This window comes from Vibrio sp. V10_P2A27P122 (assembly GCF_963874335.1).
Lineage (GTDB): Bacteria > Pseudomonadota > Gammaproteobacteria > Enterobacterales > Vibrionaceae > Vibrio > Vibrio anguillarum.
Genome location: NZ_CAWNHY010000266.1, coordinates 1 through 57,671, shown reverse-complemented (window position 1 = coordinate 57,671; position 57,671 = coordinate 1). Strand labels below are relative to the sequence as shown.

The window sequence follows — 57,671 nt, the reverse complement described above, 5'->3', positions numbered from 1 at the left end:
ATAATAAACAGAATCATAGCGATCACGGGGCCTGAAAACGCTTCCATCATTCCCAGAATGCTGGGGTTGAGTATCGCGACAATCCAAATCGTGACAAACAAAATCGCAATGGTGAGTCGCCCAGCAAAACGCAGTGACAGGCCAAAGTTTTTACACAGCAATCCAGTCAGGCTTTCTCGCGCACCAAGGAAATGCCCTAAAAAGGAAGAGGTAATGGCAATAAACGCCACTAAAGGGCCTAGTGTGGCGATAAAGGGATTATCTGTGACATTGGCAAGGTAAGTCAGCACTGAAATATTTTGCACTTTTGCTTCTTGCAATGCCTCTGGTGATAAAGCCAATACGCAAGAGAACACGAATAACAAGACAAACAGAATCAATACAAGACTGGTGTAACGCAGAATCTGCTCTGATTTTTTATCCGCTAGCGCGCCATAATGACGACGTTGAACATTGGCAAAACTTGAGATCGCCGCTGCGTGGCTAAAAGAAAACACCACGACAGGAATGGCTAACCACACTGTGTGTAAGAAATCACTCGTTTGCGGCAAGACTAATGACGGCACTGACCAATACGGGATCAAATAGAGCGAGAGAAATAATAAAATAGCCGCCAATGGATAAACCATAACAGCAAAAGCGCGCAACATGATCTTCTCGCCACCCAGCATAATGGCAATTAACGCAAAGACTAAGCCACCAGAAAGTAGCACCCGAGGGGGAGCGACCATCTGCGCTTGATTAACCAAAAAGCTATCAACCGTGTTAGTTAGACCTACACCGTAAATCAGTAAGATTGGGAAAATAGAGAGGAAATACAGCAAAGAGATCAAGCGACCAGCCCTTTGGCCAAAGTGTTCTTCAACAACGTCGGTAAAATCGGCATTAGGACGGCGCGATGAGAGAACAAAACGAGCAAGACCACGATGAGAGAGATAAGTCATCGGAAAAGCGAGTAAGACCATTAACACTAATGGCCAGAAACCACCTAACCCAATGTTGATTGGCAAAAATAGAATGCCAGCCCCAACGGCCGTACCAAATAAACTGAGTAGCCAATAGGTGTCGTGTTTAGTCCAATTGGAAATCTGAACATGACTAAAATGAGCCATTTCCTTAGTGTCTTTCACTGCTTTTTCACTTATATAAAAATAATAATGTCGCGAATCCTACTCCTATTAATCATTATGATCATTTTGAGACCTTGGTCATAATCACTATAATCAAGGGACTTGGCTTGGATTGAAAACCATGAAAACACCGAATTAACAGCATATTAAACTGGCTTTATGTAACTTCATTGAAACTAAAAACCAAATTTTAAGATTTTTCAGTAAATGTAATTAGTTGACGATTTATCCAGCACAGTCACGCACAGCAAACAAAAATGAAGGACATTTGTCCTCCCTAATCGGTAGGCGATCATGGTTTTATACAATTGTTTTTCAAAAAGAGGCACACAGATAGACACTGTAGGTATGCGGGGCCAGAAGATAAATAGGAATCGATTTATAGGTTTACAGTGTAAATGGCCCTAAATAGGGCCAATTGAGTCTATCTCTGAGCTGTGATATTTATGAATTAACGGCTTTGATAAGGATAGAAGTATCCATTCTTCCCTCACCTTGCTCAGACAAGGCTTGGTAAGCATGATAAGTTTTTTCTGTCATCGGTAATTTTAGATCGTTTCGTTGCGCTTCATCCAAACAAAAGCCCAAGTCTTTGATCATCCAATCAATGGCAAAGCCGTAATCAAATTTACCTATTGACATGTTCACAGCGCGGTTTTCCATCTGCCATGAACCTGCGGCTCCATTTTTCAAACAATCAACCAAAACGCCAATATCTAACCCTGACTTTTCCGCTAAGATCAATCCTTCCGACAGGCCATTTAATACGCCAGCAATGCAAATTTGATTGACCATTTTTGCGCGTTGTCCTTGCCCTGCTTTCCCCATCAGCACCGATGACTTGCCATAAGCACGAAATACAGGTTGCAGCTGCTCAAACAGTTCGGCATCTCCACCACACATAATGGTTAGCACACCATTTTCAGCCCCTGCTTGGCCACCAGAAACAGGAGCATCCATAAAGCGAATGCCCGCTTTATGAGCCGCAGACGCCAGCTCTTCGGCTAACAGTGCCGATGTGGTGGTGTGATCAATCAAAATTGCGCCGCGTTTCATCGCCCCTATCGCGCCGCCGTCACTGGTCGTCATGCTACGGACATCATCATCATTGCCAACGCAGGTTAAAACCACATCGGCATCTTGCACGCACTCTGCGACTGTTTGCGCTGCATGCCCATGATACTGCTGCGCCCACTGCTGCGCTTTAGCTTGAGTGCGGTTGTAGACGCTAACATCAAATCCTGCGTTTTTTAGATGCCCAGCCATAGGGTATCCCATAACCCCTAATCCAATAAAACTGACTTTCATTAACTTCTCCTTTTATTATTACCCAGCAGCCCAAACGGACGAACACACGTAACTGAGTGTGGGCTGTATGTATCCTTGCGTCATTCTCTATGAATAAGACCACGGTTAGCAATGCACAGATAAAAAAAAGCCGAGTCAATCACTCGGCTTCTCATTAATTCGCTCTATTACAGCTCAGCGTTATGGTAAACCTGCTGTACATCATCACAGTCATCTAGCATGTCGAGGAACTTCTGGAATTTCTCCGCCTCTTCGCCCGTGACCGGTGTGTGTGTTTGTGGAACGAATGTGATTTCTTCCACATCGATAGTCAAATCAGGGAACTGATTATTTAGCGATGTTTTCACTTTGAAGAATTCAGTGTTAGGTGCAAATACAGTGATCACACCATCTTCCAGTTCAACATCCGTCACATCGACATCATCCATCATCAGTGCTTCAAGGATAGAATCTTCATCATCCCCTTTGAACTGAAATACCGCTTGGTGATCAAACATGTGTGATACGGTACCTGGAGTACCAATTTTCGCACCCGTTTTAACAAAGCATTGACGCACATCTTGGAACGTACGGTTGCCGTTATCTGTTAAGCAGTCAACGATAACACTTGCGCCGCCAGGGCCAAAACCTTCGTAACGAGCAGGTTGGTAGTCTTCACCACCACCACCACTGGCTTTATCTAGCGCTTTATCAATAACGTGGCCTGGAACTTGGTCTTTCTTCGCTTTTGTGATCAGGTGGCGCAAAGACAAGTTCATGTCAGGGTCCGAACCACCATTTTTCGCACACATGTAAATTTCTTTACCGTATTTGGAATAGACTTTAATTTTTGCGCCTTGAGTTTTCGCCATTGAGGCTTTGCGCACTTCAAAACTTCTTCCCATAGGGATGATCTCTCTAATTCAATTTAACGCGAGGGATTTTAGCAAAAAGTGGGATCATTTCAATTTTCCACTTAGCAAAGACATGAATGCTACGCAACACCCATCACTCTTTTGTATTTGTTCACCGATTGTAAAAACCACTCTTTTTCGGCCTCACTGGCAATTTTAGACTGCTGCTGAGTGATCGCTTCAGGCCCTGCTTTTCCTTGCTTGAGTTTCCAAACAAGAAAGGACGCTTGTTTATCGAGCTCTACTTTGTTTTTCTCTTCAGCGGCAAGTAAAGATAGGTTGAAGGACATGAGTTAGCCTAGATCGGTAAATACGTGGCACGAAATATAGCATAGGACATAGGAAAATTAAGAGCATAAATGTGCAATTTATCGGTATGAAATCAAGAAAATTGGAAAATATAAAGGGTGGCTATGCGCCACCCTCAGGGGATTAATGGTGAGAACTCGTCAGTGAAGTATGCCTAGCTCCTTCGCTTCTTCAATGGTTAAACCACTTTCTCGAATCTCTCTTAATGCTTCAATACGACGGCGAGCTTCGGCTGATTTAAGGTTTTTAACTGGTTTTTGAGTTTCTACTTCTTCCGTGAAGTCCCACTTATTTGCAATATCAGTCATTTCGTCATGGTCAATAGAATTTATGGACATTGTTACCTCCGAACAAACCACGTAAGGGACATGTAATCTGTAGCAAACGACATTTGATTTGTTAAGCATATTTCGTCCATATTGTGATTTTGGCGATGGTTTAGAAACCTTATTTTTAAAACTATTAATATTACTTTGCCAACCTTGCTAGACGAGGCTAAATTTAAATACTGCGTACATGAATTCAAGCGTTTTAGCGCTCATTTTATTCTGTTGCATACTATCGCAGTCCCCCCTACCCCACGCTCTTTCAATGTGCTGATTTTTAGCACATGGTTCCCCATTTCTGTTTGGCAAATAAGCTTGAAATGCACCAGACTGTAGTTAATGCATTTAAAGTTGTAGGTAAGACGCGATGTGTAAGCTTCACGACTGGTTAACCGAGATCCATCAATGGCATCTGAACAAGCGCTATGACCAGGTGGCTCAATTACAACCTCTGATCCTTAATGCTCCACAGGAGATCTGGGGGCCGGATCTAAGTGATGATCAAAGTAAAGCAATTGCTTGTTGGCTTGATGCTTGCCTGCGCCAATATGAGTACTACAAGCTCATTGACGGTGAGCTTGCCTTCCAATATCTGCAGCTTGCTTACGCTCGTTTTCAGCGTTGTGTCTCGGAGCCGAGTAGTGAACTTGAGTTAAAATCTTGGTGTATAAAACGGATGCAGCAGTTGATGGTACTGAGTTTGGAGCATCTCAACCAACAGCACGTTGATGAGGCCTTATCCCGAAGTTTAATTGATGCTCATGCTCGATTTCTTGCATATTACGCGTGGAACGATGATCAAGGTATAAAGCGAGGGTATTAATTGATTGCAGGGATCAACAGATAAAAAAATAGCGAGTTATATAACTCGCTAAAAACATATATGAGCCAATCTATTAATTCATCAGATAGGACAAAAGGTTGTCTATTCGTTTTCTATACTAACGAACCTTCTAAAACAAAATGTCAGCTACATGTCAAGGTTGTGTTGTAAATTGGTTTTAAATACCAATAGCGACTTCATCAAGTGCCCGGAATACGGATTCATCTAAATGCCCCTCGTACACTTGCTTGCACACTTTGCGACGTACTGCGAGACCCGAGATCAAACGTTCGATCGATAAATGTTTATTCTCGTTTTTCGTGTTATAGAGCTCGATCAATTTACTTAACGTCTCATAAGAGATCGCCTCATTTCCAACCCTTAGCCAATCCAGCTTATCAATCAGCTCTGTACACTCTTCCTTGATGGAGGATGGTGGATGCCCAGTCATTGCTGATAACGCCGTTATACTGCGTTCTAGGGCCTCTGGAGAGGTATATTTAGATAAGGTAATCGTAATTTCATCGGCATTGATCTCTACTAGGTGTTTGCGCTGCTTGACTCTTCGTCCTAGCTTACCCTTTGGAGACGGTGCTTTACGTTGAATCGGTTCAAATTCACCATCAATGATCTCAGAAAGCTCTTCTAGTTTTTGCTTAGAAACCATCTCATTGCGCAGTGGGTTAGGCAACGTTGGAGCCATGTTGCGTTTGCCTGCATTGGTGGTACGAGCGCGCGAGTAGCGCAGGACTTCTTCCACATCGCACTTAATATCGACTTGGTAATCCATCACTTTTTCTTTATCCACCAGTGTGGTGACCGTCAAATGATAGCCCCAAAGATTCACGACAAATAACGAATCGCTGCCCTTTCCTTCCGATAATCGTTTTAGCTCACGGACAAGATCCATCGAAAAACGACGCCATTCGATATTACGGGCCAACTTTTGGTTCAATTCACTCAGTAGCATGCTGTCGGTATGGCGACGCGACATGCGACTGCGAAAATAGGAGTAGAGTTGGAAGACCAACGTATGTTGCTTTAGGATCTCTGGTGGAAACAAGAAAAAGTAATCGCGAGTGAGTAACTCTTCGTAGAATGAAGGCTCCCACACCAAAATGTACAAATTAGGTTTGATCCTAATTTCACCATCAGCGCCTTCCGTTGGCGCTTCTTCAGAAGCGGTGATCGTTCTTGCTAGGAACCGAAAACGATCACTCTTAAATCCTTCTGGCATGTTTTCACTCAGCCAACGGCCGGTTAACTCATGCAGTTGGAAGTCTGTAAATTCAATCCGATCAATACTATCGCGAATAGAATCTCTTGCTGGGCCACTATCTTTTTTACCGCGAAGCGACAAAATATCAGTAATGTACAATGGGGTTTTATTCGGTGTGTGTTTGGTATTAAGTTGGTAATCTTCTTGGTGGTGATCGTGGTATTGCACCGTTAAGGTGAACAGTGCAAACAGTGTCATTAGATCATCCACTGTCATGATATTTTTGGAAGAACGAGTTTCAATGATCGCACGGGTACCAGAAATCGACACCATTGATTTCTGGTAGCTTTTACGAGTTCTCGGTGGAGCTAATGCTTGATCAATGATCCCAGCCCAATTGGTGGGTGAAACCACAAACTGATCCGCTTCGTCTTTCATCGCTGGTGGAATATTTAGCCCATGTTCTGTCAACAAACGCTTATTGACCTGAGTTTGAGCCAGCGCTTTTGAACGCTTGCGTTTTTCTGTCTGTTTTACTGATTCAGTTACCAGACTGGTTGAACCAAGCACAGAGATGAGCTTATTTGGGTTAACAAATTTATGCAGCATTGTCTTGCCAGCTAAACCTTCTTCAAATCTCACCGGGATCTGTTTAAATAAACCAATACTTACTGCAGCACGCAGCCGTTGCTGAATAGCCGCTCTGGTCAATTGGCCATCGGTTGCTTCAATTAACTCTGTTGTTGAGACTAACCCATCTTGGCTGCGGAAACCTCTTAATGAGATCAGGTTAAGAAGTTCAACGATACTTTTGGTAACACCTTTAAAATGTTGGTATTGATCAACCCAATCAACAGCAGTTTCTGAAACTTCAAAAAGATGCCCATCTTTGTGGCTCCTTGGTGCTTTGATCAATATTTTTTCGTCTGCGTTCATTATTAGATCCGTATCACACTAGCCGTAATATCGCTATAGTTCCAATAGAATAAAGAAAAAGAGATCATAAATAAAGAAAAACTTATTGCTTTTAAATAACTGATCTTTTTGATTATTCTGATCTATATTGCTTATATGATCTAATGATCAGGCCTTAATGAGCAGCCTAATTGATTGTTTTATAGGGATAAAAAAAAATCCCCTTCAGAAGCATGATCATAGAAAACTGAAAACATGATCATTGTAGAGAAGAAAGCATGATCAATCACATTCCGAACGATGATCATCAGACGAATGAATCAATGATCAAACACTTTCTTAAAGCATGATCATGGCTCATGCACAACTTATCCACATGATGAGTTGAAGTGATTATTTTATTTGAGCTAGATGAAGAATATGGGCTTGGTTTTTCTTTGGAAAGATGATCAAGGAAGTGCATTAAATGTTCTTTCAAAGTCGATTTTGGCATAAACACGAATTGAAATGACAAATAACTCTTTTAACAGCTTCTATTATAAGGAGTGAGAGTGTGTCGAAAGCATGATCAAGAGCGTATTGAAGAAGGTTTTGTTATTTGGTGTGTTTTAAATTTTACTTGTTATGTACTAGGTATCTTGCTCAGCCCCTACTCCATCTGCAATCACCCGTAATTATGCGCTATTTTTACATGCTTCCGAGCTTAAATCACACTTGATCATTGATCCGATGAAGATCCATTTGTTTTCTGATTATTTGCTGATAAGGAAGGCGCTAATTCCTCTTGATCATTGTTCCTGTGGCGAGGGATCTCTTCGGACGCATGATCATCATGTTAGCCTTGATCATGCGTCCTGGTACCCTGACGAAAAGGATAAGTTTCCCCTGCCCTGTCGCTCTAGTTATTATTATTCATGTTCTGCGATTATTTAATTGATCTGCAGGGGGAACATCATTCCAAATGACACATACCGTAAATTATGCTGCTTCTCTAATCGTTCCGGGTATTTTAAGCTCATTTACAATGTAAATAAGTTACGTTGTAATATTTTTAATGTTCAAATAAATAATGGACTAAGTTGCCCATTATTTAAGGAAAAATGATGACCATAATGAGGTCAATTCATTAAATTCCGATATGTTTTTCTATTTATTGTGATATTAATCTAAAAGTGAATGTTCACCTTTTTGTTGAGTATTAAATTGTTTGCTGTACAATCTGCGTTAGGTACTTATTATGGAATTTGGCAATGAAAAGAGAACAAACCATAGCGAATCTCTACCAGCTCGCCGAGCAAACTCAACAGGTGCAAGCTGACCGAATTGAAATTGTTTTAGAAGAACGTAGTGATGACCATTTCCCAGCGATGTCAAAAGCGCTAATGGAAACTCGTTCAGGCTTAACACGCCGTAAGCTAGATGATGCCATTTCCAAAATGGAACAAGCTGGCCATCAATTTACTAAAAACAATGCAAATCACTATTCAATTTCTTTAGCGGAAGCCCACATGCTCATGGATGCCGCTGGTGTGCCTAAGTTCCACCAAAGGAAAAAGCATGGTGATCATAAGCCTTGGGTCATCAATGTTCAGAACCAAAAGGGGGGGACAGGTAAATCAATGACGGCTGTCCATCTAGCCGCGTGCCTCGCCCTGAATTTGGATCAGCGTTACCGTATCTGCTTGATTGACTTAGATCCGCAAGGTTCATTACGGTTATTTCTCAACCCGCAAATAAGTTTATCAGAGCACAGTAATATCTATTCTGCCGTTGATATTATGTTAGACAACGTGCCTGAAGACACTGAAGTGGACAAGGCGTTCTTACATAAGAACGTGATGTTGCCAACCCAATATCCCAATTTAAAAACCATCTCTGCATTTCCTGAAGATGCAATGTTTAACGCAGAAGCGTGGCAGTATCTTTCGCAAAACCAATCGCTTGATATTGTTCGACTGCTGAAAGAGAAACTTATCGATAAGATTGGCGATGATTTTGACATCATTATGATTGATACTGGCCCACACGTTGATCCATTGGTATGGAATGCAATGTATGCTTCCAATGCATTACTGATCCCGTGCGCGGCTAAGCGATTAGATTGGGCGTCAACCGTCAATTTCTTTCAACACCTTCCTACGGTTTATGAAATGTTTCCAGAAGATTGGAAAGGGTTAGAATTTGTACGTTTGATGCCGACGATGTTTGAAGATGATAATAAAAAGCAAGTCTCGGTATTAACGGAAATGAATTACCTGTTGGGTGATCAAGTCATGATGGCGACGATTCCGCGTAGCCGAGCATTTGAAACCTGTGCTGACACCTACAGCACCGTTTTTGATCTCACCACCAGCGATTTTGAAGGTGGTAAAAAGACGCTAGCGACTGCGCAAGACGCTGTGCAAAAAAGTGCACTGGAGCTTGAGCGAGTGCTTCACAGTCATTGGTCATCACTAAATCAGGGGTAAGTAAAACATGGCAATTAAAACGTCTGAACTAAATGCGAAACTGTTTGGTAAAGCGAATAAGCGACGTGCAACCACCCCGCAAGAAGCCCAAACGGCAGCGAAAGAACAAGCGCAAATCATCGAATTGGCGGTTGCGGGAGAAGAGTTAGTCACTTTCGAACTGGTCAGGATTCCCGCTGAGCAAGTAGCGGAAAAGACGATTGTTTTTACGCAGAATGCGCGTGAACAAGCTTTTCTGAATGAGCATGCTCTATCTGATGTATTGAGTACATTACGTGAGCGTGGTCAGCAATATCCTGCGGTTGGTCGTAAAACCGCTGGGGGCAAAATTGAAGTCCTTGATGGCAGCCGTCGTCGAATGTCTTGTATCTTGGCGGGTAAAGAATTTTTGGTTTATGTTGCTGAAGACATAAACTCGGAACATGCGAAGTTTCTTTCGGATGTGGCAAACGCGCACAAGCCGCTTTCTCTTTATGAGAAGGGTAAAGAGATGCAAGCGAAGCTGGATAACGGTGAAGCGGAAGACCAAAAAGCTTTAGCTAAGATATTTCAGTGCAGTGAGGCCCTAGTAAGTGGCGCTCTAAAAGCAGCGGCTTTGCCACTTGAGCTGTTGCAAGCTTATCCAAATGTGGTTGAATTAGGTCGTCCAACCATAGTTAAATTGCATAAACAATTTAATGAACTCGATGCAAAGCAACAAGCAAATTTGTTGGAAAAGTGTCAATCTGAAGATGGATTTGTTTGGCAGCGTAGTAGCGTACAAGGTGTTGCCCGATTGACGAAAGAAGTCACAGAGACAATTGAGTCTTGGATACAAGAGTTGTTGCCACCTAAGCGCACTGAGCATGTAAAAATTGATCTGATCAAAGGCCGCGTAAGTTACAGTCGTAAAGGCAGTAATTTAGCGCTTAATTTGAAAAAGGTGGATGATGCTACGGTGCAAGAAATATTAGATTTTATCCAATCTAAGCTTGATTAAGCATCCATCATGTAAAGAATAAAAAACCCGCCACGGCGGGTTTTTTAGTAACTAAGTCTATTCAGTTCGAATCTATTGATTTCTTAAACGCTGCCAGTATTTTTCGTAGATAGCGAGCGCTTCAGGCCCAACATCATTAATGAATTCCCCTTTAGCCATATCTTCATCGGCTGGAAAAATCGTTGGATTGTCGCGAAGTTCTGCTGGAAGCAACGCTCGGCCGCTTTTTGTTGCCGATGCATAACCTAAGCTATTCACAATCTCAGCTTGGTTCTCTGCTTGATACATGAAGTTGATGAATTTATGCGCCAACGCTTTGTTGTTGCTTCCTGATGGAATAGTAAAGTTATCCATCCACAAGACTGCGCCTTCTTCCGGCATTACAAATTTTAGCTCTGGCATCTCAACTTGGCCTTGGTAGGCATTCCCGTTCCATTGCATCCCTAACGCTGCTTCACCTGAGACATAAGGCACATGTGGCGCATCAGAGTTATACAACAGTACATTATCTTTTAACGCGACCAATGATTGGTAGGCTTTTTCAATCTCTTTTTCATTTTTTGTATTAATACTGAAGCCATTTAAGATCAGCGCCATACCAAAGACATCGCGAATATCGTCAATCAACATCACTTGTTGGCTATATTTCTTATCCCACAAATCAGCCCAGCGAGAGACACCTTCTGGTACTAATGCTTCGTTATAGCTGAGGCCAGTGATCCCCCAAATATAGGGCAGGGAATAACTATTTTTGGGATCGTGTGCTTGGCCGAGTAGTGAAGGCATGGCATCTTTCATGTTCGGGATTTGTGCATGATCCAGCTCGGTTAGTAACCCTTCACGTCCCATTTTTTCAATGAAATACGCTGAGGCAAAAACCACATCATAACCGCCACCTTTGAGCAACTTGAGCTTGGTATACATTGACTCGTTATTTTCAAAGGTCGAATAGTTAATCGTTACCCCTTCCTGCTGCTCAAACTGCTTGAGGGATTTTTCTGGAAGATATCCTCCCCATGCATAAACGTTGAGTGTTTTGTTGTCTGCGCTTACGTGTGAAGAAGTTAGAGCTGCTGCCAAAACCAATCCTTTGATGAAAGTTTTCATTGCATTTGAATTCCTTAAATAGCCCAGAAGTGTACTGGGGTGTAGGTGAATAATTAGTTAAAAATGGTCACGATTAAAGCAAATATAATTTGTCGTAAAGAAAAATATTTTTAACGACGCACAGTGATTATAGCGGCTGTGCTACCATTGCGTTTCAGCGAGGTGGCGTAAATATGAACATGATAGCGGCTTATTTAGATGATTTGATGGTGCAGGCTGAGAATAGCCTATTGCGTATGGGGCTCTTAATCCGTGGTGAGCCTCAATGGCAACAACACGTGCTTATGCATTTTCTCGCAAAAAATGAGGGGCAAGCCATATTTCAGTTAGGCGGAGAACCGTTACCATGCGTTCGTTATGCCCCCTTCAACAAAGGGCAGCAGTTTCTTGGTCAAGAATGCCATTTACTTATTTGTGATAATCACCATGGTTTTGATGCGAACAGTTTCAGTGCTGCGCTGGGTTCACTGGTCGGTGGTGGGTTACTGTTGATCATTGAAGCCCCTCAGCGTAATGACTCTTTTGCTGAGCGCTGGTTAACGCGAGCGTTGGAACAGCTTGTTGTTATAGAACAGAATCAACCTTGCCCTCCTTTACCCGTTTATCCACGAGTCAGCTCTCAATCACCGATTTATGAACAGCAAGTTGATGCGGTTTCAGCAATTCTTCGTGTGATGGATGGGCATCGCAAGCGACCATTGGTTCTCACTGCCGATCGGGGACGAGGGAAAAGCAGTGCGCTTGGTATTGCTGCGGCTAAATTGATGGCGTCTCGTTCATTAGATATTGTGGTCACGGCACCCTCAATCCATGCCGTAGCGCCGATATTTGAACATGCGGCTAAAGGTTTAGCAGGCGCTCACGTCACCAGACAATCCCTTACTTGGCAAAACTCGTCATTGACGTTTGTGGCACCGGATGAGCTGATTTTGCATCGGCCACAGTGTGATCTCCTATTGGTAGATGAAGCGGCCGCGCTGCCTTTATCAATGTTAAAAAACTGGGTTGAACACTATCATCGTGCGGTCTTCTCTACCACCATTCATGGCTACGAAGGGTGTGGGAGAGGGTTCACGCTTAAGTTTCAAACTTGGTTAGCACACCATCGAGCTGGGACTCGAACTCTCCATTTAGATCAGCCGATCCGTTGGCGTCAGGGTGATCCGTTAGAAGCGTGGCATTACGATACTTTCCTCCTTCGTTATGATTTAGCTACATTGCCGACGATGACATCAGAACAGTTAGCGACACTTAACATTGAGCATCTGGATAAGGCTCAACTCATTGCCAACCCGACACGCTTAGCCGCTATTTTTTCGTTATTAGTGAATGCTCATTACCAGACATCACCGAACGATCTATTTCATTTTTTAGCGGACGATAAAGTTCAGCTAGTTGCTGCAATGGTAGACGAGGTTTGTGTCGGTTGTTTGCTGACAGTACGTGAAGGTGGGCTTTGTAACGCTTTAGTGGAAGAGATCCAACGAGGAAAGCGACGTCCTAAAGGTCATCTAGTTCCTGTTTGCTTAGCTAATCAAGTTGGTATTACGCAAGCAGCGCAGAGTGTTTGTCAGCGCATCATGCGTATTGCAGTTCATCCCGAATTACAAAATCAAGGGTTAGGCAGCCGCTTGATTGAAGCGTGCATGCTGGAAAATGATGCCGACTATTTAGCGACGAGTTTTGGCGTAACGAGCGATTTAATGGCTTTTTGGGCTAATAACCAATTTGTTCCGATAAAACTAGGGAGCCACCGAGACAGCGCGAGTGGCTGTTTTTCCTTAATCATGGTTCAAGCGAAAAAATTGGATTGGTTAACTCGGGCAGAACAGATTTTCGAACAGCATTTCATTTTCTCGCTATCTGATTCTTTGCAAAGTTTAGAGCCGGCTTTGGTTCGGACCATCTTATCATTGGTCCGAGATCGTGTCGCATGCGCGGATTCAAATGAAGTTAATTTCCTACCTTATTCATTGCTGCGTTGTTACGCACAAGGCGGTGCGGATTATGAGAGTGTGAGTGTATGGATTCATCGGCTAATTACTTCATTGGATAAAGCTGCTCTATCACTGTTATCTGATGTACTTATTGTCAAAGTATTGCAAAGGAAAAGCTGGCAAGAGTGTGCCAGTCAATTAAACCTCACTGGACGGAAAATGATTGAGGCTACCCTCCGTCATGACCTCAATCGACTATTAGATGATTTACACTGTAAAGTGGATCATTCAACGCAATGAACTGCAGCCAATTTACAGTGTAAAGCGTGAATAATGTAAGAGCAGACACCTTCTCCAGATGTACTGTGCTTGTCATATGACAAAAAAGTCCTACTACTTACGTCTTAAGAGTAGGATTTTTTTGTTCTAGTCACAGAATAAAAAAATCCAAACTATATTAATGAGTTAACCATACGGTCCCCCTTATTGTGAGGTTTTTATTTTTGTTCCTAACGTGTTCAATCATTTGCTAAATGAGTATTCCCTCCTACACTCAAAGTCAGGTGTTCTCCTAAAAAATAGAATATAAATAGTACATAAGGATGAGATATGGATCTTTTGTTGGCGGAGTCTTTGGAAATTTCAACGGTACTAGATTCCAAAGCAAATTATCTTCAATGGCTAAGCCTAACTCCTCCTTTAACAATAGATGCATCACGAGTCAATAGCGTGGATGCTGCCGGTCTGCAACTGCTTGCTTCTTTGTTTATGACAGCAGAGCGAGCTGGAATTGAGATCACTTTAGTTAACGCAACAAACACGCTCAATGAAGGTATTGCGCTACTGGCTTTAGAAAGCTTGTTCGCAGAGTAATGAGATTTTGCAAGGAAGGGGCTATGACAAAGATCCTCGCGGTTGATGATTCGGTTTCAATTCGTCAAATGCTAAGCCATACATTGAAAGATGCAGGCTATGAAGTTGAAACCGCTACTGATGGAAGTGATGCATTACGTAAGGCACAACAAACCAAATTTGATGTTGTTATTTCGGACGTCAACATGCCAGTGATGGGTGGTTTTGAGTTAGTTAAAGCGATACGTGGTAATGCTCAATATAAGTTTATTCCTATTTTGATGCTAACCACCGAAACGAGTATGGAAAAGAAACAAGAAGGAAAACTCGCTGGAGCTACAGGATGGTTGGTTAAACCGTTCAACCCTGAGACGCTATTGAAAACACTAAAACGGGTCATATAGAACACCGTATTTTATTAGAAGCTTCATTCGTTAAACGACGTTAACTGGCAGGAAGAGCTATGGCTTTAGACATGGAACTGTTGCGCAAGATGTTTTACGAAGAGTGTCGTGAAAATCTTGAAGTGCTTGAAAATGTACTGCTTAATCTTGACCCTAATCAGGTTGAGAAAGAGACTATTAATACCATTTTTCGGGCTGCCCATTCGATTAAAGGTGGCGCGGCGACCTTTAGTTTACTGGATATCAGTGAATTTACCCACTCTGTCGAAGCGTATCTTGACCTCGTCCGTAACGAAAAATCAGCTCTCACCGCCGAGAGTGTGGACATTTTACTGAAAAGCGGTGATTGCATTCGCAATATGCTCGCGGGGCATGAGAGCCACGGTGAGGTTGATAGTGAGCTTCAGCAGAGAGTCAGCCAGTCACTGCATGCTTTACTTGCCGACAATTCAACGGTTGATCATGAACTAGCAGACCATCACTCGCTTGACGCCGAAGATGAACAGACGTCATCGCTCTTAAAGGCTTCTGACAACGAGAACCACTTAGGTTGGAAAGTCGTTTTTACTCCGCATAGAGAACTTTATTTCAGTGGTAATGATCCACTTCGGTTGCTGCGAGAGCTTTATGAACTGGATGATCAGTGCAGGGCGGAAGCTCAGCTTGAGCACCTTCCCGAATTGGCGGAAATAGAGGCTGAGCTTTGTTATTTAAGCTGGACTATTTTTCTCAGTAGCCAAGTGCAAGAGAGTGATATTCGCGAAATTTTTGAATGGGTTGAAGATGAATGTGACTTAATTGTTGAACCTTTAGTACAAGAATCGACGACCCAAGATATGGTCAGCGAGAGCGAGGAATCTTTGGCCGAGGCGCTACCTACGTTTCATGCGAACGCTGTTCCCCCTACAGAATCAGCAGAGCAAGTTGATCTCATAAAACCCATCGATCTCATAAAATCAATAGAGTCTACGCCCGCTGTTGCGCCCAAAGTGGCGAAAGCAGAATCCAGCGTAAGCTCTATTCGCGTCGATATTGAGAAAGTCGACAGCCTGATTAATTTGGTTGGGGAACTTGTTATCACCCAATCAATGCTGACCGAAATCGGCAACGATTTCACCATGGATAAATTAGAAAAGTTGCAAGCAGGCCTAGTTCAGCTTTTACAAAACAGTAAAGATTTACAAGAAAATGTGCTCAATATTCGCATGCTGCCGATGAGCTTTGCTTTTAGCCGCTTTCCTCGCCTTGTGCGAGACTTGTGCGGCCGACTTGAAAAAAAAGTAGAACTGAACATCATTGGCGAGCACACCGAGCTCGATAAAACCGTCCTTGAACGTATTGTTGATCCATTGGTTCATTTAGTCAGAAATGGGATTGACCACGGAATTGAGCAGCCACACATTCGCCTTGAACAAGGCAAACCAGAAATCGGCACCATTGAACTGCATGCTTATCATCAAGGTGGCTCGATAGTGATCGAAGTGAAAGATGATGGCGCGGGGATAAACTGTGAAAGAATATTTCAAAAGGCGCTAGAAAAAGGTGTATTACCTAAAGATACACGGCGTGAAGATATCACCGACAAACAGATCCTTAACCTTATTTTTGCCGCAGGGTTTTCAACAGCAGAACAAGTGTCTGATATTTCAGGTCGTGGCGTCGGTATGGATGTTGTAAAACGTAATATCGAAGAGTTGGGTGGGCATATTGATGTCGAATCCACGTTAGGTAAAGGCAGCCATTTCACTATCTGTTTACCACTCACTTTAGCCATCCTCGATGGGCAATTGATCAAAGTAGGCGGGGAAGTTTACATCATCCCACTGCTCACCATTATCGAATCTATCCAAATCAACCTAGCTAATGTGAAGTATGCCGCCGGTGGGGTTGAGCTGTACCGGCTTCGTGACGAAAACATTCCTATCTTACGTCTGCAAGATGAACTGGAAATGGGATCAAGTGGTGCTTTGCCCGATAGAATACTCTGCTTTGTTGAAGCCGCTGGGTGCCGCGTTGGCTTATTGATTGATGAGCTGCTAGACCAGCAGCAAGTGGTTATAAAGAGCTTGGAGTCAAATTACTGCAAAGTGGCAGGCATATCAGGAGCTACGATTTTGGGAGATGGTTCCGTTTCGCTCATTTTAGATATTCAAGGGTTAATCTCCACGTACTCGAATCGACGTTCAAGTTTATCTCCCAAGATTATTGCCGCTTAGTGAAGGTGACAGGGAAGAGCCATGGAATATGATTATTCACCAAATCATCAACAAGAGAATCAAACACAGAGTGTTTTGAATGCTGTGTATGAAGAAAGAAGCTGTGAGGCCGATTTTCTGAGTTTCCGGTTAGCGAATGAGTTGTACGGGGTAGCAATTCAAGATGTTGAAGAGATTCGAGTATGGGAGCCACCTACGCCTATTCCTCGCGCGCCTAGCTTTGTGAAAGGTGTGATTAATTTACGCGGCATGATTGTGCCTATTATCGATCTGCGCCTTCGATTTGGCATGGAGGCTTGTGGCTACTTTCCCACGACTGTGGTGTTGGTACTTCGTAGCCTGCAACAAGAGCGGCCTCGTATTATGGGCTTAGTCGTTGATGCAGTGAGTGATGTGATTGGCCAGGGAGATAATGTGCTGTTTCCTGCCGTGGGGGAAACACCTGCCGCTGCGTATTCGCTCGGTTTGCTCAATGTTGGCGAAGAGGTCATGTCACTGCTCGATACCCAAGGGCTCCTTGATATGCACCGAATACTGAGTGAGGAACCCTGATGCCTAAACAAGAGTTTCTTAGTTTCGTGCTAGATAACGATGAGTACGCTGTGCCAATCCTTGAGGTCCGAGAAGTTCGCGGCTGGAGTGATGTGCGCTCTGTACCCAATGCACCGGATTACTTAGTTGGCTTACTCAATATTCGTGGTGAGTACGTACCGATTGTTGATCTTCGAATTCGTTTTCGTCTGCCACCTGCACAGATTGGGGCCACGACAGTTGTTATCGTTTTGAATGACGCGCAACGCAATCCGCTCGGCATTATTGTCGATGGTGTTTCAGAGGTGTATGACTTAGCCGCTGAAGAGATAAAACCTGTACCAGCCTTATCCACCACGGTTGAACCACAATTTATGAAGGGAATTGCTAGTGTGGCTAACGGTCATTTGATCCTAATTAATATCGAGACCCTTTTTGATGTACCTGGGTTAAATCAGACATTCGTAGAAGACGCTATTTTGTGAGGGAATACTCATGGCATTTTGGAACCGCAAACCAGAACCAAAAAAATTTGTTGAGCAGATAGAAGATCCATTGGTCGATGAGAATGAAGGGCTCTCCAATCAGCAGCTTCTTTCTGCTCTTAATGCAGCAAAAACCGCATTGATGATGATTAACCGAGATTTTCAAATCACCTATCTCAATAAGCAGTCATTGATTCTACTCAAGCAGCATGAAGTACTTTTTCAAAGTGTCTGGCCTGATTTTAAAGCTGAAGAATCGTCATTGATTGGCTACTGCATCGATGGTTTTCACGTCAATCCACAGCATCAACGCCAAATGTTGTCGAATCCAGCCAACTTGCCTTTCACTACCATGATTACGATTAAAGGAGTGAAGATCGAGCTTAATGTTGGCGCCATTATTGATGAAGACGGTATTTATATCGGGAACACATTAGAGTGGCGTGATGTCACTCAAGAGATTGCAAAAGAGCAAGAAATTGGCCGCTTAGCTTCGGCAGTCGAGGGGATGACAACCAACCTAATGATGGCCGATAAAGAGGGTATTATTCAATACTTAAACCCTTCATTGACCAAGTTGATGCGTACAAGAGAAAGTGAGTTGAGGACAGTATTAACAAGCTTTGACGTCAATAATCTGGTCGGACAAAATATCGATATCTTTCATAAAAACCCGGGCCATCAACGTAGCATAATTGCCAACCCTGATCGTTTGCCATTTTCATCCAACATCAAAGTGGGGGCGCTGCAATTTAATTTAACTTGTATTGCGATGCACAATCACAAAGGGGAATACATTGGCCCTGCATTGCAATGGATCGATATTACCGAACAACAAGATGGTCAATACCAAGTAGAGAGCCTCATTCAAAAAGCGATCGCAGGGCAGTTGAATGAACGAATTGATACCACCGTGTACAGCGGATTTATGCGGGAGTTGGGCGAGGGGATTAATAACTTGCTTGATACCTTAGTTTCACCGCTGGCTCAGTGTATTGACGTCATGAGCAAAGTGGCGGATGGCGATTTGAATACCAAGATGGAAGAGGGCAGCCAAGGTGAGTTTGGTCAACTGCAAAATGCGGTCAATACCTCGATTGCTAACCTGCGAGATATGGTTGAAAAAATCACCATTTCTTCTGCCAGAGTGGCTACGGCGTCAACAGAAATCGCGCAAGGCAATAATGATTTGAGCCAACGGGTGGAAGCTCAAGCATCCAATTTAGAAGAAACGGCCGCGAGTATGGAAGAGATGACAGCGACCGTGCGCCAAAATGCAGATAACGCCAAAGGTGCGAACGATCTAGCGAGTGATGCTGCCAAAAAAGCCAGTAAAGGTGGTGAAGTGGTGGGGCAAGCGATCTCGGCCATGTCGGAAATTAATCGTTCGAGTAAGAAGATTGCCGATATTATTGGAGTGATAGACGAGATAGCCTTTCAAACCAATTTATTGGCTTTGAACGCAGCGGTAGAAGCGGCAAGAGCCGGAGAACAAGGGCGTGGATTTGCTGTTGTTGCTGGAGAGGTTCGAAACCTTGCGCAGCGTAGCGCAGCAGCGGCGAAAGAGATTAAAGGGCTGATTAAAGATAGTGTTGAGAAAGTCGAAGAGGGATCGCGTTTAGTTGATGAGTCAGGAGCAACGTTGAATGAGATTGTGGACGCTGTAGCAAAAGTATCTGATCTCATCGCCCAAATTGCATCATCCAGTATTGAACAATCGACGGGCATTGACGAAATCAATCGTGCAATTACAGCCATGGATGAGATGACGCAGCAAAATGCCTCTCTTGTTGAACAAACCTCTGCGGCCAGCCAATCGTTAAAAGATGAAGGGAAAGAGCTGATTAGCTTGATGAGCTATTTCACCACCGATGACAACATCAAAACGTTCGAGCCCAAAAGAACACCCATCTCCGCCCATCAACCCAAACCCAAGGTGAAGAAAGTGGCAGGCATTAAAGCCACCATTAACGTTGCCAATTCTGGGCTCAACCTCAATGAGGATGGAGATGAATGGGAAGAGTTCTAACAGATAGCCATCCAATCATGATGAACAATGACCAAGAATTTGAACTCACCGCAAAGGATTTCAAATTCATCCAGTGGTTTATGCACAAAACGGCCGGCATTTACTTGTCGGATGCCAAGCGAGCGATGGTTTACGGCCGTTTGAGCCGTCAGATGCGTCGACGGGGGATTCAGCGTTTCTGTGATTACAAGGAGCTTATTGAGCATAATGAGCAAGAGCGGATCCACTTCATCAATGCGTTAACGACTAACAAAACCCAGTTTTTTCGCGAGTATCACCACTTTGAGTTTTTAGAAAAAGTACTGCTCGATGAGTGGCGATCACAGGGCGTGCGTCATCCTAAAATTTGGTCTGCTGGCTGCTCTAGTGGTGAAGAGCCATACAGCTTTATTGCGTCGTTATACAGCAGCGGTTTATTTGATTTCGCAGACAATGTTGATATCTACGCAACAGATTTAGACACACAGGTTTTGGCACATGCGCAAGCGGGCATTTATACCGATGAGGCTGTGGTTACTATTCCACAGCACTATCTTAAAAAGTGCTTTGTAAAAGGGCGCGGTATCAAACAGGGAAAAATAAAAATCGCCAGTCAATTGCAACGTTTTGTCCATTTTCAGCAACTGAATTTATTATCTCCTTGGACGCTACCTAAGAATTTAGACCTCATTTCGTGCCGAAACGTGATGATCTACTTTGATAAACCCACGCAGGAGGCTTTGATCGAAAGGTTCTATGAATGGTTGAAACCGAATGGGATTTTATTTTTGGGTCATTCAGAAAGTGTGGGGCGCTGTGCTGATGTTTTTCATCATCTCGGCCACACCATTTACGTGAAAAAATGAGGAACAATTAATGACCTCGTTGGCGATGCATTTGGCAACCGACAATCGGAATTTCAGCCGATTTTATCATCCCCAACAAAAAGTGGATTGGGTAAAGGTTTTGCCCGGTGGGTTGTACTGTACGATGCGACAAGAGGTCATTTGTACCGGTTTAGGTTCTTGCGTTACCGCCTGTATGTGGGACCAAGCGGCCAAAGTTGGAGGGATGAACCATTTTTTATTGCCTTTTGATCAGCATTCACAAATTGATCACTGGCATCCTGATGATATTGCTTCAACCGCCTCTCGTTATGGTTGCTATGCGATGGAGCTACTGATTAATCAGTTGATCAAAATGGGGGCTGAGCGTCAGCGCTTACGAGTAAAACTCTTTGGTGGAGCACAAATGCTGGGTTTTAAAGCCATGATTGGCCAGAAAAACATAGATTTCATCAAAAACTATGTTGAGCAAGAAAGGCTTATTGTCGAAGCCAGTGACTTGGGGGGGGACGAACCGAGAAAAGTCATTTTCGAACCCATGACAGGTAAAGTGTGGCTAAAAAGAATTCCATTGACCGAAGTGAGCCGGTTAAGTTTTCAAGAAAAGGTTTATGCCACACAGTTGGATCGTAAAGCGCATAAAGAGAGTGATGATGTGGAGCTATTTAAATGAAAAAAATCAAAGTGCTGATTGTCGATGATTCTCCCGTTTTTAGAGCACTGCTCTGCGAGCTGATTAATGCTGACCCTATGTTAGACGTCGTCGCAATGGCACAAGATCCTTACCAAGCCCGAGAGCTTATCAAGCAGCACAACCCTGATGTGCTAACGCTAGATATTGAAATGCCAAAAATGAATGGCGTGCAATTTTTAAAAAATATTATGCGGTTACGCCCTATGCCGGTAGTGATGATTTCAACCTTGACCCAGCATGGCGCTCAAGCCACGTTAGAAGCATTAGAGCTTGGTGCAGTGGATTACTTCCCTAAACCGTCGGTCGAAAACACGGCTGAAATGGCAAGTTATAGGGAGCTGGTGAACGACAAAATAAAAATGGCGGCAGGGGCAAATGTCGTTCAATCGCATCATTCTGCGGCGGTTAATCAGGTCGAACTGATAGCGGCTAGCCACCAAGAGGCGCGTTATCAGTTGATCGCGATTGGAGCCTCAACGGGCGGAACAGAAGCATTAAAAAGCATATTCTCTGTTTTACCAGCAGGGTTGCCACCGATCGTGATCACTCAACATATCAGTGCGATGTTTACTCGCCCCTTTGCAGAGCGTTTGAATCTTTGTAGCGCCGTAGAGGTGAGAGAGTTGTCCGCTAATCAAGCACCTTTAGTGAATGGATGCGCTTATGTTGCTCCCGGAGATAAGCATCTGATGGTGATAAAAAAAGGCACTCACCTTTACTGTCAAGTTGACGATAGACCTGCGGTCAATCGTCATAAACCCTCAGTAGATGTGATGTTTGATACGGTTGCTGAAAATGTGGGAGACAAAGCCATCGGTATCCTCTTAACCGGGATGGGTAAAGATGGAGCGCAAGGCATGCTCAAAATGAAGTTGTGTGGCGCATTGACTTTAGCTCAAGACGAAAAAACATCAGTGGTGTGGGGAATGCCCAAAGCGGCAGTAGAGATTGGCGCAACACAGAATATCAAAGCGTTAAATGCCATACCACAATGGATTTGTGATGAGCTCTATCGCTAGTGTTGTCTCATTAAATAAGCTCAACATAGAGAAGCAAGGAATGGGTGATGATAAATAAAACAGTGACACCAAAAGCAAAATATATTTTAGCTTTAGTTTTGCAGCTAATGGCCCTTTTTGCCGTCATGCTTCACTCCCCTAATTTATGGAGTATGGGGCTAATGATTTTTGCAGCAGCAATACCTTGGCTAGTATTGTCTATGAATTTTAGTGAACAAAACAAAGCTAAAGCCAACCAAAATAAGGTTGAAGAAGAGTCCACTCTTGAAACGCAGCAACATCTACAGAGTATTGAAAAACTGTTCAAAGAGACGCTACCTAAAGTGAGTAGCCCTTTAACCATGCAGCACACCGTGATTGAAGGTTCAGTAGAGACATTAAATAACGCATTTTTTGGCTTGCAAGATATCAGCCAAAAACAGAGTCACGTCTCAAGTACCTTGGTCAATAACTTATTGGCAAACCAAGGCAGCGAATATGATCTCACCACCGTACTACCAAAGACTGAGGCGATTATTGATGGCTTTGTACAAATTCTGATTGATATTTCGGAGAAAAGTATTTCAGCGGTACACAGCATTCACGACATGTCAGAAAAATTGGATATGGTATTTAAACTGTTAAATCAAGTGAGAAGCCTATCGGAACAGACCAACTTATTGGCGCTGAATGCGGCGATTGAAGCGGCGCGAGCGGGCGAGGCAGGGCGAGGCTTCGCGGTCGTGGCTCAAGAGGTGCGCGACTTGTCGGTTAAAGCAAGAGCACTGAATACTCAAATTGAATCAGAAATTAATGTTGCTCAACAAACAGTACAAAGAGCAAACAAAACCGTTGGCGAAATGGCATCGATAGATATGACTCACGTGATTGAGTCGAAAGAGAAAGTGGACCACATGCTGCGTGGTGTCCAACAAGTGAATATAGAAATAGAGCAAGAAGTGCAAAAAATTCAAGAATTAGGACAAGAATTAACCCAGCAAGTGAGTAATGGCGTCCGTGCCCTTCAATTTGCTGACATTGTGGTTCAACAAAGTGATTATGCGCATGCGTCTATTGATTATTTGCAAGAAGCAAATGAGCTATTGAACGCTTTACTAACACAAAGCATGACTAAAGCAGCATGGGCAGAACAACTTCACCAATTGACAGAGCGCCTGCACAATCGAAGTGGTCCCGCCGCAATCCAAACTAATATGGACGAAGGCGAAGTCGAGCTGTTTTAGGAGGGAGTACGATGAGTATAGAAACTGAAATAGATAGCAATGCGAAACACATTACTATCGCGATTGATGGTGCTTTTGGCTTTAACCTAGTTAAAGAATTTCGTAATAGTTATTCACCCTATCGAGGTTTTAGATTCACCATTGATTTACGCAAGGTGGATTATATTGACAGTGCTGGTCTTGGCATGCTGCTCAATATGCAGAAATATCTTGAGCAAAGTGATGGCATGATCCGAATTACCAATACCTTACCCCAAATAAGGAAAATCTTACTGATTTCTCGATTTGATAAAAAATTTAGTATCGAATAATGCTTAAGGAGTGAGCCGATGCGCGTAACGATTGTTGATGACCATAAATCAAATAGAGAGCTCTGTCGGTTTATTTTATCGCCTATTGTTGAGCACATAGATACCTTCGAAAATGGCGCTGATGCTGTTGAGGCGATGCTCGTCATGGACGTCTTACCCGACGTTATTTTGTTGGATGTGATGATGCCAGTTAAAGATGGTTTCACCACCGCAAAAGAGATCCGCGACTCTTTTCCAAATCACCATATCCCAATTATATTTTTGACCGTGCTTGATGATCATGATTCGTTTGAACGTTGCTTATCGCTGGGCGATGATTTTATTCTTAAACCAGTAGAACGAAGCGTACTGCTCGCTAAAGTGCAGGCTCATTACCGTATTGTGAAAATGCATAATGAAGTCACTCAACAGCGAGATAAACTCAATTATTTCAACGAACAAGTACAATATGACTACGCCATCGCCGAATCCATTTTCACCAACTTAATGGAGGAGATGAGTGCAAAAGTCAGCAATATCTATGGCATCAGTTATATCTCCACACCTTCGACCATTTTTAATGGTGATCTCATCATTGTGGCGAACCGGCCCTATGGTGGCGTCTACATCATGATCGCCGATGCCACTGGGCATGGATTACCTGCCGCGATTTCAACGATCCCTGCTACGCGTACTTTTTTTTCAATGGCTGAAAAAGGGATGTCGCTTGGCGAAATGGTCGCAGAACTTAATAGTGCGCTAGTAAAGTTTTTGCCTGTTGGCATGATGCTTGCGGCCAGTGTATTTGAGATACGAGCCAACGGCTTCGAGGTTTCGTGGTGGGGAGGTGGTTTGCCTGATGGTTACTTACTGGATGAAGAGAGCAACATCGTTCGTCGTCTCGTTTCCACACATATGCCGCTGGGAGTTCTGGATGCTGATGAATTTGAAGTAAATTTAGTTCATCTCAAATTAAAACCTAACCAAACTATCCTCTGTTATACCGACGGTATTACCGAAGCGATGAATGAAAACGGGGAACAATTTGGCCAGTTGCGACTCGAACAAGTTTTGCAACGGAACGGTAAGACTCAGATTTCAGATTTGTACGATGAAGTATGCCAGTTTTCCAATCGTGGCCATGGTGATGACCTCTCAATTCTTTCAATGACATTTCCAATTACCAATAATAATGAAATATTAGCGTCGCAAAAAAAACAGTTTCTTAGCCATATACCAATGCAAAGCCATCTCTTTTTTCCTGCTTCAATTCTTAAAAAGATTTCAATTATGGTCGAGATGCGTAACATTGTTCGCGGTTTTATCAGTGGTGGCGAGCATCTTGACCTCGTTTGCTCTGTATTGTCAGAACTGTTTGCTAATGCCATTGAGCATGGGTTATTAAAACTTAATTCTTCACTAAAAGATGACCCAGATGGATTTCTCACTTTTTACCAACGACGTGAAGAGTGTATGGATGAGTTAGATGAATCGTTATGGATTAAACTAGACATTGATTATGACCCAACGGTGGGACAATTGAGCTTTTCACTTGAGCATAATGGCGAAGGCTTTGACTACCAACATACGGTTGCAGACGGCAACTGTACACACGGTCGAGGGATTATTTTGGTCTCTAAATTGTGTGAGTCATTGGAATATTCAAAAGATGGTTGCACTGTTAAGGTGACTTACGCCTTTAACAGTAAACATGATTTTCCGATATTGTCTTAATACTGAACAGATTATTTACACTGTAAAATTCTGCGTAACTCATTCTTTCGTTTATTTTTAGGTTATATAGTTCGTTTCGTCGTGACTAAGTGATGTAGCCCTTAATTTGGTTGCCTAAAGATTTAGTCCATACTGTAAATTGTATACACTGCCATACGAACGGAATCTAACCATATGGGTTAAGTAGTATGTGGAAACGCTTAATTTCGCTTTCAGAGGACAAAAAACAAGTCATTGCCCAGTTGCCTGGGACGGAGTCCATCGACAAAAATTTTGACCAAGCAGGCTTGAAAGAAGCATTGTTTGAGTTATCTGCATCGACATTTTTCTTAAATGAAACTGAAGTTACCCGCTTTATCAACTGTGCAAAAGAGGGTAAGGGTGAAGCATTCTCTGGAATCACCATTGCAGAGAAAAAGAACGCTTCGGTTGAGATTGAATTTAGTGATCGAGATATGTTAGCCAGCATGGTTGTGACGGGTGCATATGGTGGCAGAGCATTGCGCGGTAGTGAGTTGGTGTATGCATTGGCTCATTCCCACGTGACAAAAGGCATCAACAAACTGGCTTTAAAGAAAGTGTTAATGGTAAGTAATACCTTGAAGCCAGGGGAAGTATACACTCAACCTGTTGCGCAGGGGCGCGAACCCATTCAAGGTAAAGACGCACAATTTGTTCCTTTGGTTGAGGATGTCAGTAAGCGCGTGTTAGCACCGACCAAAAAGCAAGGACAGAACAAAATTGATATGCGCAACTTAGGTGAAACCATCACTGTTGGTCAAGATGATGAAGTGATGCATCGAATTCCTGCAACCAAAGGAACGCCAGGCTATACCGTGCAGGGAAAAGTGCTGGATCCTAAACCAGGTAAAGACTCGGCCTTAGTTGCAGGAAAGGGGTCTTACATCTCACCCAATGATCCGAATGTGCTACTGGCCAGTCAAGCGGGCATGCCTATCCTGAAAAGTAAAACGGTTGATGTCGATAACGCTTTATGTTTAAACAACGTCAGTGTAGCAACTGGCCACGTGAAATTTAAAGGATGTGTTGTCATCACGGGCGATGTCGAGCCTGGGATGATCGTGAGAGCGACGGGCTCAATCACCATCGGTGGGTTTGTTGAGTCTGCTGATGTTCAAGCCCAAGGTAATATTGATGTTGGTAAAGGCATTATTGGCCATACGGTGTTTGATGATGAAGCAAGAACGTGCATTATCAAATCAGGAGGCTCTATCACGGCTAACTATGCTCAATTTAGCGAACTGCAAGCGGCAGATGACATCAATTTAGCGGTTCACAGCATGAGCAATGAATTGCGCTGTGGCAATGATCTAAAAGTATTAGATAGTAAAGAGAAGCAAGGCACACTCAGCGGTGGTCACGCGAAAGTTGGTGGTAAGATCGTTTGCTTCAATCTAGGCGTTGAAGGCGATACTGCCACGGCTGTGCAGGCTTTTGCTCGTTATGCTGTGTATAAAGAACGGGTCGCGAAACACAAAGAACATTATAAACAAGCGCAAGAAGCGACGATGGAAGTGATCCGCCGTGAGATTGAATTTAAGAAAAAGCCTAAAGCGGAACGCTTGGAAGAGGAACTGCTAAAAATTGATGAATTTAAGAAACAGACTAATGATCGTTTAGAAAAAGCAAAATTGGCGTTGGATATGCTGGGAGAGGAGTTTGAGCAATTGCTCGAAATGAATACGATCGAAGTCAAAAATAAAGTTTATACCCATGTTTCGGTGCAATTTGATGATGAGCGGATCATCACCAAGCGGGCTCATGGCGCTAGTATCTTCTCATTTAACCAGTATGAGATTAAATGTGCTTCGATGCTTGAAGATGAAGATGTCGGAGGGATCTAACATTCTTATCTCAGAGTGCTAAGCAAAAAACGAGGCATTTTGCCTCGTTTTTTGCTTAGCATGTTATTTCTAGTAAGGTGGCTATTGCACTGATCTCACTTTGCCCTGTTTGAGATCGTTTAACACCATCGATTTAGGACCATCGGCAATGACACAGCCTTTCTCCATCACAATGACGCGATCAACCACATCGAGCATTGACGTTTTATGAGTAATTAATATTAACGTCTCACTTGGCGTCAATTGAGACAGTTGATGTTTGATGTGCATTTCAGAGCGATTGTCCATGGCGCTGGTGGGCTCATCAAGTAGCAAAACGGGTGGGCGTCCGAGCAGTGCACGAGCAATGGCTACCGCTTGCCTCTGACCACCAGACAACAACAAGCCGCCTTCACCCACTTGTCGTTCTAACCCCGCAGGGTCTTGCTGTGTGAACGCGGTAACTCCCGCTCGGTTAGCGGCATCCATCACATCTCTATCATCAACTAAGGGACGCCCGAGCGTGATGTTATCGCGAATTGAACCGTAAAATAGGTTGCTGTCTTGAGGTACGCAACCAATATTACGTCTCACATCAATGTGATGCAGTTGCGCGATATCGGTGTCATCAATGCGAACATTCCCCTCGGTCGGTTGATATAACCCCATGATAAGGCGCTCTAAGGTGGTCTTCCCTGAGCCGATGCGGCCTATGATCGCTACTTTTTCACCCGGATGAATCGTTATACTTAAGTCACGTATTGATGCAACAGGCGCATTTGGATAGTGAAAAGTGATTTTGTCTAGCTCAATTTTACCTTGCACAATCGGACGATGAATATAGCGTTTACCTTCTTCTTGCTCATCGGGCATTTGCATCACTTGCTCAATGATTTTTAAGGACGATTTGGCTTGGTTGTAGCGTGTTGAAAGTAATGATAGTTGCACCATTGGGCCAATCGCACGGCCGCTGAGCATGGTTGCCGCGATGAGCCCACCCATGGTTAAATCGCCGTTGGATATCAGATAGACGCCTAAGATGATCATGCCAACGTTCGCGGCTTGCTGAACAAAACCGGCAGTATTTTGAATACCATCAGTAATTCGACGGCTTTTAATGTTCCAGTTCGCCATGTGCGCGACCGCTTCTTCCCAGCGATACTGAAACTGACTTTGAGCGCCAAAGAGTTTCACTGTTTCAAGTCCAGCTAAACTTTCAATCAGGTTGGCGTATTTTTGTGATGCCAGTCGAGAGCCCTCTTCAATCGCCCGTCGTAGAGGTGCTTGGATGAGCAGAGAATAGATAGCAATGATCAGTACACCGGCGATAGGTACCAGCACTAAGCTGCCCGCCATTAGCCAGATCAGCACTAAAAAGAGCAGTGCAAATGGCAGGTCAATCAATGATGAGATGGTTGCTGAGGTAAAGAATTCGCGTATGGATTCGAACTCTTGTAAATGTCGTGCAAACGCACCGACAGAGGGAGGACGAGACTCCATTCTGATCCCCATCACTTTACTAAAGAGCTTGGAAGAGATCAGAATGTCAGATTTTTTGCCCGCTACATCAATAAAATAACTGCGAAGTAGTTTGAGGAGCAGATCGAATAAGAAGATCACAAAAATCCCGCTCGCTAATACCCACAAGGTTTCAAACGCAAGGTTAGGCACGACTTTGTCATACACTAAACGGCTGAACATTGGTGCCGCAATGGCAAATAAATTGATTAAAATGGAAGCGATCAACACATCGCGATAAATGTGCTTTGACTGCCATAACGTACCCCAAAACCAGTGGCCATCACGGGTCTTTAATATTTCTGGTGATCGCTCGTCATAGCGAAACTGTTTTTTCACCATGAAGTAGCGGCCAATATAGCGTTCAGTCAGTTCCTCTAAGGGAATAGCTACGGGGATTAGACCAGACTCCGCAGTGACGACCTCAGCTTCTTGATTCGCTTCGTTGATGCTGCTGAGCACACAGGCTTCACCGCCTTTTAAAATTAAGATAACGGGGAAAACCAATTTTGGGATTTGATCCAATGCTGAGCGATTTTCCTTGGCGATTAATCCCGCTCTTTCGGCGGCTCGAGGAAAGAGAAAAGGCGTCAGTTTCCCATCTGATAAAGGTAGGCCGTTGATCAGTGCTTCTGGGGAATTCGCCAATCCATAATAACGACTCACATAGATAAGCGAATTGAGTAGCGTGTCTTGCATTACATCTGACCTTTTTTATTTATCCACAATAAAGCCTTGGAAGACTTCTATAAAATGCTCGGAAAGGAAATCAAGTTGAGTTTGCGTTTCTACCCTTGACGCAATTGTGGTGATTCCTAAATTGTGTGCTGTGCGAGAAATCGACGTTAAGGTGAATTTTTGCTTTTCATCGTCGAGATGGTGAGTAAATAGATAATCGAGTTTCACGTATTTTGGACGGTACTCGTTGATGTAGTCTAATGATTGGAAATTCCGGCCATAGTTATCGACACCAAAGTCTGCGCCAGCTGCTCTTATGGCATTACAAAATAGCGCCGTATGGTGAGGGGCGTTGAGGAATGCGTTTTCCGGTATTTCAAAGTGCAGGTTCTCACAGATAGAGCGATGCTTCGCCAGGGTCTGAGTGACCCAACGAATAAAACTGGGTTGAGAAAGGCTGCTTTGAGCGATATTAATGGCTAATGGTTCGTCTATCTCTCCCGTTTCGAGCTTGCGAATCATCGTTTCAATAACATATTCATCAAAAATATGGCTGGCATTGAGTTGGTCGAGTGCAAATAGGTATTGGTTGGCGCTGTAGCGTTTACCATCGTGCTCAATCGCTGAAAAAACTTCGCGGTGGAAAGTTTGTCCCCAGCTATTATTGGCTGACTGCAAACGGAAACTGAACCAATCGTTATGGATAGCTTCTTCAACCAATGCTTTCCATTGCTGTTTACCCATCACAGTTTGTTTGGTTTCACTGCTGACGAAGCCGTAAATCAGCTCTGGATTTGCAGTTGCAGTGGCTAACGCGTTGTCGAGCAAGGAAAGTAACTGCGTTGAAGATTTTGGTTCTTTATTATGAACAACACCTAAAGAGACTTTGGCTGATGCCATGCCAGTCGGGTCGGCTAGAGTGTCTTGCACAAAATTCATAATACTATCGGCGATGATTTTGAGTTCACTCTCTTCCATGTTGGGCAAAATAAAGCCAAACTCTTCGGTAGAAATGCGTGCCAGAGTCACATCAGGTGAAGTAATCGACACTTTTAGATGCTCAGCCAAATGGCGCACCATACCATCGCCTGCTTCATAACCCTTTTCTTCGTAAAGCTCTTTGATAAACTCTGCTTGCAAAATAGCAGCGCCACCTATGGCACTTTCTGATAGCCAGCTACTGAGTTGACTCATGTAATAGGCGCGGTTGCCAAGTTGAGAAACTGGGTCAATATAAGCACGCTCACGCAGTTGCTGCGCTTCTTGCGCCTGAGCTTTGAACGCTTTTTCAACCTGCGCTGACATGCTATTTATACCATCAACTACATAAATCAGATCTTTGGTCGCTGGCCGCGGTAGCGGTTCACCAAAATGGTTGCGTGCGACTTGCTCCATTTTTTCGACAATCATCTGTAGCGGGCGTAAAGCGCGCTTCAGAATGAAAGCGATGGCGGCAAGGCCAATCACAAAAATAGCGCTAAACGCGATAAGTAGCCGAATCAGCGCCTTCCATAATTGCGCATAGGCCTCGCCAGGGTGGCTGACAATTTCGACTTCAGCAAGCTGCATCCAACCACTGGTTACAACGCGTTGATCATGGATCGGTGCAAACAGGTGTAAATTGGTAAACCATTGCGGAACGTTATTAGGTTTTACAGGGTAAGATCGCAGAATCTCTTCGTCATCGTCTAGAAAAATCAATCGTACGACTGAGTAAGAGCTGCCATCAAACAAGGCATTGATAACCGACTCAACCGCAATCTTATCTTTCTTCTCCAAATAAGGTGCCAGCGCCAAACCGACGGTGTTGATGGTGTTGTTGACTTCAGAGCGCTGCTGCTGCTCTAAGTTGTTGCGGGTCGTATTGAATTCAATAATAAAGACTGAAGTCATCAGCATAATGAAGACGGCAATCATTCCCGCGACAAGTTGTTTATATAGCGTCATATTACTTACTCATCGTAACTTACAATTGGTTTATTCAATTTTAGCGAGCGTTCCCGTTCACGTAAGTCATTCCAAAGACTTAATCGTGAAGAGTCTCCTGCAAGCTGGCCATTTTTGGATTTCATTAGCCATAAATTTTTACCGTTAAAGCTGTAGATCGGTAACAGATCACGGCGTGTTGATGCTGGCTTAATCTCAGGATTTATATTGTCTAAAATTAAGGGCTCGGCATTGGGTGTTGAATAGTACGCAAGAACCATATGAAACTGATTTAATTCAATGGCTTTAACATACACGAGGCGCAACTTTTTATCATCGATACCCAGTTCAAGCAGGGAGAAGTACTTCGCAATTGTGAAATCTTCGCAATCCCCTGCGTTGCTTCCTAGAAACTCAAGTGGTGTCGCCCAGTAGTCATTTTTCCCCCATAAATCGATATCATTAACAAAGTACAGCTGATTGAAAAATCGATTTATTTCGGTCAATTTGTCACGTTCGGGAGCATTTTGGTGCTTGGCAATTTCTTTGCGCCATGTTTCGACGCGTTTTCCCGCTCTTGTGCCATAGGTAAGCGCGACCGCATCGACCCACTGCTGCTCTTTGGTGTTGAGCGCTTGGGGGGATGAGGGCATAAATAGCAATAAAACCAGTGGCAGCCAAAACTTCATCAAAAACCGTCAATCATGAATATATTAAAAAGCATAAGTGAACCTTACTCCCTTAGCGCATTTTTTTGTGCACTGAGTATGGGCTTTAGTAGATAATCCATCACGGTCCGTTTACCCGTAATAATATCAACAGAGGCCGTCATTCCTGAGATGATAGGCAGGTTAGCATCATGCCCTAAGCTGGTTTGATTGGTCCTTACTCGGACTAAATAATAGCTTTTGCCTTCTTCATCTTGAGTGGTGTCGGCACTGATATGCTCAAGTGTCCCTTCCAAGCCGCCATATTTGGTGAAATCATAGGCGCTGAATTTTACGATGGCAGGCAATTCTGGTCTTAAGAAGGCGATGTCTTGTGGGGCAATTTGCGCTTCCACAAGTAAGGTATCCTCTGTTGGAACTACTTCAACAATATCCATACCGGGCTGGATAACACCGCCAACGGTGTTGACGTAAAGCGTCTTAATCGTTCCTGTCACAGGCGATAGTACAACAGTGCGATTTACCTTATCTTCAAGCCCAACGGCTGATTCTGTGATTGCTGAAAGTCTATCTTGGGCTTCGTTCAGTTTGTCTTGCTGCTGTGAGCGAAACTTTTGAGCCGCATCAATACGGTTGAGCACCGCTTCGCGAATCGCTGATTTTAATACTGGGATGTTAAGCTCGCTGGTGGTCATTTCACGGCGAGTATCGTTTACTTGGCGCTGTAGTTTCAGCAGCTCAATTCGTGGCACGACACCTTCGTCTGCTAAAGGCTTGGTTATCTCAAGCTCTTTATTCGCAAAATCATAACTTTGGCGCAAATTTTTCACGCGCGCTTGTATTTCAACCAACTCTTGTAGCTTCTGTTTGACTTGTTGATCTAAAAGAGAAAGTTGGTTGCGTAAGTTATTAAGATCTTGCCGGTAGGCGGCCCTTTGTCTATTAACTAAATCGGGTTGGTTGTCTGTTAACAGCGGTGGAAAGGCGAGTTTGTTATAGTCAATTTTGACGCTATTTTGCCAGTTGTCATCATCAATTTCTTCGTTAATCATCACGCTAGTAATGGAAGCGGATAGCTGTAGAACACTGGCGGTAAGGTTAGCGACTTGTTGTTCACGTTCGCGGTAGTCTGAGCGGAAACGAGTGTCATCAATTAATAACAGTTGTTGGCCTTTTTGCACTCGTTCACCTTCGCGAACCAATATCTGTTTGACTAAGCCTCCTTCCAAGTTTTGAACCACTTGAACTTGCGATGACGGAACGACTTTGCCTTGTCCAACTGTCACTTTGTCGACCTGTGCCCATGAGGCCCAGACGATGGCTAAGAGAAAAAAACAGACCATAACCCAGAGCATCACACGTGCACTGTTGGGCGTGTTCAGTAGCAGAGCCGCCGTTTTGTCGTCTACGTACTCCAATTCTGTCGAAGAGAGTTTGTTATAACTCTTGTTGCTCATCGCTTATCCTTTGCGCCTAATCGTAGTGTATTTCCCTTTTCTACTTAAAGCTGTAGAAGGAGACTACAACTGTAAGTTGTTTGGGTATAGTTGCTTGATTTTATTACTTGTCTAGCAAAATGTTAAGGATTTGCCACTCATCATGAGATTACTATTCACCATTTGAATTGATTGTACTTCCTATTGCGTACGTTCTACAGAGTTTAGCTGTGAATTACTGATTTTGTTGAACCTTAGCACTCTTGAGTTATGACGATGATAGGCGCACAATCGTCAAAAATTTCATAAGGAGCAGAGATGGAACTTTCAGACATCCGCCGCGAATACATAAAAGGCGGTTTAAGACGCAAAGATTTGCTTTCAAATCCTATTGAGCAGTTTAACCTTTGGCTGCAACAGGCTATTGATGCCGGTCTTACCGATCCCACGGCGATGACAGTGGCAACGGTTGATGAAAATGGACAACCTTTCCAACGTATAGTGCTATTAAAAAATGTCGAAAAAGACAGTTTTGTTTTCTACACCAATTTAGGCAGTCGCAAAGCGCAGCATATTGAACACAACAATAAAGTCAGCTTGCACTTTCCTTGGCACCCATTAGAGAGACAAGTGCACATCACAGGAACGGCTGAAAAATTGTCGGCTTTTGAAAACATGAAATATTTTACTTCTCGTCCTAAAGATAGCCAAATTGCCGCGATAGCGAGTCGCCAGAGCAGCCGTATCTCAGCACGTGGTATTTTGGAAGGTAAATACTTGGAGTTAAAAAAGAAATTTGAACAAGGTGAGATCCCAGTTCCGAGTTTTTGGGGAGGATATCGCGTTAAAGTTGAATCGATAGAATTTTGGCAAGGTGGTGAGCATCGTTTGCATGATCGCTTCTTGTTTACGCAACATGATCAACAATGGGACGCTGAACGTTTAGCGCCATAAGGCCTGCTTGTTAAAAGTCAGTCGCAATGAATGCCTCATCTATATGGGGCATTCACTATTGAGTACCACGGATAATTGCGTTTTGAGCAAGGTCTTGGGGATGTTTGAGCCATAACCTTGGTCTAGAGCCATATCGATAAGTTGCTCTTTACTGTGGGCTGCAAATTTATGTCGCAATTTTGCTTCATAGCCTTCCACTGTTTTTATCGAAATCTTCATCACCCGAGCAATGTGTTTGGGCTTTTTTCCGTAAAGCAGAAGAAAAAGAACTTCAGATTCTCTTGTGGTTAGGGGCCCGGAAATGGGTTCTAGAACACATGTGGAATGCTGTGTGGTCGTTAAACCTGTTGCTCGGCATATCCAATGGCCTACTTCCAAAATAGCGGTATCAGTTAGCTCTTGCCCGAAAAAAATTGTACCTTGAACCTCACCTTGTGCGTTGAACCATGGGGTTTTGGTGAAAATATGAGCGCGCCAAGAACCGTCAGCATAGGGGTGGATATCCAGCACTTTTAACGGTTTTTTTGTGGAGATTACACATCGATCTTGTTGCTGGAATTCTGCGGCGCAAGCGGTTGTCGGGCTTGGCATTTCAAAGTCAGTTAATCCAATGCACTGTTTTGCATCACTAACACCAATTAATTTGCCATAAGCATTGTTTGCGTAAACAAAAACCGAATTAAGATCTTTGCAACCCCAATATCCCGGAAGCTGTTGAAACAATGAAATTTGTTCTGCGCTGAGGAAATTGACCATAGCGGGTTCTCCTAACAATGATATTGATATAATACCAATGGCATGGCGGGTTGTAATCCATAGCGGCATTTGAACATAAAAAAAGCCAGCCTGAAGATGGGCTGGCATAAATACAAGAATTGCTTCTTGTCGACGTGCAGAAGAGGTTCTATGAATGCTGCGAGGGTGTTGCAAATTCATAGGGATACCACATGGATATCAAATATCAAACGTGTTTGATATTCAACACCACTTTAGACGACGAGAGTGCAATAACAAAGGGGGGAATTCCCCCCTTTGTTATATAAATGGTTGGGCTAGTTCAGCTTACCTAAAGTTCCCTAATGACCCTGAAGCCAACATAATTTGCCGAAGTAGCAGGAGCAATAAACAAATTACCATAAGCCGCCGCCGTTGCAGGGGAGAAGCTCCATGCTCCACCTTTTGCTTGACCTCTTGAGTCATTTGTCCATTCCCACACGTTACCGACAACATCATAAAGGCCTAGGCCATTGGGAGCGAAAGACTTCACAGGAGAGGTGCTTTTATTTGACCAAGGTGTACCACTCCAGCCAGTATTCGCTTTCCCAGTTCCGAAATCATCTCCCCACCAATAGTCTGTTTGTGTACCAGCGCGAGCGGCAATTTCCCACTCTTCTTCAGTCGGCAAACGGTATTTATAGCCAGTTTCCTTACTTAGCCAGCGAGTATAGGCCTTCGCATCATTTTGGCTAATACACACCACTGGCGAGTTGCTCAACTGCTTAAAACCAGGGTCGCGCCAATAGCTACCTGCAATCGGGGTAATTTCAGATTCGGCGACTGCTGTGCACAGTTTTTGTAGCTCAGCATCAGTTTGGTAGGTGGTTTGATTCACAAAGGTTTCAAATTGACCCACAGTTACGGGGGTTGAACCAATTGCGAAAGCATGATCAAGGAAAACTTGTTTCGATGCGTGCTCGCCAATCAAATATTCGCCTGAGATCAAAGTGACTAACTCAGGAGCTTTAATATCCCCTTTGAGGGAATCAGCAAATTTATGTCCAGGTTTTAGTAGGTTGTCTTTTTCTCGTAGGTTCGCTCTTAATGTATGATCTGAGGTGATTTTCAGCTCTTGATTAAATGAGTAATACCCTTCTTTCTCAATCGTAATCATGTGCGGTCCCACTGGAAGCATCACTTCGACGGGAGTACTGCCATAGTTTACATTATCGATAGAGACTTTATCACTGTATTGGTTCGAGCGAATCGATAGGGTAACCCAAGCAATTTCTTTCTGTTTTTCTGTATTGGCTGAGTATTCGCCTGGAGCGAAACAGTATTGTGATTCGACATTCAGCAACCGACATGGTGTGTTTTCATCCGGTCTTGCATCAAGCTGAACATCTAGTACGGCTTTGTACTTATTGCCATTGTAGAAACCTGAATCTACGGTTTTATGGCGCAGTACATGAATATTAAAAGAGACATTGGCCAGATGTTGTTGGACGAGTTTGGCCTCACTTGTGGCCTCTATTAACTTGGTTTGATACTGGTTTACCGCTTTCTGGAGCGCTAAGTCAGTGGTCTGTTTCGAGCATTGAGCCAATGTCATATCGGCACTACAAGCGTTAGTAAAGCTAACTTTCTCGGTGCTACTCTGTTTGAGTTCATCTCTTAAGCGCTCAACTCGCGCGCGTAATTTATGCTGTTCTAGCTCATTGATATTTTTGCTGACCGTGTTCTGCTCGGCCCTTTTTTGTGCCAGCAGTGCTTCTGACTCTTGGCGTTTTTGCTCAGCTTCTAAACGGTTTTTTTGATTCTGCTTTACATTAGCCCAAGCCGCTTGGTAGGCATTTTGTGAAGGCATGATGTCCAGTTCAGGATCATCAATCATTTTCATGTAATCGCGTTCTAAGTCAGTTTTTGCTTTTGCAAGTGCCTTATCAAATAATTGGGCTTGCTTTGTTAGCCTGTCTAACTCACTGTTGTGGTTGTTCACAACCACTTGTTGTTCATGGGTGGCCTTCTGGGCTGCCTGTAATTCGGACTGTTTAGTAAACAACGCATCATCAATGGCAATTACTGAGGAAGGCGTTCCTTCTGCCATCGTCGATGTTGCCACTAAGCAAGGCGAAAGTGCTAATAAGAGAGCGGGTAAACCTTGTCGCATTATTATCTACTTCAGTTAAGTTATTAGTTCATTGTGTCTATTCTAAACGAAAACACCATTTTGTCTGAAGTCATCTTTCAATAACTTAATGACAAAATGGCGTTTTAACCGCATCTTTGTGAATTACGACAGAAAAACAGAGTTTTTTTGAGGTAATTAACCCTCTTTATTCGGTCTTAGCTTTATCCAAACCGTATCATTGCCGTTAATTGTTAATACCCGGTTGTAGGTTTCGTAGCCATCTTTAGAGACGGTAACTTGGTGGCGGCCATTGGGCAAAACAATCTCAACAGGTGTACTGCCGTAGTTAATACCGTTGATGGTTACGGCATCGTTGTATTGATCCGACCTTACGGTCACATTTGCCCACTGTTTGTCATTTTTTTGCGTACCTTCAGACACGCCGCCTTTCAAACAGTATCGAGTTGACACGTTAAGCAGTTTACACGCAGCCACCGCTTCTGGTTTCGCTTGAAGCTGAGCTTGCATTTGGGTGAAGTATTCGTTGTTGCCTTCAAAACCACTGCGAATAATTTGGCTATCTTGTACATGGATATTAAGTTCCACGCCTTTCAGGTTTTGCTTGGCAATGACCGATTCGGTTAGGTCATCAAGCAACTTGGCCCGAAACGTTTTTACCGCTTTTTGTTTGGTAAGGTGCTGTCCCTGATTTGAACACTCACCTAGTGTCATTGTCGTTGAACAGGTGGTTTTATAGCCAGTTTCAAGAACACTACTTTCACGCAGTTCGGCTTCGAGACGTTTGACCCTAGCCTCAATGCGCGACTCTTCGAGGTTCGCATACTCATTACTGAGACGAGCTTGCTTCTGTTTGATTTGAGACAAGCGCATTTCAACTTCGGTCATCGCTTGATTATTCTCAAGGCCTTCAGCTTGGTTCTGCTTCACTGATGCCCATGTTTCTTGGTACTTCTTTTGAAACGAGGCTAAATCTGTGTCTGGATCATCTAAAAGACGGCTATATTGTTTGTCCAAAGCAGACTTGGCTCGATTGCGTTTAGCATCAAGTTCTTCACTTTCTCGTTTAATACGAACATGTTCATTTTTAAGTTGTTGAAGCTTGGCTCCCTCTGCTTCGTATTCTGCAGAAATCGCGTCGATTTCCGTCTGTTTAGTAGTCATTTTTTCATCGATAGCGGTGACAGGATCTACCTGAATAACTTCTTCCGCGTACACCGATGCAGATACCCAAAAAGGGCTTAGCGCAAGCAATAGCGCTGGGATGCGACGTGTGATCATAGGTCCCTGCAACAAATTAACGTTTAACCACAAAAGTGGGAAAGACAAACTTTTGACAGCTTTAATGGATAAGCTGTATTCATAATGCAAAATTTATTCCGAACAATAGCAAAATTCACTTAAATCTATTACTAGGTGACTGATTTTGTAAATTTTATAATTGTGCATCTTCATTTTGAGCCTAATAGCGAAATATGCAAGTCTCTATTTTCGATCTATTTAGGGGTTTTGGGATTGAACACACATTGACCGTAATTTATGTGCACTTGATCATTGTTCCGTTTTGAAAAATCGATCTCATTTCACCCCTAAACTTAAGCTTCATATGCACTTTGATGTTTAATTTTTAAAAAAATACAGCTTTGTTTTCGCTCCTGATAGTTTTGTTATAACATCAGCTTCTAACCTCAACCATGATGCAGCAATATGAGTGACTTTTCTTTGGCTAAGCTATCTAACTATCAACAAAATGACAAAGTTTTGTCGCCTAGGCCAGCAGAGTTAGTGACATTACCCTCGTACATGGAGTGTCATGATCATAGTTATACCCAAGTCGTTATCGGATTAAAAGGCCAAGCTGAGTTTGAAGTACAAGGTGTAGGCAATTTGGTGGGGCCGGGGCAAGGTTGTGTCGTTACCTCTGGAACTGGCCATGCGTTTGGTGGTGTCGTTGGGCAGTCGGATATCTTAGTGCTTAACCTTCCAATCTCCTGCGGAGATGACCCTTTGCTTTTACAAAAAATGAATGAGTTGTCGAATGCGGATATTTACTTTCAGTTGGATGGGCAAATCCAAAAGCTGATCCAATTGCTAGTTAAAGAGATGCAATCGAGCCCTGATGATTTACTGTTGAGCCGTGCCTGCAATGACACCGTTATGGCATTACTGCAACGCCATATTTCTGTATTTGAAACGCATCGCAAAGAGTCTCGTTTTGATCTTGAAGCGATTGATCGTTATATCGATCTGCACCTTGGTCGTAAAATTTCAGTCGCTCAATTAGCGGGCCGCGTTTATTTAGGTGAAAGCCAATTTCATATGTTGTTCAAAGAGCAAATGGGGATCACGCCTCATCAATATTTGTTAGGTAAACGAATTGATATGGCAAAAGATTTGATTGAGCAAGGTTGTTTGAGTTTTGGTCAAATTGCGGAATTAACGGGCTTTTCTGGACAAAGTACCTTCACTCATTCATTTACTCGCTTGCAAGGTATTTCTCCATCGCAATACCGAAAATTGTGTCGTCGCTAATTCTTTATATCCCTGCCTCTTTTTTGTTTGTAATTCCCACATCATTTTTATATTGCTTGCCTTGAACTATCGGCAACACGTGCACCTTTGGTTAAATTTTGGAAACAATGTTGCTATTTTCTGCTTTGTACATGATGTCAATTGATGTGATTGTGTTTTTATTTTGTTAATAGCCAGAGTTTTTAGCAAAAAACTCGGAGTTTTTGACAAGTATTCTTCTCGCGCTCAAAATACACTGCCAGCCATTGCAGGAAACCCGACCTTTTTCGGGAGTGAGATTGAGGAAAACGCATGTTTACAGCAACAGATGTGTTGAATGCAGAGTTTATCGAGCAACCGCTTGATAAGCTGTGGTCGCTGATCTCTCCACTTTATATGGTGGACGAATCTCAATGGCTGAAGCAGTTATTACCGCTGGCAACAGCTACAGAATCAGAAAAATCGGCGATATTAAATAAAACAACCCAGTTAATCGAAGCGATCCGAGCCGACAAAAAAGCGGTGCAAATGATCGATGCCTTATTACTTGAGTACAGTTTAGATACGCAAGAAGGTATTTTGTTGATGTGTTTGGCTGAAGCTCTGATGCGTATTCCCGATGCGGAAACCGCGGATGCTTTTATTAAAGATCGCCTCAGCGTTGCGGATTGGAAATCTCATCTGAAAAATTCTGACTCTGTCTTTGTCAATGCGTCCACGTGGGGGTTGATGCTGACTGGTAAAGTGATTGGCCTTGCTGATGTGGATACGACTAGTCCAACGCAGGCGGTTAATCGTCTAGTGAATAAGCTTTCTGAGCCAGTGATTCGTAAGGCGATGCACCAAGCGATGAAGGTGATGGGCCACCAATTTGTGCTAGGCCGAACCATTGAAGAAGCACAAAAAAATGGCCGTCCTATGCGTGATAAAGGCTATACCTATTCATTTGATATGCTCGGTGAAGCGGCGTTAACCACGGCCGATGCCAATAAATATTTCAAAGATTATTTGATGGCGATTGAGGCGGTTGGCCGCGAGAAATATGGCTTATCAACCAGCCCGGCACCGTCCGTATCAATCAAGCTTTCTGCATTGCATCCGCGTTATGAGGTGGCTAATCAAGAGCGCGTGCTGAGCGAGCTTTATAGCACACTGCTACAGCTTTTAGCCCGTGCTATCGAGCTGGATGTGGCGATCACTATTGATGCAGAAGAAGCAGACCGTTTAGAGCTGTCATTAAAGCTATTTGAAAAGATATATCGCAGTGAGCCCGTGAAAGGGTGGGGGAAATTTGGTTTAGTTGTACAAGCTTACTCTAAGCGCGCTTTACCCGTTTTAGTTTGGCTTAATGGGTTGGCGAAACAGCAAGGTGATGTGATCCCACTGCGTTTAGTCAAAGGGGCGTATTGGGATAGCGAAGTGAAGTGGTCTCAGCAAAGTGGCTACAGCAACTATCCGGTATACACACGTAAAGAAGCTACTGATGTAGCCTATTTGGCTTGCGCTCGTTTTCTTTTAAGCGAGGGTGTTCGTGGTCATATTTTCCCTCAATTTGCCAGTCATAATGCACAAACCGTGACCGCGATTGCGGTGATGTCACAACACAAAGATTTTGAGTTCCAGCGTCTGCATGGCATGGGTGATGCTCTTTATCATCATGCAATGAAAGCCTATCAACAATCGGTGCGAATTTATGCTCCAGTAGGTAGTCATAAAGACTTACTGCCTTATTTAGTTCGTAGATTGCTTGAAAATGGTGCGAACAGTTCGTTTGTGCATCGTTTAGTCGATGCTCGTTGTCCTATTGATACGTTAACGCAACATCCTGTCGATATGTTGCTCTCGTTTGATTCTTTACCAAATACCAAAATCCCTTTGCCACCGCATATTTTTGCCGAGCGCGTTAATTCCTATGGCGTCAATATTGATATTGAAAGTGAGGCAACGCCTTTTGAAGCGAAAGTAGAATGTTGGCTCAGTAAACAGTGGCATGCTTCTCCTATCATCAATGGTGTTGCTCAGTTCGAAAGCATGATCAAGGCAGGGGCATCGCCGGAAGTTGTGACTGCGCCGTATGACCGTAGGAAGCATGTTGGACAAGTGGTATTTGCCAACCTTGATCATGTTTCCGAAGCTATCTCAATAGCGGAGCAATCCTTTGCTGCTTGGAAGCAAGAAGAGCACAGTGTTCGCGCGGGCAAACTTGATAAACTTGCTGATTTACTCGAAGAGAACTTGGCTGAACTGGTCGCCATTTGTCATCACGAAGCAGGGAAAACCATTCACGATAGCATTGATGAAGTCCGCGAAGCGGTAGATTTTTGTCGCTATTACGCCAAACAAGTTTCCGCGTTAACACCCTTTGAAGTGACGAGTTTTGATAATGAAAAGCGTAAAGTGAGCCGTGAAGGTCGCGGTGTTTTCGTGTGCATTAGCCCATGGAACTTCCCTCTTGCGATTTTTCTTGGGCAAATCACGGCAGCGTTAGTGGCGGGTAATACGGTCGTTGCCAAACCCGCAGAACAAACCAGTTTGATTGCTTCGCGTGCCGTGGAACTGATGTTGGAAGCTGGCTTTCCTGCTGGCGTTATCCAATTGTTACCCGGACGTGGTGCAGAAATTGGCAGTGCGCTGACTTCTCACCCTGCCATTGCAGGTGTCGCGTTCACTGGATCAACGGCGACCGCGCAACGTATCAATCAAGCTCTTGCTCAACGTGACGCCGCGCCAGTGCCGTTGATTGCAGAGACGGGTGGGCAAAACGCGATGATCGTTGATAGTACGGCTTTACCCGAGCAAGTGGTGAGAGATGTGATTCGTTCTGCCTTTGCTTCGGCTGGGCAGCGCTGCTCTGCATTACGAGTGCTATTTGTTCAACAGGATATTGCCGATCGCATCATCAGCTTGATTCATGGTGCGATGAATGAGCTCAAGATTGGTCTTCCTTACCTCCACAGTACAGATGTCGGCCCTGTTATTGATGAAAAAGCCAAACAAAAGTTGTTCTCTCACATTGAACAGATGACCAAGACACAGACCAAAGTTGCGCAATTAGAACTCAGTTCGGAGTGCCAACACGGCGATTTTGTACCGCCAGCGGCTTTTGAAATTTCAGATATTCACTGCTTAACCGAAGAACAATTTGGGCCGATCTTACATATCGTGCGTTTTAAAGCGCGTGAGCTGGCCGATGTCGTGCAGCAAATTAATCAAACTGGTTTTGGTTTAACCATGGGGATCCATAGCCGCAATGAAACGACATATCGTTGGATAGAAAAACACGCCCGAGTAGGTAACTGTTACATCAACCGTGATCAAGTGGGTGCGGTGGTGGGCGTGCAACCATTTGGTGGGCAGGGGCTTTCTGGTACCGGACCAAAGGCAGGTGGCCCACATTACTTATACCGTTTTACTCAAACTGAATTTTCTCAGTAATAAAGGCTCAGGAGAATTAGCATGGTTCATCAAGTAACACGTTTTTCTGACGCTTTTTCAGCATGGGAAAATTGGAATATCACCGATTTTGATTCTAAATGTGAGTGCTTACTTTCATTTAAAAATCTACTAGAAAGCGCTATGCCACAACTGGCAACAGTGATTTCTTACCATCTTCATCAGGCATCGGCGCTGTTGGCGCATTCGCATCAATTGATCGGTCCTACTGGAGAAACCAATGAGCTATACACCGCAGGTCGGGGCGTGGCTGTGATCATCCAAGGTGAACACAGTGATAAAGCGCAACAGGCGGTGGCAGCTCAGCTTTGTGCCGCTCTTGTGGCAGGCAATAGTGTCGTCTTATGTAGTGACGATGCGATGTTGATTCGAACACTGCAAGCGGCATTTGAGCAGTCAACACTCCCTACTAATCTCATTCAGTTTACGTCTTTTGATGCTTATCATCCGTTGATGGCGTCGGACGTTCGAAGTGTAGGTTACGTTGGGAACACTTCGGTTGAGCGTAGCCTCAACCGTCAGCTAGCTGATCGTAATGGTGCGATTGTCAGCCTAGTTTCTGAAACGGACTTGAGCGCGATCCCCGTGGCTCATGATCCTCACTTATCGTTGCGCTTTATTACCGAGCGTACTCGCACAATAAATATAACAGCAGTGGGTGGTAATGCGACCTTGCTTGAGCTTGGTAGCGAAACCCATTAATCCTTTCTGTTTTATCCTCTTCTTCGGAAGAGGACATGGAAGGCGATCTTTTAAAGAGGACAAACACAATGGAAAATAGCTTTGCTATTACAACCACCTTTATCCTGTATCTTATTTTGATGCTGGCTATTGGTGTGGTTGCATACCTTCGAACGAAAAACTCCGCAGATTATTTCTTAGGAGGGCGATCACTGGGCCCTTGGCCTGCGGCTTTATCGGCGGGTGCATCTGATATGAGCGGTTGGTTATTGCTCGGTTTACCTGGTTACGCGTACGCCGCTGGTATTGAGGCTTTCTGGCTAGCGGGTGGCTTATTATTGGGCACATGGGCTAACTGGTTAGTGAATGCTAAGCGCTTGCGCACTTATAGCATCACGACAGATTCATTAACATTACCTGAATTTTTATCACGCCGTTTTAATGATAAATCTAAACTGATTCAAACCATTTCAGCCTTCTTTATTTTGCTGTTCTTCCTCTTTTATACCAGTTCTGGCCTTGTGGCTGGCGGTAAATTATTTGAAACGGTATTTGGTTTAGATTATTCAACCGCAGTTATTATTGGCACCATTTGTGTGGTGTCTTATACACTGTTTGGTGGATTTTTAGCCGTTTCTTGGACTGACTTAGTGCAAGGCCTATTGATGGCCGCGGCATTAATGATTGTGCCCATCGCGGCAATCAACGGTGGTTTGGGTCAACTGAGTCAAGATCTATCCGCAATAAACCCAGAGCTATTGACGCTGTGGCATGATGTGAAAGGTGAGCCGTTAACGGGTGTTGCCATTATCTCATTAATGGCATGGGGGCTTGGTTATTTTGGTCAACCTCATATTTTGGCGCGCTTTAAAGCGTCTCGCTCAAATAAAGATCTCACCACAGCACGTCGTATTGCGGTCATTTGGACCGGTTTATCCATGGCGGGAGCCTTGTTGGTTGGCTTAGTTGGGCTTGTTTATGTGACGAACACAGGTTCGCTGGAGCTGGCAGATGGTGAAAAAATCTTCATGCTGCTAGTGAATGCGATTTTCCATCCAGTTATTGCAGGTATTTTGCTTGCAGCTATTCTTGCGGCAATTATGAGTACCGCTGACTCGCAATTATTAGTTTCTTCCTCGGCGCTAGCGGAAGATTTTTACAAGCAAGTCATCAAGCAAGATGCAACGTCGGAGGAGATAGTTCGTGTTGGCCGCTTTGCTGTGATTCTAATTTCTATCGTTGCGTTAGTGCTGGCCATGACACCAGATAGTTCCGTGCTCGGCTTAGTCTCGTATGCATGGGCGGGCTTTGGCGCCGCATTTGGCCCAGCAGTGGTATTGAGCCTTTATTGGTCTCGAATGAACCGCAATGGTGCACTAGCCGGCATTATTGTTGGTGGCGTGACCATTGTGGTTTGGAAACAACTGTCTGGCGGTTGGTTTGATGTGTATGAAATTGTTCCTGGGATCATTTTCTCTGTACTTGCGATCGTTGTGGTGAGCTTAGCGACAGCTGAACCCGAAGAGAGCGTGAGAGCACAGCACGTGACCTTTAAAAAGCAGCTGGTTGAACTAGATTGACATTCATACCGTTGTTCAATAACTAGCCCCTTTCTGAGGGGCTTTTTTGTACAGGTTAGATTGTGTAGTGTGCTTAGCAGAAAATAAGGAGATTGGGATGGACGTTTTTTGAAGATAGCTCACGAAACACACACTAAAGTTTGAGAAAAATGAACCTGTAGGCGCAAAATGTGTCAATTATCAATAATGATGCAAATTGTAGGGATTATTGGACCATGTCAAAAGCTTATTGCACCTGTTGTCGTAAAGAGACACCACATAAAGTCGTGATGAAGCGCTGTCAGTCAGAACCTTGTTCAACGTGGCAAGGTGTTCAAAAGTTTTTTGCGCTCATTATACAAGGTGAACCTCATTACAAAATGGAAAAGCAAGGTTTTTGCCGAGTATGTAATCACCCATCAACATTAAGCCACACCGACTTCTCACGCGTCCGCGTTCTCTAAATACTTCCAGCACTGCGCTAAGTTTTTTGGCGTAGTGCGCCTCTCGCTCAAAAGATAATTTTGCTTTTATTCGGCTGACTAAGTTTGATTTAGTGCACATTCACGTGCCGTTCTATTGCACGAGTGTCAAGTATTGGGAACTTAGGCAAAGTAATAATCCATAGTTGTAATACTCTCAAGCCCATTACTTTGGTGAACAAGCTTCAAGGAGCATTGCAATGCAATTGAGTTTAAAGAGAAAAATGGTGTTCTCTGTGGTTGCTGCTATTACATTGACAGCCGCTGCATTGGTTATGGTTGGCTATCAAACCTTTAAAACCGACAGCTGGAGAGCGATTGAGAGTGAAGCGCGTAATACATTACAGGCTCATGCAAAAGGGATTGGTGACTGGTTTAATGGCAAACAAAAAACGCTGCTAGGATTAAAAAACGAAATTGAGCGTAATCCGCAATTAGACATTGTTCCTCACCTACGCCAAACCTTGGAGTCTGGTGAGTTTGGGCTGAGTTATTACGGTAATGAACAGGGCGATATGATCCGCAATGACGGATCGCGTAACCAAAATGGTTATGATCCTCGTGAGCGTGGTTGGTATAAAGAAGCCAAAGTCGCGGGTAAACCGATCACAACCGCCCCCTACGTCAGCGTTACCATGCAAACCTTAGTGGTGACATTGGCAGAACCTGTCCGTCAAAATGGCCAACTGATTGGCGTCGCCGCTTCCAATTTAGCTTTGGGTAAATTGATCAAGGACGTCTTAGCTATTGAGGTTCCCGGGAAGGGCAATGCTATTTTGGTGAATACCAAGGGGCTAATTGTTGCCCATCCCAATCAAGAGCTTATTTTAAAACCTACCCAAGAAATGGCCTCACAACTGACCATTCAAAGCATATCAGAGGCGGCAAATTCTCAATTACCACTCTTTGTTGATATTGATGGTCAGGCCAAAGTATTGATGGCGCAAAGTATTGAACATACTGACTGGCTGTTGGTTATGGTGATGGACAAAACGGTTCTTGAACAGCCACTCAATGACATGCTATTGAAACAGAGCTTGATTGGCTTGATGATTTTAGTGATCTTGGCATTAGCGACCTCATGGTTCGTCGCTCGTCAGTTGAATGAGTTGAGTAATATTGCTCAAGCTTTGTCAGATATCGCCGAAGGTGATGGCGATTTAACCCGTCGTTTAGCCGTTCACAGCGATGATGAAGTCGGTATCTTAGCGGATAAGTTCAATAAATTTGTCGATCGCATCCATGTCATGGTGCAAAGCGTGCGTGATGTTTCCGTCTCCCTTAACCAAGGAGCGACACAGGCCGCGAGCTCAGCCAGTCAACGTAGTGAACGGATTCGTACTCAACAAGATGAAATTACTATGGTTGCAACTGCGGTAACTGAAATGGCGTCTGCGACCGCTGAAATCGCGGGCAATGCTGATAATACCGCTAAAAATGCCAATGAATCGGTTGAGCTTGGTGCACAAGGCTATCGCCAGATGCAGCAAAGCAAACAGTCAATCAATCAGTTAGCACAAGAGCTTAGCAGTGCTGTGGGCATCATTGGTGAATTAGAAGTGCACGCTAATGAGATTTCAACCATTCTGTCGACCATTCGCTCGATTGCAGAGCAGACAAATTTGTTGGCCTTGAATGCGGCGATTGAAGCGGCGCGCGCCGGAGAGCAAGGTCGTGGCTTTGCCGTTGTAGCTGATGAAGTCCGAGTGCTTTCTCAGCGCACTCATGCCTCTACCGAGGAGATCCAGTCTAAAATTTCCGGTTTGCAAAAGGTAACGACCAATGCTGTTTCTGTCATGACGGAAAGCCATAAACTGGTCGAAACAAGTGTGCAAGATGTGAACCATACAGGAGAAAGCTTACACGCAATCAGCGAAGCCATTCAGATGATCAGTGATATGGCAACACAAATTGCATCAGCAGCAGAAGAGCAATCTTTGGTGACAGCGGATATTAATGGCAACACCGAATCGGTACGTGAAGTCAGCGACCAACTAGCCAGTGATGCGCAAAATGCAGTGCAACAAGCTCATGAAATGCACCGTTTAGCGAATGAGTTAGATAAAGAAATTTCTCGTTTCAAACTGTAATCATCTCAACGTACTCAAAGTAAAGAGGCGATAAATAGATTACAAACAAGAAAGTGGGTGCTTGCTCACTTTCTTTTCCTTTTTTCTCCTCAGTCTTTTTATTATAACGTTCCTCTATTCTATGTGATTTATATCACAATGCCTTGTGATGATAGGTTGGTTTAACGCTGTAAGCCATTATTGTATGCCATATCACTTCTTTTGAGAGCGCCGTGCAAAACCATGAGCCTAGACCGCATCGACCAACAGATCTTACGTATTTTGCACAGTAAAGGACGGCTTCCCGTTGTTGAGCTGGCAAAGTTGGTGAATTTAACCACATCTCCTTGTTCTGATCGTGTCAAACGCTTAGAAAAGGAAGGGTATATCAAAGGCTACCATGCAGAACTGTGCCCAGAAAAGTTAGGTCTGGATGTACAAGTGTTCATTCATATTCGATTGGATCAAACCAGTTTCTCTATTTTTGAGCGCTTTTCACAAGCAGTGGCGGACATCCCAGAAATTGAAGCATGTTATTCATTGTCCGGTGATTTTGACACCATGATCAAAGTGAGAGTGAAAGATATGAAAGCCTACCAAAGTTTTATGTCTGGCAAGTTGGGTACATTGCCGGGAGTGATTCAAACGCGCAGTGAATTTGTGATTGAAGAACATAAAGCCAGCTTTGGCATTAATCCTGAGCTCATTTCCAAGACGCTGCCTTAGCTGCGAATGAGGTGAAATACGGTGCAAGAAACAGAACAGCAACAGCCCTTAACTAAAGACGTTACGACACTTTTTACTAGGCTAAAACAGCAGACAATAGCAGAGCCGTATCCTAGCCTTGAGCAAAGACGTATTTGGTTGCAGTGCTTAAAAACCGCGTTACTCAGTGAACAGGCAGCGCTCGTTGAGGCCTTAAATCAGGATTATGGTTATCGGAGTCGCTTTGATAGTACGGTTTGCGATCTGCTACCGGCCGTTTCACACATTAATTACACGCTAAAACACCTCAAATCGTGGACAAAATCGCAATCGCGTCATGCAGGTTGGCTATTACTGCCGTCGACAGTGAGCGTTCACTATCAACCCTTGGGCCTTGTGGGGGTGATTGTACCTTGGAATTTTCCTATCGTGCTCAGTATGGCTCCATTAGTCACAGCATTGGCGGCAGGTAATCGCGCTATGGTCAAATTGAGCGAACATACGCCCTGCACCAACCGAGTGTTGATGCGTATTTTTGCGACGGTCGATGAAGCGGTTGATACTGTAGAAGGTGGGGCTGACGTTGCCGCACAGTTCAGTGCGTTACCCTTTGATCATCTGTTATTTACGGGGTCAACACCGGTAGGTAAATTGGTTGCCCAAGCGGCTGCGAAAAACCTAACACCAGTAACGTTAGAGCTTGGCGGGAAATCCCCCGTGATCATTGCACCTGATGCTGACCTTGCGCGTAGCGTTGATAACATCATGCTTGGCAAAGCCATCAATGCAGGGCAGATCTGTGTTGCTCCTGATTATGTTTTACTGCCGGAAGGCAAACAACAAGCCTTTGTGGAGCTCTATCTGCAACGCTTTAAGCGCTATTTTTCCACTAAAGATGGCTATGATACGTCACATATTATTAATCAAACCCAGTTTGATAGGCTGCAGCAATACTTAGAAGATGCTAAACAAAAAGGGGCTACATTGCATCCCGTAGAAGGCGATGCAAAAGCGGGCACGTATCAACTTTTGCCTTGCTTAGTGACGAATGTGAAGGTTGATATGTTGTTATCCCAACATGAGATATTTGGCCCCATATTGCCGATATTGAGCTATCACAGTTTGGATGAAGCGATAGCTTATATCAACGCTCGCTCACGTCCGTTAGCTTTATATTTAATGAGTGATGATCACGAGGTGATCAAACAGGTTAGTACACAAACGCATAGTGGTGGCCTAGCGGTGAACGATACTCTGTTACATGTGGCCGCCGATGATGCCCCCTTTGGCGGTATTGGCGATTCTGGGGTTGGGCACTATCACGGGATTGAAGGTTTTAAGACCTTTTCACACGCCAAAACCGTATTGTTTTCTAAGCGTTGGTTGCCACGTAGCCAGTGGATGCTGCGTTATCGTTTAGTGATGCTGGCAATATTACGCAGGCTATTTATTCGCTAATCAATGGACCACACATTTTTAATATCAGGCCATCCCCAGTTGGTCAGTGCAACGTCTTTGAGCACACCCTGAAAACGTAATGTTTGCTTATGGTGGAACAAAGGGACGAGGCAGTATTCGTTGATCAAACTCGATGCTAGCGGTTCCAACGCGATAAGGTAGTGTGTCAATGGTGTCGTTGATCGAATGTCGATTAACGCTTTGAGCAGCCATTGGCTCTCTGCGGGGCCAATGCAATGGTGCAACATTGGGTTGCCAAATAAGTGGCTAAATGCACTGAAATGCCGATTGTCATCTAAATTAATATTGGTGATAACTATGGTTTCGTACAATTTGCCTTGCTGGGCCAGAAAATTCAATTCTCGGTAGGAGTAAATGTTGACGGCAGCAGTCAGCCCCATCTCCTCTAAAATATGTTTCACACCGAAGGCGCAATGAATCAGTACCGTGTAGTCATAGACGGCAATCGAGATTTGATTTGGCAGGCTTGCTTTAGGCGCTGGTGGTCGCACCACAGGTTGCCATACTGGCAGTAGGTTACTGGCAACGACGGCGTCAAACTTAGTTGGTTGTTGTGCTAAATAGTGCTCTAGTTTTTCTCCAGATATCTCGGTAGCTAGGTAGCGTTTCTGATTTTCATTAAGAGGTGAATGAGCACCTTGATTGAACAAAATAAACATGCAGCCATCTTCCACTCTTGATGACTGATTAGAGGTGATGATCGCCAGTTCTTCAACGTTACTCAGCTCTACATCGTGGTGGCAAGAGATGTTTTGTTGCTGATTTTTTTGTTTGATATGCATGCCTTGAGGGTACAACTCGTCTTCATTTAAAATCCAAATTGTGACGTGATCCGTTAAAGCTCGGCAGCCATAGAATTGGTCAAATGCGCTTAAAATGAGTTTGTGAGGTGAGTGATCTTGAACTTGAAATGGGCCACAACCTGTCACCATTGGGGAGTATGCATTGTTCACTTGGCTGGCTGGTTGAATTGAATATTTGACGCCAGAGAGCAACCCTGCAAATCCTAAATCAGATTGATTAAGAGAAAATACTACTTTTTGTGGTTGTGGTGCGCTTACATCAACCAAATGCGCGAGCTCTTTTTTGTACTCTTCCAAACTAGAGAGTTTGGCAAATAAACTCACGATCGTATTAGCATCAATCGGTGAGCCATCGTGAAACGCTAATCCGGGGCGAAGATAAAATACCCACTGAAAATGTTGTGCATCATACTCCCAGTGATGGGCTAATTCTGGATGAAAGCGTCCTTGTTCATCACACTGGATGAGGCAGCAATAGATTTGCCTGAGCAGAAATCGCTCACTACTACGCTGTATTTGATGGGGCACTAGCCGTTCAAATGGTCGTTTATACGTCAGTTGAATGTGTAAGCGACCTTCGCGAATAGATGCGCCGGAAGTACTTTGCAACAAACGCCCAAACACTACCTCATCATTATCCAGTATGGTTAAGGCTTTTTCATATTTCCCAGCCAAAATTTGCTCTTTCGCGAGCATTTGTTTGATTGTGTCTAAATCGAGGTTCAGGCGCAGTATCGAGCGTTGGTTACGTCCGACTTTGGGTTGCCACTTGAGCCAACCTTGTTGCTGCATTTTAGCCACCAGATTTCGTGCATGACGCGGTGAGGTGAATAAACATTCTGCAACCTGTGTTAACGACACTTTAATCTCTTGACCCACACCAAGTACGGTCAGGCGTGTGTAATAACGTAATAAAGTAAGATCAGACACTCGCAAATCCTCTGGATGAAAGGGAAGAGATAGGCAGTTCAGTTCTTCGCACGGCCTTGCGCTTTGCCCTCCTTGATGGTCAAGTTGTTTGGGTATAGTAGCGAATTTATGAAGAACTAAATAAGAAATATTAATGATTATTTGTTCCTCATTTATTGATTTTTAGTTTTTAAATATCGTTTTAAGGTTAATTTCGATGATATGAGGAATTAAAAAATAAAAAATTCTCAGTTTTTGTATTCCTTGTTTTGATTCACAATCAACGCATCGATAGCTGAGGAGGTGAATGATGAACGACCCCATAACGACTGACACCAAACAGCCAACACCGCTGGCGATCTATTACCGCCAGCGTTTAGAAAAATCACGTAACCCTATAGAGGTAATGGCGATTTTAGCTCTGATTCATTTATGTCACTGGTGACCATGAATAAAGGCATCTTGCATACCCTAAACTCTTGAGTTAGCTATGCTCCTGTTACCCCCAATTGCATAATTGCAGGATGCCTTTCCTTTTCGATACACATCACTTTTTCTTCGTCCTACTTTTCATCTTTATCGTAAACGACTACCATGACATCGCTTTTTTAAAGCCAATTTATATTTTAAATTCTCAGGGCGGGGTGAAATTCCCCACCGGCGGTATGTTTGTTTTTTCAGTTGAGAAGGCAGATGAGCCCGCGAGCGCTCGATGTATCGAGGTCAGCAGATCTGGTGAAAAACCAGAGCCGACGGTTATAGTCCGGATGAGAGAGAATGAAGAGACGCCAGTTAGTTCGCTAGCTGGTGCAATTTGTTTTGGATTTGATCCCTCATAGCAGCCCTGATTCTGGTGATTTTTTAGGAGTACAACCATGAATCAGCTATCTCTACTTGCCAAATTTGGCGACCCTATTACTCGTGTTGAAAACGCACTGTCTGCGCTTAAAGAAGGGCGAGGCGTGTTGTTGCTTGATGATGAAGATCGTGAAAATGAAGGCGATATCATTTATGCGGTTGAGTCACTGACCACACAACAAATGGCACTGATGATCCGTGAATGCAGTGGCATCGTCTGCCTATGTTTGACCGATGAACAGGCTAATCAACTACAACTGCCCCCGATGGTAATGCATAACAATAGCGCAAACCAAACCGCTTTTACTGTCTCGATTGAAGCAAAAACAGGTGTAACTACGGGCGTTTCAGCGCAAGACCGAGTGACCACAATAAAAACCGCGGCCCGCTTTGATGCTAAAGCCGATGATCTTGCACGCCCCGGCCATGTTTTTCCACTTCGCGCTCGGGCGGGGGGCGTTTTGGCTCGTCGTGGGCATACAGAAGGGACGGTTGATCTTATGCAAATGGCGGGTTTAATGCCTGCGGGCGTATTGTGTGAACTCACCAATCCTGACGGTTCCATGGCCAAAACACCCGAGATCGTTGCGTTCGGGCAAAAGCACAATATGCCTGTATTGACGATTGAAGATATGGTGCTGTATCGAACAAGACTTGAACTCAAACAGGCTTAATGAATGTCGAAGGGAGGCTAGGTGCGTCCCTTCACATTACTCCGATTTAATCTGCTCATTTTGAAATGAGAAGTGCATAAAATTATTAACGTTCGATTAAACTTATGTAGATTGACGATGTTATTTTTGCCGAGGTTGAGCATGCTATTTAATAAGAAAATGCAAAAAGAAAATGATGATTTGAAGGCTCAGATAGCTGCATTACAAGCACAGCAAAGACTTGAGCAACAAAAGTGGCAAGATGAAATTCAGCAGCTAAAAGAGCAGCTGGCCTTATTGCGTACATCAACTCAATTAGAGTCTGATTTGATGGCCAGCCATTTGAGTGGTAGCCACATGCTAGAAGCCATCCGTTCTGGTCTGGCTCACAATGCTGAGAATTTATTGCGTGAGAACGAATCACTGAAGCAACTGAATAGTATTTTTGGTCAGACAAGCACAGCAATTAATCACTTATCTTCTCGAGCAGAAAAAATTGCAGAATACGCTCACGCCAGTATGGAGTCGGTGACTGTTCTAGATAAAACAACCATTTCGATTGGCCAGTTAGTCGGCACGATCCAAGAGATTTCGCAACAGACCAATTTATTGGCACTGAATGCAGCTATTGAAGCGGCACGCGCAGGTGAAGCGGGTCGAGGTTTCGCGGTCGTGGCCGATGAAGTACGGGCATTAGCTTCCAAAGCCAATGATGCCAGCACTAAGATTGAATCTTTAGTTGGACAAGTTCAGAACCAAACGGAAAGTATTAAAGGTTCAGTGAATCAGAGTCAAGAATGTGCAATCGAAGTAGAAAATGCTTCAAATGAATTAAAACAGACGGTAACAATCGTTTTAGACAAATCAAAACAAATGCAAGAAGTTATTCGTATTGCGACGGCGTGTTCTTTCCTTGATACGGTGAAATTGGATCACGCAGTTTGGAAAAATGAAGTGTACGATCACATCCTCAATCGTCGGTTTGAACATGGGATGAATACTCATCAAGAGTGCCGTCTAGGTAAATGGTATTTTGAGGGTGATGGTGCGCGTGAATACAGCCAGCTTCCCAGCTTTGCTGGTTTGAATGCTCCTCATAAATTGGTGCATGATTCAGGAAAGAGTGCACTGAAGTCTGGTCAGAATGGTGATTGGACACAACTGATTAAGCAAGTTGATACTATGGAATTGGCCAGTAAATCGGTGGTTGATTCGATAGACCGATTACTAAAAGAGGTAGTAAACACACATTAAACTCAGATGGTATTACGTAAAATAGATAGGTGTCCGATCGCTCTTCTGCTACAGTGGCGCGCTATTTCTTCACAGTCTGTCATCTTGATGGCACTGGAAATCTAACCCTAGGATCTATTTTGACCAATAACGATATTTTACGCCGTATTCGCTACACTTTTGACTTTAAAGACTCAGCTATGGTTGAGATTTTTGCTGCGGCGGACGGCTGCGTTACTCAAGAGCAAGTGACTACTTGGCTAAACAAAGAGACGGAATCTGTGTTGAGTGATGTGGATCTAGCGATATTTCTCAATGGCTTAATCAATACAAAGCGTGGTAAACGCGATGGTGAACAACCTCAGCCTGAAACACGCTTAACCAATAATATGATTTTCATGAAATTGCGTATTGCGCTGGATATGAAAGCAGAAGATATTTTAGACACATTAGCTTTCATCGATTTTCGTTTAAGTAAGCACGAGCTCAATGCATTTTTCCGCAAGCCTGACAATAAACACTACCGTGAATGTAAAGATCAGATCCTGCGTAACTTTTTAATGGGTGTTCAGCGTCAACTGCGCCCAGAAGATAAACGCGAATATCAAGAAAAAATCGATTAAACCAAAGAAATCTCCTGTAAGTCATTAGGGATCTCTTCATTGAAAAAAGCCATGTCGACATGGCTTTTTTACTTTAATGATCAACGATTTTCATTCTGACGCTTACGAATATCAGTTTTACCTCTTCTTGCTAAACTTTAAAGCGGTCCACCAACTCATAGAGTTCGTTGGCTCGGCTATTCAACTGCTGGCTACCCGCTTGGTTCTGATTAGCCAGTTCAGCCGATTGACTACTTTGATCAGATATCACCACAATGCGCTCTGATATCTCTTGCCCAACAATGCTTTGCTCTTCTGTTGCCGTTGCGATCAGTGCGTTCATATCCATAATCGTGGCAATAGAGTCTTGAATTTTTTGTAATGCTGTCGATGCGGCATTGGCTTTTTCTACGGTGCTTAAGCTACGGCTTTGGCTTGAATCCATTGCTTTAACTGCGGCATCAGAGGCATTTTTCAGTTGCCCGATCATGGCATGAATTTGCCCTGTACTGTCTTGGGTACGGCTGGCTAATTTTCGGACTTCATCCGCTACTACGGCAAATCCTCGTCCTTGCTCGCCCGCGCGAGCCGCTTCAATCGCTGCGTTTAACGCCAGTAGATTGGTTTGTTCCGCAATATCTTGGATAACCGCAAGTAGAGACGAAATGTTTTTCACATCGCCTTCCAGTTTTGAAATCACAAGGCTCGCTTCAGCGACTTCTTTGGCGAGATCCTGTACCGATTGTGCGGCCGAATCAACAATCTCATGGGCATCTTTGGCGTTGTCGTCAGCATCTTTTGCCGATTGAGCGGCATGATGGGCGTTGTTCGAGATCTCTGTTGCAGTCGTGGTCATTTCTGTCATCGCTGTCGCTACTTGATCGGTCTCTTCACGTTGCCCTGATGCAATGGCGTCAACTTGTTGTGCTCGTTGTGTCATGTCATTGGTTTCATCCACAACCTGTTGCCCAACTTGGTGTACGCGCGCAATGATACTTTGCAAGCTGGAGACAAAGGCATTGAAGTTATCACTTAGTCTTGCAAATTCAGGGGCGTTGAATTTTTCCATTCTTGCAGTTAAATCAGCGTCACCGCTTGCAAATGAACGAATCGATAAATCAAATAGCTCGAGAGGACGCATGATACTGCGATTTAAAATGATGGCGAAAAAACCGACGATGAGGATAATGATCAAGCTCATCAAACCGATATTGACTAAACTGCTTTGCATATTTTCCGCAGCGAGTGTTTCCATGTTGGCGATTACGGCATCAATGTCATCGGTGTAAAAGCCAGTGCCTATTATTAGATCCCATTGTGGCAAATAGGTAGAATAGGCCAATTTAGGTAGTGGTGTCGTCTCTCCCGGCTTGGGGAAATAGTAGGTAGTGAACTTATCTACTTTGGCATTTTTGATTAAATCTTGGATTAAATAGTTGCCATGCGTATCTTGCATGTTCCAAAAGTTATCGCCTAAACCAGCATTACTTTGGCCCAGTAGTAGTCGATCCCCTTTGCTATTGTAGCCAAAGATATAGCCACTATTTTCAAACGCGATGTCACGCAGTATGGTGATGGCTTCGCTGAGGGGAGCGTTCTTTTGTTTGAGTGATTTGAGCGCTGTATCGGCAATTTGCAGATATGAACGCAGCTCATTTTGTTTCATCTCCATCATGCTAGCGCGGGTAGCAGTCATTTGTTCGTGATTCAGTTTTTGTGTTTCTGAAAAACTGAGATACATCATACTTAACGAAATAATCAGTAGCGGAACAATGGATAGCACGTAGAGTCTTTGGCGAATAGTCAGGCTCATGGTTATTTCCTGTTGTTATGTTATTGGCCTTGGTACTTTAACTGACGGTTGACATGCTCGTTGTTGTTATAAATATAGCTTAGCTAAGTTTGCGGCACCGCGTCTTACAAAGAGCATATTTTCATATGAAAAATGGGTGTTATGTCAAATTGGAATGCTAAGTAGAGTTGTTATGCCCTCTATGACTTGCCAGTGGCTTTCATTTCACCGGTTTAAGCTTAATTTCTATATAGAGTATAGATAGGCTGTGATATAC

General features: G+C 43.8%; 46 protein-coding genes, 1 pseudogene and 1 riboswitch (1 of these 48 running past the window's edge). Of the genes and pseudogenes, 31 read left to right on the top strand and 16 right to left on the bottom strand.

Annotated elements, in window-relative coordinates; all coding sequences use genetic code 11:
- From AACQ17_RS13745 to AACQ17_RS13725, 5 genes are all read right to left on the bottom strand, one after another.
- Positions 1–1,112 carry the 5' portion of an aromatic amino acid transport family protein gene (locus tag AACQ17_RS13745; protein ID WP_206211622.1) on the bottom strand. It extends 124 nt beyond the left edge of the window, so the window shows 1,112 of its 1,236 coding nt (coding positions 1–1,112); the start codon lies at positions 1,110–1,112; its stop codon lies beyond the left edge, outside the window.
- 462 nt (positions 1,113–1,574) lie between these two features.
- Positions 1,575–2,438, bottom strand: a complete 864-nt coding sequence (locus tag AACQ17_RS13740; RefSeq protein ID WP_094147447.1) for an NAD(P)-dependent oxidoreductase — start codon at positions 2,436–2,438, stop codon at positions 1,575–1,577.
- Positions 2,439–2,605: 167 nt separating this feature from the next.
- On the bottom strand, positions 2,606–3,322 hold the full coding sequence (locus tag AACQ17_RS13735; protein ID WP_017044945.1) for a YebC/PmpR family DNA-binding transcriptional regulator: 717 nt from the start codon (positions 3,320–3,322) through the stop codon (positions 2,606–2,608).
- An 89-nt stretch (positions 3,323–3,411) separates the two neighbouring features.
- Positions 3,412–3,621, bottom strand: coding sequence for a DUF3283 family protein (locus AACQ17_RS13730; RefSeq protein ID WP_017046863.1), 210 nt, complete (start codon positions 3,619–3,621; stop codon positions 3,412–3,414).
- Positions 3,622–3,780: 159 nt separating this feature from the next.
- A complete protein-coding gene (locus tag AACQ17_RS13725; RefSeq protein ID WP_017043498.1) occupies positions 3,781–3,978 on the bottom strand; it encodes a PA3496 family putative envelope integrity protein in 198 nt (65 codons plus the stop codon).
- Positions 3,979–4,333: 355 nt separating this feature from the next.
- Between AACQ17_RS13725 and AACQ17_RS13720 the strand changes: the two genes are divergently transcribed.
- Positions 4,334–4,789 (top strand): transcriptional regulator, encoded by a 456-nt coding sequence (locus AACQ17_RS13720; protein ID WP_094147448.1) that lies wholly within the window; start codon positions 4,334–4,336, stop codon positions 4,787–4,789.
- Positions 4,790–4,967: 178 nt separating this feature from the next.
- Here the strand turns inward: AACQ17_RS13720 and AACQ17_RS13715 are convergent, their stop codons facing one another.
- Positions 4,968–6,944 carry a replication initiator protein RctB domain-containing protein gene (locus AACQ17_RS13715; protein ID WP_017043500.1) on the bottom strand — a complete coding sequence of 659 codons (1,977 nt, stop codon included), beginning with the start codon at positions 6,942–6,944 and terminating at the stop codon, positions 4,968–4,970.
- Between the two features lie 1,229 nt (positions 6,945–8,173).
- On the opposite strand from AACQ17_RS13715, the gene AACQ17_RS13710 reads away from it, so the two are divergent.
- Together AACQ17_RS13710 and AACQ17_RS13705 are read left to right on the top strand one after the other, a co-directional pair.
- Positions 8,174–9,391: a ParA family protein gene (locus AACQ17_RS13710; RefSeq protein ID WP_026027506.1), complete on the top strand. Its 1,218-nt coding sequence runs from the start codon at positions 8,174–8,176 to the stop codon at positions 9,389–9,391.
- A 7-nt stretch (positions 9,392–9,398) separates the two neighbouring features.
- Positions 9,399–10,370 carry a ParB/RepB/Spo0J family partition protein gene (locus AACQ17_RS13705; protein WP_017044943.1) on the top strand — a complete coding sequence of 324 codons (972 nt, stop codon included), beginning with the start codon at positions 9,399–9,401 and terminating at the stop codon, positions 10,368–10,370.
- 72 nt (positions 10,371–10,442) lie between these two features.
- On the opposite strand, the gene AACQ17_RS13700 is transcribed toward AACQ17_RS13705, so the two are convergent.
- The gene (locus tag AACQ17_RS13700; protein ID WP_017044942.1) at positions 10,443–11,477 is read right to left on the bottom strand and encodes an ABC transporter substrate-binding protein; all 1,035 of its coding nucleotides are present in this window, start codon (positions 11,475–11,477) and stop codon (positions 10,443–10,445) included.
- Positions 11,478–11,650: 173 nt separating this feature from the next.
- Here AACQ17_RS13700 and AACQ17_RS13695 point away from each other — a divergent pair, with 173 nt between their 5' ends.
- From AACQ17_RS13695 to AACQ17_RS13630, 14 genes are all read left to right on the top strand, one after another.
- On the top strand, positions 11,651–13,714 hold the full coding sequence (locus AACQ17_RS13695) for a tRNA(Met) cytidine acetyltransferase TmcA (RefSeq protein WP_094148058.1): 2,064 nt from the start codon (positions 11,651–11,653) through the stop codon (positions 13,712–13,714).
- Between the two features lie 309 nt (positions 13,715–14,023).
- On the top strand, positions 14,024–14,287 hold the full coding sequence (locus tag AACQ17_RS13690; protein ID WP_013868220.1) for an STAS domain-containing protein: 264 nt from the start codon (positions 14,024–14,026) through the stop codon (positions 14,285–14,287).
- 23 nt (positions 14,288–14,310) lie between these two features.
- Positions 14,311–14,670: a response regulator gene (locus AACQ17_RS13685; protein ID WP_094146872.1), complete on the top strand. Its 360-nt coding sequence runs from the start codon at positions 14,311–14,313 to the stop codon at positions 14,668–14,670.
- Between the two features lie 59 nt (positions 14,671–14,729).
- Entirely contained in the window at positions 14,730–16,886 is a 2,157-nt protein-coding gene (locus AACQ17_RS13680; protein WP_094146873.1) for a chemotaxis protein CheA, read from the top strand.
- A 21-nt stretch (positions 16,887–16,907) separates the two neighbouring features.
- Positions 16,908–17,438, top strand: a complete 531-nt coding sequence (locus tag AACQ17_RS13675; protein WP_017044938.1) for a chemotaxis protein CheW — start codon at positions 16,908–16,910, stop codon at positions 17,436–17,438.
- Positions 17,438–17,902 (top strand): chemotaxis protein CheW, encoded by a 465-nt coding sequence (locus AACQ17_RS13670; protein WP_094146874.1) that lies wholly within the window; start codon positions 17,438–17,440, stop codon positions 17,900–17,902. Before AACQ17_RS13675 ends, AACQ17_RS13670 begins: the two co-directional genes overlap by 1 nt.
- 10 nt (positions 17,903–17,912) lie before the next feature.
- Complete coding sequence (locus AACQ17_RS13665) at positions 17,913–19,931, top strand: methyl-accepting chemotaxis protein (protein ID WP_019280784.1); 2,019 nt, start codon at positions 17,913–17,915, stop codon at positions 19,929–19,931.
- Complete coding sequence (locus AACQ17_RS13660; protein WP_017044936.1) at positions 19,916–20,776, top strand: CheR family methyltransferase; 861 nt, start codon at positions 19,916–19,918, stop codon at positions 20,774–20,776. Before AACQ17_RS13665 ends, AACQ17_RS13660 begins: the two co-directional genes overlap by 16 nt.
- Before the next feature lie 10 nt (positions 20,777–20,786).
- Positions 20,787–21,428: a chemotaxis protein CheD gene (locus AACQ17_RS13655; protein ID WP_013868213.1), complete on the top strand. Its 642-nt coding sequence runs from the start codon at positions 20,787–20,789 to the stop codon at positions 21,426–21,428.
- Entirely contained in the window at positions 21,425–22,468 is a 1,044-nt protein-coding gene (locus AACQ17_RS13650) for a protein-glutamate methylesterase/protein-glutamine glutaminase (RefSeq protein ID WP_017042334.1), read from the top strand. Before AACQ17_RS13655 ends, AACQ17_RS13650 begins: the two co-directional genes overlap by 4 nt.
- A 44-nt stretch (positions 22,469–22,512) precedes the next feature.
- Positions 22,513–23,691 carry a methyl-accepting chemotaxis protein gene (locus AACQ17_RS13645; RefSeq protein WP_017046870.1) on the top strand — a complete coding sequence of 393 codons (1,179 nt, stop codon included), beginning with the start codon at positions 22,513–22,515 and terminating at the stop codon, positions 23,689–23,691.
- Positions 23,692–23,702: 11 nt separating this feature from the next.
- On the top strand, positions 23,703–24,002 hold the full coding sequence (locus tag AACQ17_RS13640) for an STAS domain-containing protein (protein ID WP_013868210.1): 300 nt from the start codon (positions 23,703–23,705) through the stop codon (positions 24,000–24,002).
- Between the two features lie 18 nt (positions 24,003–24,020).
- Complete coding sequence (locus AACQ17_RS13635; protein ID WP_017044934.1) at positions 24,021–25,715, top strand: ATP-binding SpoIIE family protein phosphatase; 1,695 nt, start codon at positions 24,021–24,023, stop codon at positions 25,713–25,715.
- Positions 25,716–25,903: 188 nt separating this feature from the next.
- Positions 25,904–27,580: a DUF342 domain-containing protein gene (locus tag AACQ17_RS13630; RefSeq protein ID WP_094146881.1), complete on the top strand. Its 1,677-nt coding sequence runs from the start codon at positions 25,904–25,906 to the stop codon at positions 27,578–27,580.
- 81 nt (positions 27,581–27,661) lie between these two features.
- Here AACQ17_RS13630 and AACQ17_RS13625 read toward each other — a convergent pair whose 3' ends face one another.
- The 4 genes from AACQ17_RS13625 to AACQ17_RS13610 are packed head-to-tail and all read right to left on the bottom strand — an operon-like array spanning position 27,662 to position 33,806.
- The gene (locus tag AACQ17_RS13625; RefSeq protein ID WP_013868207.1) at positions 27,662–29,776 is read right to left on the bottom strand and encodes a type I secretion system permease/ATPase; all 2,115 of its coding nucleotides are present in this window, start codon (positions 29,774–29,776) and stop codon (positions 27,662–27,664) included.
- A gap of 15 nt (positions 29,777–29,791) precedes the next feature.
- Positions 29,792–31,702 carry a bifunctional diguanylate cyclase/phosphodiesterase gene (locus AACQ17_RS13620; RefSeq protein ID WP_094146880.1) on the bottom strand — a complete coding sequence of 637 codons (1,911 nt, stop codon included), beginning with the start codon at positions 31,700–31,702 and terminating at the stop codon, positions 29,792–29,794.
- Between the two features lie 5 nt (positions 31,703–31,707).
- On the bottom strand, positions 31,708–32,370 hold the full coding sequence (locus AACQ17_RS13615; RefSeq protein WP_026027195.1) for a transglutaminase-like cysteine peptidase: 663 nt from the start codon (positions 32,368–32,370) through the stop codon (positions 31,708–31,710).
- A 44-nt stretch (positions 32,371–32,414) separates the two neighbouring features.
- Complete coding sequence (locus AACQ17_RS13610; protein WP_013868204.1) at positions 32,415–33,806, bottom strand: HlyD family type I secretion periplasmic adaptor subunit; 1,392 nt, start codon at positions 33,804–33,806, stop codon at positions 32,415–32,417.
- A gap of 297 nt (positions 33,807–34,103) precedes the next feature.
- Between AACQ17_RS13610 and pdxH the strand changes: the two genes are divergently transcribed.
- A complete protein-coding gene (gene pdxH / locus AACQ17_RS13605) occupies positions 34,104–34,739 on the top strand; it encodes a pyridoxamine 5'-phosphate oxidase (RefSeq protein WP_013868203.1) in 636 nt (211 codons plus the stop codon).
- A 39-nt stretch (positions 34,740–34,778) separates the two neighbouring features.
- Here the strand turns inward: pdxH and AACQ17_RS13600 are convergent, their stop codons facing one another.
- The 3 genes from AACQ17_RS13600 to AACQ17_RS13590 all read right to left on the bottom strand — a co-directional run bounded on the left by AACQ17_RS13600 (position 34,779) and on the right by AACQ17_RS13590 (position 38,886).
- Positions 34,779–35,495, bottom strand: coding sequence for a helix-turn-helix transcriptional regulator (locus AACQ17_RS13600; RefSeq protein ID WP_094146879.1), 717 nt, complete (start codon positions 35,493–35,495; stop codon positions 34,779–34,781).
- Between the two features lie 310 nt (positions 35,496–35,805).
- Positions 35,806–37,626: an SUMF1/EgtB/PvdO family nonheme iron enzyme gene (locus AACQ17_RS13595; protein ID WP_013868201.1), complete on the bottom strand. Its 1,821-nt coding sequence runs from the start codon at positions 37,624–37,626 to the stop codon at positions 35,806–35,808.
- Between the two features lie 156 nt (positions 37,627–37,782).
- Positions 37,783–38,886 carry a PEGA domain-containing protein gene (locus AACQ17_RS13590; RefSeq protein WP_026028446.1) on the bottom strand — a complete coding sequence of 368 codons (1,104 nt, stop codon included), beginning with the start codon at positions 38,884–38,886 and terminating at the stop codon, positions 37,783–37,785.
- Positions 38,887–39,312: 426 nt separating this feature from the next.
- On the opposite strand from AACQ17_RS13590, the gene AACQ17_RS13585 reads away from it, so the two are divergent.
- The 8 genes from AACQ17_RS13585 to AACQ17_RS13550 all read left to right on the top strand — a co-directional run bounded on the left by AACQ17_RS13585 (position 39,313) and on the right by AACQ17_RS13550 (position 50,523).
- Positions 39,313–40,137 carry an AraC family transcriptional regulator gene (locus AACQ17_RS13585; protein WP_013868199.1) on the top strand — a complete coding sequence of 275 codons (825 nt, stop codon included), beginning with the start codon at positions 39,313–39,315 and terminating at the stop codon, positions 40,135–40,137.
- Between the two features lie 291 nt (positions 40,138–40,428).
- Positions 40,429–43,551, top strand: a complete 3,123-nt coding sequence (gene putA, locus AACQ17_RS13580) for a bifunctional proline dehydrogenase/L-glutamate gamma-semialdehyde dehydrogenase PutA (protein ID WP_094146819.1) — start codon at positions 40,429–40,431, stop codon at positions 43,549–43,551.
- 21 nt (positions 43,552–43,572) lie between these two features.
- Positions 43,573–44,271: a 1-pyrroline-5-carboxylate dehydrogenase gene (locus tag AACQ17_RS13575; protein WP_017042347.1), complete on the top strand. Its 699-nt coding sequence runs from the start codon at positions 43,573–43,575 to the stop codon at positions 44,269–44,271.
- Positions 44,272–44,339: 68 nt separating this feature from the next.
- Complete coding sequence (putP, locus tag AACQ17_RS13570) at positions 44,340–45,830, top strand: sodium/proline symporter PutP (protein ID WP_017044927.1); 1,491 nt, start codon at positions 44,340–44,342, stop codon at positions 45,828–45,830.
- Positions 45,831–46,045: 215 nt separating this feature from the next.
- On the top strand, positions 46,046–46,273 hold the full coding sequence (locus tag AACQ17_RS13565) for a hypothetical protein (RefSeq protein ID WP_013868195.1): 228 nt from the start codon (positions 46,046–46,048) through the stop codon (positions 46,271–46,273).
- Between the two features lie 218 nt (positions 46,274–46,491).
- Positions 46,492–48,381 (top strand): methyl-accepting chemotaxis protein, encoded by a 1,890-nt coding sequence (locus AACQ17_RS13560; RefSeq protein ID WP_094146820.1) that lies wholly within the window; start codon positions 46,492–46,494, stop codon positions 48,379–48,381.
- 222 nt (positions 48,382–48,603) lie between these two features.
- Entirely contained in the window at positions 48,604–49,086 is a 483-nt protein-coding gene (locus tag AACQ17_RS13555; RefSeq protein WP_010317305.1) for an Lrp/AsnC family transcriptional regulator, read from the top strand.
- A gap of 21 nt (positions 49,087–49,107) precedes the next feature.
- Positions 49,108–50,523 carry a coniferyl aldehyde dehydrogenase gene (locus tag AACQ17_RS13550; RefSeq protein ID WP_094146821.1) on the top strand — a complete coding sequence of 472 codons (1,416 nt, stop codon included), beginning with the start codon at positions 49,108–49,110 and terminating at the stop codon, positions 50,521–50,523.
- Here the strand turns inward: AACQ17_RS13550 and AACQ17_RS13545 are convergent.
- Positions 50,520–52,418, bottom strand: a complete 1,899-nt coding sequence (locus AACQ17_RS13545; RefSeq protein WP_094146822.1) for an SgrR family transcriptional regulator — start codon at positions 52,416–52,418, stop codon at positions 50,520–50,522. The two genes, AACQ17_RS13550 and AACQ17_RS13545, sit on opposite strands and share 4 nt — an antisense overlap.
- A gap of 145 nt (positions 52,419–52,563) precedes the next feature.
- Here AACQ17_RS13545 and AACQ17_RS13540 point away from each other — a divergent pair, with 145 nt between their 5' ends.
- The 5 genes and pseudogenes from AACQ17_RS13540 (at position 52,564) to AACQ17_RS13525 (ending at position 55,623) form a co-directional block, all read left to right on the top strand.
- Positions 52,564–52,701, top strand: coding sequence for a hypothetical protein (locus AACQ17_RS13540; protein WP_013868191.1), 138 nt, complete (start codon positions 52,564–52,566; stop codon positions 52,699–52,701).
- 181 nt (positions 52,702–52,882) lie between these two features.
- Positions 52,883–53,039, top strand: a riboswitch (FMN riboswitch).
- 92 nt (positions 53,040–53,131) lie between these two features.
- Positions 53,132–53,788, top strand: coding sequence for a 3,4-dihydroxy-2-butanone-4-phosphate synthase (ribB, locus tag AACQ17_RS13535; RefSeq protein ID WP_013868190.1), 657 nt, complete (start codon positions 53,132–53,134; stop codon positions 53,786–53,788).
- A gap of 117 nt (positions 53,789–53,905) precedes the next feature.
- Positions 53,906–54,598: pseudogene (locus AACQ17_RS17425) on the top strand (methyl-accepting chemotaxis protein); the annotation flags it as partial.
- Positions 54,599–54,640: 42 nt separating this feature from the next.
- The gene (locus AACQ17_RS17420; RefSeq protein ID WP_405054803.1) at positions 54,641–55,021 is read left to right on the top strand and encodes a CZB domain-containing protein; all 381 of its coding nucleotides are present in this window, start codon (positions 54,641–54,643) and stop codon (positions 55,019–55,021) included.
- 119 nt (positions 55,022–55,140) lie between these two features.
- Positions 55,141–55,623 carry a YehS family protein gene (locus tag AACQ17_RS13525; protein ID WP_038148283.1) on the top strand — a complete coding sequence of 161 codons (483 nt, stop codon included), beginning with the start codon at positions 55,141–55,143 and terminating at the stop codon, positions 55,621–55,623.
- A 130-nt stretch (positions 55,624–55,753) separates the two neighbouring features.
- Here AACQ17_RS13525 and AACQ17_RS13520 read toward each other — a convergent pair whose 3' ends face one another.
- Entirely contained in the window at positions 55,754–57,415 is a 1,662-nt protein-coding gene (locus AACQ17_RS13520) for a methyl-accepting chemotaxis protein (RefSeq protein WP_094146823.1), read from the bottom strand.
- Positions 57,416–57,671 lie beyond the last annotated feature (256 nt).

Coding starts and splice junctions, on each gene's coding strand:
- AACQ17_RS13740 (WP_094147447.1), bottom strand. CDS start 2,438: ATGAAAGTCAGTTTTATTGGATTAGGGGTTATGGGATACCCTATGGCT.
- AACQ17_RS13735 (WP_017044945.1), bottom strand. CDS start 3,322: ATGGGAAGAAGTTTTGAAGTGCGCAAAGCCTCAATGGCGAAAACTCAA.
- AACQ17_RS13730 (WP_017046863.1), bottom strand. CDS start 3,621: ATGTCCTTCAACCTATCTTTACTTGCCGCTGAAGAGAAAAACAAAGTA.
- AACQ17_RS13725 (WP_017043498.1), bottom strand. CDS start 3,978: ATGTCCATAAATTCTATTGACCATGACGAAATGACTGATATTGCAAAT.
- AACQ17_RS13720 (WP_094147448.1), top strand. CDS start 4,334: ATGTGTAAGCTTCACGACTGGTTAACCGAGATCCATCAATGGCATCTG.
- AACQ17_RS13715 (WP_017043500.1), bottom strand. CDS start 6,944: ATGAACGCAGACGAAAAAATATTGATCAAAGCACCAAGGAGCCACAAA.
- AACQ17_RS13710 (WP_026027506.1), top strand. CDS start 8,174: ATGAAAAGAGAACAAACCATAGCGAATCTCTACCAGCTCGCCGAGCAA.
- AACQ17_RS13705 (WP_017044943.1), top strand. CDS start 9,399: ATGGCAATTAAAACGTCTGAACTAAATGCGAAACTGTTTGGTAAAGCG.
- AACQ17_RS13700 (WP_017044942.1), bottom strand. CDS start 11,477: ATGAAAACTTTCATCAAAGGATTGGTTTTGGCAGCAGCTCTAACTTCT.
- AACQ17_RS13695 (WP_094148058.1), top strand. CDS start 11,651: ATGAACATGATAGCGGCTTATTTAGATGATTTGATGGTGCAGGCTGAG.
- AACQ17_RS13690 (WP_013868220.1), top strand. CDS start 14,024: ATGGATCTTTTGTTGGCGGAGTCTTTGGAAATTTCAACGGTACTAGAT.
- AACQ17_RS13685 (WP_094146872.1), top strand. CDS start 14,311: ATGACAAAGATCCTCGCGGTTGATGATTCGGTTTCAATTCGTCAAATG.
- AACQ17_RS13680 (WP_094146873.1), top strand. CDS start 14,730: ATGGCTTTAGACATGGAACTGTTGCGCAAGATGTTTTACGAAGAGTGT.
- AACQ17_RS13675 (WP_017044938.1), top strand. CDS start 16,908: ATGGAATATGATTATTCACCAAATCATCAACAAGAGAATCAAACACAG.
- AACQ17_RS13670 (WP_094146874.1), top strand. CDS start 17,438: ATGCCTAAACAAGAGTTTCTTAGTTTCGTGCTAGATAACGATGAGTAC.
- AACQ17_RS13665 (WP_019280784.1), top strand. CDS start 17,913: ATGGCATTTTGGAACCGCAAACCAGAACCAAAAAAATTTGTTGAGCAG.
- AACQ17_RS13660 (WP_017044936.1), top strand. CDS start 19,916: ATGGGAAGAGTTCTAACAGATAGCCATCCAATCATGATGAACAATGAC.
- AACQ17_RS13655 (WP_013868213.1), top strand. CDS start 20,787: ATGACCTCGTTGGCGATGCATTTGGCAACCGACAATCGGAATTTCAGC.
- AACQ17_RS13650 (WP_017042334.1), top strand. CDS start 21,425: ATGAAAAAAATCAAAGTGCTGATTGTCGATGATTCTCCCGTTTTTAGA.
- AACQ17_RS13640 (WP_013868210.1), top strand. CDS start 23,703: ATGAGTATAGAAACTGAAATAGATAGCAATGCGAAACACATTACTATC.
- AACQ17_RS13635 (WP_017044934.1), top strand. CDS start 24,021: ATGCGCGTAACGATTGTTGATGACCATAAATCAAATAGAGAGCTCTGT.
- AACQ17_RS13630 (WP_094146881.1), top strand. CDS start 25,904: ATGTGGAAACGCTTAATTTCGCTTTCAGAGGACAAAAAACAAGTCATT.
- AACQ17_RS13625 (WP_013868207.1), bottom strand. CDS start 29,776: ATGCAAGACACGCTACTCAATTCGCTTATCTATGTGAGTCGTTATTAT.
- AACQ17_RS13620 (WP_094146880.1), bottom strand. CDS start 31,702: ATGACGCTATATAAACAACTTGTCGCGGGAATGATTGCCGTCTTCATT.
- AACQ17_RS13615 (WP_026027195.1), bottom strand. CDS start 32,370: ATGAAGTTTTGGCTGCCACTGGTTTTATTGCTATTTATGCCCTCATCC.
- AACQ17_RS13610 (WP_013868204.1), bottom strand. CDS start 33,806: ATGAGCAACAAGAGTTATAACAAACTCTCTTCGACAGAATTGGAGTAC.
- pdxH (WP_013868203.1), top strand. CDS start 34,104: ATGGAACTTTCAGACATCCGCCGCGAATACATAAAAGGCGGTTTAAGA.
- AACQ17_RS13600 (WP_094146879.1), bottom strand. CDS start 35,495: ATGGTCAATTTCCTCAGCGCAGAACAAATTTCATTGTTTCAACAGCTT.
- AACQ17_RS13595 (WP_013868201.1), bottom strand. CDS start 37,626: ATGCGACAAGGTTTACCCGCTCTCTTATTAGCACTTTCGCCTTGCTTA.
- AACQ17_RS13590 (WP_026028446.1), bottom strand. CDS start 38,886: ATGATCACACGTCGCATCCCAGCGCTATTGCTTGCGCTAAGCCCTTTT.
- AACQ17_RS13585 (WP_013868199.1), top strand. CDS start 39,313: ATGAGTGACTTTTCTTTGGCTAAGCTATCTAACTATCAACAAAATGAC.
- putA (WP_094146819.1), top strand. CDS start 40,429: ATGTTTACAGCAACAGATGTGTTGAATGCAGAGTTTATCGAGCAACCG.
- AACQ17_RS13575 (WP_017042347.1), top strand. CDS start 43,573: ATGGTTCATCAAGTAACACGTTTTTCTGACGCTTTTTCAGCATGGGAA.
- putP (WP_017044927.1), top strand. CDS start 44,340: ATGGAAAATAGCTTTGCTATTACAACCACCTTTATCCTGTATCTTATT.
- AACQ17_RS13565 (WP_013868195.1), top strand. CDS start 46,046: ATGTCAAAAGCTTATTGCACCTGTTGTCGTAAAGAGACACCACATAAA.
- AACQ17_RS13560 (WP_094146820.1), top strand. CDS start 46,492: ATGCAATTGAGTTTAAAGAGAAAAATGGTGTTCTCTGTGGTTGCTGCT.
- AACQ17_RS13555 (WP_010317305.1), top strand. CDS start 48,604: ATGAGCCTAGACCGCATCGACCAACAGATCTTACGTATTTTGCACAGT.
- AACQ17_RS13540 (WP_013868191.1), top strand. CDS start 52,564: ATGATGAACGACCCCATAACGACTGACACCAAACAGCCAACACCGCTG.
- ribB (WP_013868190.1), top strand. CDS start 53,132: ATGAATCAGCTATCTCTACTTGCCAAATTTGGCGACCCTATTACTCGT.
- AACQ17_RS17420 (WP_405054803.1), top strand. CDS start 54,641: ATGCAAGAAGTTATTCGTATTGCGACGGCGTGTTCTTTCCTTGATACG.
- AACQ17_RS13520 (WP_094146823.1), bottom strand. CDS start 57,415: ATGAGCCTGACTATTCGCCAAAGACTCTACGTGCTATCCATTGTTCCG.